Genomic DNA, 57,671 nt, shown 5'->3' with positions numbered 1-57,671 from the left:
ACTTTATTGTAAGGTATGTTTTCCCTGAACTTCCCTCATCAAAAGTAAGCATAAAAGAAGGGGCAATTATTACTAAAATAAATGGTAAAAATAGTCTTGATATTTCAGAGAACGAATGGCTAAAAATTACAAATACTGTTGATACACATGAAATTTGTGATTCAACAAAGGCGTGCTGGCAAATATCAGCTCAACAAATTAAAGGTTATTCAATCCATTAATACAATAGAGTAAGTTTATTCTTGTAAAATACAGGTAAAGATAGATATTTGACAATAAATGATGGATAAAGAAACATCTAGTAGTCATAGGGCCATTATTGTATTACAAATTGTTATTCAGATGGTTAAGCCGCATATCTAGTAGTTTTAGCTACGCCACGTAGCGGCCTTGTAATCATTTGGTATGGTAAGTTATCCGTTGGTGTAGGTTGTCAGCTAATAGATTGATTTCAAAGTTAAATCTATAAATTTTGTTTTGATGTAACTAACATCGAACTTAAGGAAAAATCATACATTTTGACTACTAAGTGATTTTCTATCAGTTGGTAATGAGAATATATTACGTGATTAGCGCTTTTTAAACTGTACTCGGAATTAACATTAACTAATTGAAGTCACCGACCGCTTTGAGCTTGAAGCTGCCCATCGAAAATAAAAACCTGACGGTCCGTAGATCGCTCCAATCAGTCTGCCAGATCAAATCTAAACTTTATTGTCAAAACTGTGATATCAGATATGAACTGCCAAAACTTATCTTTAATGGACTCGTATCAAGTTACTTTACGCTATATCTTCCCGTTGAATTAACATAAAGAATGAGTTCCGTTTCAGCCTCAATTACATGTTTCCCTGTAGTTTTCGAACTAAAAAAGCTACTTGGCGACAGGTCTGTTTTCGCTTTTTCATTTCGCCACTGATAAGCCGCCTGTCCTTTTACGACGACAGCTTTTAGCCCGTTCTCGTTTTCGATTGTGCCTTTAAAGCCTGCTGGTAACTTAATAAAGCTGCCATTAGCCAGTTCAGGGGTTCCCCAAAGATACGCTATTTTTACTTTATTACCCGCTAGCCAATGTATATCTTTTGCATCACGCCAAACAAGATTCTGCTTATCAACATTAATTGAACGTTCTCCATTATCAAATGCATTCTTTGCAGGAAGCACCAGATACGGGCCGCTGTCGATCTCTAAATAGATTAGGTTTTCTCTCGCATCTGCTGCAGTAATATGGCTTTCGCCTGCAGATTGTGTCCAAAATGACCCTGCTGGTAGCCACATTTTTTCAGCAGATGGGTCGTCGTTGTGCATTGCTCCTTCGATCACCACTCCACGGTAGCTAATGTTGTGAATATGTGGAGGAGAGGCAAACCCTTTGTTAAATTTAACTAACATACCTGTTGCTATATCTTTAGTGCGATCTCCCCATAAGTCGGCAGCTCTTGGGCTTGCATCACCTCTTAAAGGGTTAAGTAAACCCCATTCAATATTGTCGGTAGATATGATGGTGTGTTCATCTGCTTTTGATGGTAATGCAACACTCATCAAAGTGAATAATACAAGTATTAACTTATTCATTTTCGTTTCCTTTTACACTCATTGAATGCTTAATAATTTTGCCAATTTTTTCCTAAAATGGGGCTGATTTGTCCTTCTTCGCTGTAGGTACTGTCCAACGTTGATACGCATCAGCAGTGTGTGACTGATTATTATTCATCGGTATTTGGCCATGCTCCCCATACAACCACAATACAAAATTAGCACGTTTGCCACTTGTTATTGGTTGAGCAGCATGTGCCTCACTACCTCGATGAATCATAGCTGTCCCCGGTTTAAATGAGAGCCTATTTACTTTATCAGTCGTTTTATCGTAAAAATCGACTTCAGACCCTGTAAACTCTTCCTCAGGCAAATTAAGGTTAATGTTTAGTGTCGCGGCTGATGCATCTGTATGAAAGCGTAATGACGTATCCATCCCTGCTTGCCACTGAATTGAGAAGCCAAAAGTCTGTGAATCATAGCCCATCACCTCTGGGAATAACATGCGCGCAATTGGCCTCATATAGGTATTAAGTAGTTCGCGATAAAATACCTGAAAGCTTGGGGCTGCTAGAAACCCTTCCGAGCGTTGATCAAGCATTGCACCTCTTCGATTTAATACGATTCCGTATGGCGGGCGCAGCGGAATTTGTGCATCAACAACGGCTTCAAGGTAAGCGCGTAAATCTGCAAGGCGCTCTGGATTGAAGAATTGAAATTGAAAAACCCCTGGAGATACGTGTTCTAATAACGCCTTCACAGCGGACTCTTTCGCCGGATCTTTCCAAGCCTGCTCAACGGCATTGCGAAGATTAGAATCAAGTAATGACATGTCTGGCATGACTAAATGACTGGTTTCATTTTCATCCCATTCGCTCCATGCATTTTTGAGTAATTGCTTATTAGTATCCCAAAACTGTTGTACAGCCGGAGCACGATTAAGCATTGCTTCTCTTGAAGGTAAATCTAAAGAGCGAGCACGTTGCAATGGGCCAGGTATAAGTTGTGCAGTAAATCGATCTGTATTGTCCATTTTATTTCTCCTCGTTTATTACCAGGTAATCCCCCTAGCAGTATGGAGAAACAAACTTATTACATATCATAACCTAAATAAATATAGAGGTTATTAATACAGAATTAAGATTTTATATATAATAAGTGCAAAGCATTGGTTTATTTGTTTTCCCAATACGGTATTTGTCCATAGCAGCCAATGAAGTAGTCAATGAATGCTCTCACTTTAGGCGCTAACAATCTTGAACTGGGGTAGACAGCCCAAATAGCGGTATCTGAAACGATGGGGTAGTCTTTTAACACTTGAACAAGTTCACCTTTTTGTAGGGCTTTATAGGCGCACCAAATAGAACAAAGCGTTAAACCCGCGCCATCAATACACGCATCTCTTATAGACTCACCGTTATCTATTCTAATGGCACCTTTGCTTTTAATTTTTTGGATGCCGTCAGGTGTTTCAAAAGCCCAACTATCAATCCCGATAAGATTGATACATTGATGTTTTAGAAGTTCCTGCGGTGTTTTTGGTTCACCATGTTTATTAATGTATTCTGGTGATGCACAAATAATTCGTTTGTCACCTGCAAGTTTTCGGGCAACCAATGTAGAGTCATTTAACGACGCATTTCTAATTGCTATATCAAACCCCCCCTCAACCATATCAACGATGCTGTCACTTTGGCGTAAGTCAATTTTCAATTGCGGGTGTTCTTCAGTAAAGGCTTTTAAAAATGGCACAATATGCATACGACCAAACGATGCAGGTGCTGAAACTCTAATGGTTCCTTGTGGGGTAAAGCTTCCTGCACCTATAGCGGCCTTAGCACTATCCACTGCATTTAAAATTTCCTCCGCATGTGGCAAAAATTCTTGTCCCTCTTCTGTTAAAGATACCTTTCGTGTGGTTCGATGTATCAATTTCACGCCAAGTGAGCTCTCTAATTTATTGATATGCATGCTCGCAACAGGAGGAGATAACCCCAATTCACTGCCAGCTAAACTGATATTGTGCGTAGCCGCAATCCGCACAAAAAGTTTTAGATATTCATTATTCATTGGCCACAACCATTATTAACAAAAAGTAAAAACTGATTAATCATAAGACTATATTATCAACACTAAAATTTGTAAATATACTTACCTCATCAATTAGAGAGAGGGTATTAAGATGAAAGCGATGATTATTAATGAGTTCGGTGATAGTAATGTGTTTACTGCGGCTGAAATAGCTAAACCTGAAGTTAAACCAGGTCACATTTTAGTCAAAGTAGCAGCAACCAGTGTTAATACCGTTGATACCATGATTCGACAAATGGGTGAAAGCTTAGCGCCTTTATCTCCAGCATTACCGGGAGTGTTAGGAATGGACTTTGCGGGTACTGTTGAAGCCGTTGGGGATGACGTAACGGGTTTTGCAGTCGGTGATGATGTTTATGGCTGTGCTGGAGGCTTAGCTGACTTACAAGGAGCATTAGCGCAATACATGCTTGCAGACGCAAAATTAGTGGCTCATAAGCCTAAAAGTATTTCAATGCGCGAAGCGGCGGCACTGCCTTTAGTTGGTATAACGGCCTATGAAGGGTTAGCTCGTGCTGGTGTCAGCAAAGGTCAAAAGGTATTAGTGCATGGTGGTGCTGGCGGTGTTGGTCATATCGCTTTACAACTCGCTAAATATTTTGGTGGTGATGTTTATGCTACTGGCGGTGGCGAAAAACAATCAGCATTGATTGAAAACTTAGGCGCAACACCTATTAATTATAAATCTGAAACAGTCGCTGACTATGTTAAAGCACATACCCAAGGTGCGGGCTTTGATGTTGTTTATGATTCTATTGGTGGTGCAAACTTACTTAATTCATTTGATGCAGCAGCACTGAATGGTCAAGTAGCAACAACCGTTTCTATGGCTGAAATTGATTTAACAACAGCCCACTTTAAAGGCTTATCTTTGCACGTCGTATTTATGTTAATACCGATGCTACACAACCATAAACGCGAGCAGCATGGTGAAATATTAACGAGGCTTGCTGAGATTGTTGATGCAGGTGAGTTGACACCCATTGTCGATGAACTGCACTTTAGTTTAGAAGAAATTGGCAAAGCACATGATCGCTTAGCAAGCGGCAAAGGAATGGGTAAAGTAGTGGTTTCAATCTAGCTTCAAACAGCCAACTTTCACTAATGGGAGCCTTAATAGGCTCTCTGATTAAGAGTTATTTAGGCATCATTGAAATACAAGCAGTCACTTATTAAACCCATGAATTTCTTTAAAACCCAACAATTCAAGGCATTGTATCAACAAACTTGGCCAATGCTTTTAGGGCTATTTACCATTATGGGCAGTCAACTTGTTGATAGTGCTTTTATAGGTCAACTTGGCTCACAACCGCTGGCAGTCGTCGGCTTTTCAATTCCAATTTACCAACTAATTATTGGTGTTCAGGTTGGGTTGGGTATAGCGACAACCGCATCTATATCAAGTGCCATTGGTTCGAATAGAAAATTATACGCAAAGTACTTAGGAATGCTTGTGTTATGTATTGGTGTTACTACCATCACAGTACTATGCGTTTTACTTTGGTATTATCAAGAGGGAATTGCCTATTCTTTGGGAGCGGAACCGTCTCTTTTTCAGTTGTTAAGAGATTATTGGTTTCCTTGGCTTTTAAGTTGCTGGCTTGGGGCAATATTATACTTTGGTTACAGCATTTGTCGGTCACATGGTGAAACCCTTCTCCCTGGTAAAGTGATGGTAATTACCAGTTTACTGAACATCATCTTGGACCCTGTTTTTATATTTACGCTTAACATGGGGTTAGCAGGGGCTGCATGGGCAACATGTATCTCGTTTATCATTGGTTGTTTCATTATTTTCAGGGCTATTATACAAAAACCTTATATAGCCATGCTTTACAACGTCGGCAGAGCAAAAAAAGGGATTAACACCATTGTTAAATTTACAATTCCTGCAATGTTGAGCCAGTTCATCCCCCCTGTTTCAGCAATGTTAGTAACCGTTATTATTGCTTCATACGGTGATATCGCTGTAGGTGCTTGGGGTTTAGCTAATCGTATTGAGTATATCTCAATTATTATGATTCTAGCTTTAACAATGGCGTTGCCGCCTATGATTGGAAACCTTAAAGGTAGAAATAAAATCCCTGAAATATTTTTTTTGGTAAAAACCGCCATGAAAACAATAATAGTTTTTCAGCTCGCAATAACACTCTTCATATTAGTAATCTCTAAACCCGTTGCGAATTTGCTTTCAGTTAATTCGCAAATAGAGTCTCTTTTGTTGCATTACCTATGGATTGTGCCTGTAAGTTATGGTGCATTAGGTATTTGCATGGTTTGTGTTTCAGCATGCAATGCAATGGGGTTACCTAAATCAGCACTGGTTATTTCTCTTTTACGCTTATTTAGTTGCTACTTACCTCTTATATGGGTTGGCTCAGAAGTCTATGGGCTTTTAGGTATATTTATAGGCGCAACGATAGGAAATTTTTTATCCGGCATGCTGGGCTGGTCTATATTCCTGCAACAATATAAGAAGATAAGTAAGTCGCAGCCCGATGTAAAACTTCTAAGTATCATAAAAGGTTAAATTATTTTTATAGCTTTTAAGGCACACTCACAATAATTAACTGGCACACATAGGTGACCACTAGGTTCAGCTTTATGTTTTTCTATTACAAACGACCGACACAAAGTCCATACCATTTAAAGGAAAGATCAAATCCTGAGGGATCCTTGGTTTTGATGTGTGAAATCAAAAACTAAAAAAGCACTATAAACATATTACCGCTTATAGTGCTTAAAGGTGCCTATGTTGTGAAAAACTGACGCTTAAAAAACGCCCGATTTACTCACTAAGAACCGTATAAAGCTTTCATCAATTGGCGCAGATTTTTTTGGTTGGTTTCCGTCTTAACCAATGCTTTTAAACGGCTTTTCACCTGTGGTTGTGACTTTGCTTGTTGGCTCAACGCTGATATCGCAGCACTACGAATATCCCTAGAATGATTAGAACCTGCAAAAGCATAAATGCTATCTACTTGTTCAGCATCTAACTTGTTATTACCCATCGCTTTTAAAATAGCGCCTTGTGCTTTGCTATCAGTTTCTTGGCTTAGTTGAGTACTCAAGTAATTCAAACTGCTTTTACTTGGCATTTTTGCCAGTGCTTCTGCCGCGTTTACACGTAACCTTGGACTATCGACAGCTAAATAATCACCAATAAGTTGTTGATGTTCACTATCTCCACTATTGCCCAGAGCGGTAATTAAGGCTGATGCTTTACTCTCGGTTGCGCTAAAACTTAAGTTGTCAGCCAGCGTTTGGGTTAACTGAGTTGCAAACTCACTGCCCCGCTGGTTTTTTGCAATAGCCCCCATTACCATTAACGCACTGTGAGCCAATGTTGAGTTTTCTTCATCTAAACCATATGACATGGAATACTCAAAGATGGCCTCTACCTGTGAAACTGTTAATGGCTTTTCACTGTATTTTAGTGCCATTAAACTGCGAAAACGCTGATTAGGTGAAAATAAATCTTGCTCAACAAATGCTTCCGTTAGTAATTGCTTTGAATTCACTGAGTCATGTTTACCTAAGTACATAAACAATTTACTTTCTAACGGATCAGCCATTGCTTTTGTTGAAATAAGCGCTTTTAAACTCTGCAAATGCTGGTCATTGTCATAAAGAAATTGCAAAATATCCTTTCGATCTCCCTCAAGCCAATCCATACTTTTTAAAGCAGTTATAAACGCTTCAGCACTTTTTAATGGTTGAGGCGGCGCCTTAGGGTAAACCCAGTCAGCGCTCAAGTATGGCCATTGATTAGGATCGTCAGGTAAGTGCAGTAACCTTGCATCATCGGGTATCGATTGATACTTGCGGTTTAAGCTTAGCGTTTGCAGCACTTCAATATCCATATTGCCATCACGACTATTGACTTTAATATGACTATTTCCGAGGGTTTTGGTTAGCCAGCATTTATCGCTTTCAAAGGTAAACTCATCACTAATAACGTTAGCTGTTTCCAGCTGCATCACGTTTTTGGCGGCGTTAGTGCTTCGTCTAGTGTCAGTAGGTTCTATATAACTAAGTTTATTTCGCATTAGTTTATTGTCAGCTAAAACCGTGTAGAGTGATTTATATTGACCAATGTCGTCACGCTCTTTAACCCTGTACTTGCCCCCCTGTAAATTTTCAGGTTGTTTTGCACGGTGAAAGGCACGGTATAAAGCGATCAATTTTTGTTGATCAGCCATTTTTAGTTTAGCGTTGAATCGGTAATCTAAAACTTCACCGGAGCTATTGCTGATCTTCACGGCAAAGGGCACAGAATACTCATTGGTTGTACTCAATGTTTTATTCAACTTTGCTTTGGCTTGATACAACTCAAAACCCAACCAGTGAGATTTCTCTTCAACCAACAATGGTCGATAAATCAATCGCCCTTGTAAATCAAACTGGCTTTTAGCAGGGCTGTTCATCGAAATAATATTAGTATCTGCTTTTGATTGAAGTTCAGCCAAAACAGTACAATGAGGCACTGCATAAGCAGCTGATACATAACCTAATAGAGTGCCAAATAATAAACTCATTTTAATTAAACGCATTATACCTTAGCCTTCATACTAGTAGTTTAAGGTTGCTGATTCGTCTAAAATTGTCCAGCTTTTTTCGTACAAGGTGCCGGTATCGTAGATAGTTTGAGTTTTTGTTTTTGTTTTAATTTTACAGCACCACTTATATTTAGGGTATTTAACATAAATATAAAACTCACCAGCAATTGCCTCAATATCATTTGTTACATCAATCCCTAAGGTTATTTTAGACTCAGTAATTGCTTTAGCTAAATCGGCATAAAGTGTTGCATTGAATGTATCTGCAATAATCAAGAAATCAATACCAACACCGCCACTTGCAACGCCCAAATTGATTTCAGCACTGGCATAAGCATCCATGCTAGCAGAAACAATATCTCCCCCTAAATCAATTCGGCTATTCCCATAAGCTAAACCAATTCCTAAATCTAAACTACCACTGACGCCAGCCTCTACAGTAACCGGCACAATAACAATGGTGAAAGTCGCTTCAACTACTTTCTGTTCCTCGCTCCAGCTATATCCAATGGATTTATCTAACGCTGATAAAGTATCGCCTTCGTCAATTAACGTATCACCGAGTACACTAAAGCTTGCCGCATAACTTATTTCACCATCACTGACATTCGCGCTAGCTTCGGCATTGGCGCTCACTAAGCTCGCTGATTTATCAAATAAGTAAAGGTCGAGATCAGCTTCAACTAACGCCTCTGCTGAACCACCATTGCTAGAAGTAACATTCATATAACTATAAAAAGAAGGGCTAATTGCCACAGCATCACTGTCACCATAAGTACCACTCCAACTCCCAACTTTGGCCAATGATGTTGCCGCTGAGGCGTTAGCGAGTGAGCTTGGTGCTGAAGCTACCGTCGTTTTTTTGCTATTTTGTTCTGCTGATTCTACTTTCCTAGCCTCATCGTAATAGAGCGCATAAGGCACGTCGACTGTAATACTATTATTTTCGTTATTAGCTTCAATTTCAGCCGAGTCGTCCTCAAAAGTAAATGTCATACTGAAACTGTTTTCGCCACCATCGCGATCAAAATCATCATGGATCGCTTTAAGCAAGACACCATTCACAGCAACATCCCAAGGAAAGTAATGAGATTGCTCGTGATCAGGAAATACAATTTTCATTGTATCCCCATAAGATTGCTCAAGCTCATTCCATAAATGAGCGTCATAAGTAGTATCGCCGATGGTTATCGTGGCACTGATGTCAGCCTCTTTGACGGAATCGCCAAACTTTGTTGCGTTAACAAACCCAATTAAATCAGGTACTTTATGCTTTGGTCGACCAACACCGCTGGTATCTCTTTTTCCAGGACCTGGAAAAATAACAAAACCATCTCCAACTTTAAGTTTATCTAAAACAAAATCATGGTATCGACCGCCTTTAATTGAGATCGAACTGTAGGTTGTTTCATCGCCGGACTCAATTCCTCGCGATTTATTATCCGTTACATCCGCTTCATTTAAGATTACCGTACTCGTGTCAACGAAAGCGGCAATAACAAACTCACCAGCACTCAAATCTTCGTTTGGAAGAATCAGTTTCGCTGTATGACTCTGCTCCCCTTCTTGTAACTGTTCAATATAAAACTCACCCAAATCGTAACCATCTGGCTCTTCTTCAGTGTCGAGCTCAGCCACTTTATCTCTTTCAATTAAAATAAAAGAAACACCCACATGTTCATCCGTTAATAACGTGGTTTCGGTGGTGAAATCTACCGTAATTTCTTGACCCGGTTGATAAACGTCATTATCGACAGAGCTCATCGATTTCAAAGCAACATTGGCGACAGGTTCTTGTTCGGTGGGGTCATTATCAGCACACCCAACGATTGAAAATAGGGATAAAGCCAACACAGTGCTAATCCTTTTGAACTGATTCATATTACGATTCCTAATTATTGATTGTAATTTCGACACACTATTTATTAATTAACAAAACTCATTCTTTTATTTAACGTCAAACAGAGTTACTTACATACGGCTATGTATAACCTCTACTTCATGTATAGCTACATTCACGTTAATTAAATTACCATTCAAAATATTGCTACCTCAGCCATCGCTCGTAAATAACAGCGCGTACTTCCACTTATTATTCGTGTCACAGTGAATTCATCACCGTCACTTTTTAGTGTGGAAGTCTCGCTGTTAATTGAGCCAGAATCTTCAACGTTGTCCTTAAAGACAAACAGATAAACCATTAGCAACACCATTACACATAGCGAGTGTGTAATTTAAATGCCATTGTTTGATCCTAGACACTGTTTTGATTTGAATTTAGGGTACAAAAAATACATATCGCAAAGGCTATATCACAATAATGGATGAATTATGGAGGGATAAAAATAAACAAACTTACTAGAAAGGGTTAAGGGTAATGGGTGACCCTTTGGTTTGAGGCGAAAGCCAAGGGCCTTGATTAATCATCAACGATGCTTAATTAAACAGCCTAAATTCATATGGCGTTCTTTACCTAAGCCACGGTGCATATTCACACCAATCGACGTCATTACTAGGTGCGTAGTCATATTTAAAGTGAGTTAAAAAAGTAACAACACTTGGTTTTTTGACTAAAAAGATCAAGCACAGCTGCCTGCTTGAGCGGAACTTACTAATGGGTGACCCTCTGCATTTCGCCAACTCCAAAGTACATAATTATGTATTGTTTGTAGTCGTCCTTTAGGGCGGTAAGTGAATTTCACCACAGAGAACTCAGAGGCGCTTCGCGCTGCACCGAGGTTAAAAGTATTACTGTAGGCGCTAAGCTTGCTGGCGCGTGGGTTTGTAGGTTGGGCTTTAGCCCAAATGATGGTTCTTACTGCTAGCTTTTGTCGGGATAAATCCGCGACCTACATTAGAAACCTTATTCAAGGTTTTTTGCCAGATTGCTGGCAGCAACCAAGGGGCGGCTGCCGCCGACCGCCCCTTGGAACCCCATGGCGTCCCGAGCATCACGCTTAATCCTTCAAAACACAATTGATGTGAATGTAAGCGCCGTGTAATCGCCATCCATGGCCAAGTCACGGCTTTCATTTCATCCATGAAATGAATTACTCATCAATTGCTTATTTTCAGGGCGTGATGACGGGATAAGGGTGTTAAACGTGAGGTTGGTGTTTGGTCTTGGCAAGATGCAAGACCTGACCCTCCGCATTTTATTTTCACTAACCAATAAAACTAAACGCCAGATAAAAGAAAACCAGCTTGCGCTGGCTTCAGTGATAGTCGTTAAAATTAGTCCGCTATAAAACCACGATTTCGCCATCTAGCTCGAACATAATTTTCGAAAACCCTACCTTCAGACAAGTTTAAATCGTCAGCATGATCACTAATAATAATTTGAGGCATATGCCCAGTTTCAAACTCAGTATCTTCACAAAACTTAATAATTTCATTAAAGAAATTTTCTACACTTTTAATATCTTCATCAACATTTTCCAGCCTATTGATGGTTGAAATTTTCTCTACATTGAATTTTTCTGCATTGTCATTGGCTACATTTGGGAAATAAACTTGAGTTGGTTGATCAATAAACAGTATTGGTGGAATAGAACAGCTATCTCCTAATGAACAAAATAATTTTTGTAAGGATAGAAAAAGAGATAAATGACAATAAAGCCAGTTAGCACCACTTCCCATCGACCTTAAGAATACTTTCTCTTTCTTTGCCTTCAACCAAATATCAAATGACTCCAATGAAAAATTTAAGTCAATAGGGTTCTTGTAGAACTCTTCAAAATCAAGATTTTGACCAATAGAGTCCATTGTTTCCTTTAATTCTTTTTCAGCTTCGCTAATTTTTTTATCAACAGCATATGCTTTTAATTCTTTATTAAGCCCCTTTATTTTATCGACAAGCGACTTCAATTGATCGTCAGTATCTTTTGGAGTTTTATCATTAATGATTTCTTCGAGGTAAATTTCAATCGATAATTTTGCTTTCATTATCTGTTCACGAAGATTTTGCCTCTTTTCAACTTCTTTATTATTAGCGACAACACCGTCAATTTTTCGTTTTAAAGTAGCAACAGCTTCTTTTTTGCTACCTATTTCTAACTTCAACGATTGTAGCTTAGGCTCGTAATCATACTGTTGAGGTTTCTGAATACTAATCTCATCATTAAGCCAGTTTATTGCTTTAGTTAATTCATCGGCCTCGTGCTCTAACTTATCTATGACACTGTTACAAAAAGGGCATTCATTAATTGATTCGGTAATTTCATGTGGGTAATTAATAGCACTTATTGACTTAAAATAATTGCTGCTTATTTCGATTGTTGAGTTTATTGCTCTAAATTCACCTTCTAATTTTCTTAAAGCACTAAACTCTACTTTCATAGCCTTTTCAAGTTCAGCAATAAGTTTGGTGTTAGCATCCGATGAGGCATCAAAATCAACTTTTTTATCTTTAATACTATCAAGCCAGCTCAAAGGCTCTTTCAAAATATCTAAGCTATTAGCGTTTACAAGTGGCACTCCACTTAAAGCATGATATTCCTGTAACTTACTATTTAACTTAGCTTCTCTTTGCTGTAATAACTGCTGGCGTTTAGGTAATGATAACTCAATACGTCTTTTCTTTTTTTCTAGCTCGGCCAACTCTTGCTTCTTCAAAAAGTAACTTTGATCAACAAAACCTAAAAATATTTTAAAGTGATCAATAGCTTGCTCACGCTTCTCTTTTTCATCAAAGCGGTAGAATACAGCATGTTTATTCGCGATAAGGTTTTGGTGCTGTAACATGAAAGACATGAAACTTCTGATTGAAGGGGAAGGTTTTCTTTTTCCAAAAAAGTTACGGTCATCATTGTTTGTTTCAATATCATTGACGTTTAAGCCAAAAAACAACCCAAGTTTCTTTTTATAGTTATGTTCAGCAATAAAATAACCAAGTTTAAACCACTTATTATTTACCTCTAAAATACCTTCAGTTAATGGTAGGTCATCATTTGCTATTTCCTGATAGAAGCCTTTTCTCTCTTTGGGTTTTCTGGCAACAACTAAATAACCATTTTCCTTTTTAAATATCGTAAAATAAATAGCTGCATTTTCAGTTATTTTACCAACGGGAATAGTGTATTCAGATGAGGCCAAACAATAATCAAAAATTTCAATTAAGGCACTCTTACCTGTGGATGACTTTCCTGTTACAACATTTAATCCTTGAGAAAATTCAACGTAGTGGCATTGCTCTTTTTTATCAACAACACCTATAAAAGCTACATATGGCTTCATAAATTCTTAATCCCTAAAATTCGGTAACAGTCCTTAACTAAAAACGGATTCATTAATTTTGCTAAATTTTTAGCTGCAGTTAGCTGTTGTTTTTTACAATGCCCACTGGTTAAAATATTAGCTTCAAAGTTAACTGCTAATTCAGGAGTTATTTGGACAACATTTTGTTCTTTCAAAATTAACATGCAGGTATTGGTCAACTCTTTAAAGTCCTGGACTCGCTTTTCCAAGCCTTTCAAAATTAAAGGATCATTAAACTTAGTGTTTAAACTAGATTTGCTAAGCCTTTGCAATTTATCTGAGGTTTCTTGATGAAATAACATTGGCAGCAATAAATAACTGAGCAAGAAGTTTTTAGGCTGTTGCTCTAAGTGTGAATAAAACTCTTGATATAAAGGAGCCAATAAATACGGATTATGATGTAATACGCCTAGCTGGCGGATAGCGTTAGCCATTACTTTAATTTCCATTTTAAGTCTAGGGATTCATCATCCATGTTGACATGTAAGACACCATCTCTAAACCAACGATCAGGTCTACGGTTATATGTTTCGAATTCTGGGCTTTCTGACTCAAGAACGTCATCATAAAAAATTTGAGAATCAACAATTACATCATCGACCTTTTTACTTGTTTTTTTATGCTTCCTTTCAAAAGCTGAAATAACTTCACTTTGATAGCTATCAAAATATTTTTGCCGAGTGCCTTGTTCGAATTCCTCTGATACAACCGTTAGCACCTCGCAATAAGAACTATGCGCAAGATCTATTTCATCATGATATTCAATGTCCCGAATTTTTTGCAAATACAAGCTATCTGTTGCAGAAGTCACCGTAAAATCTTCAGTTATGGGTTTATGAGGGAATATTCTTGTATGCTGCTTAAACTGACTCTCAAGCAAATCAAATTCTGTTGCGAAGGATTTTTCTGTAACCTCCCAATTATCGTCAACAGCAACCTCAGGTGAAATAAGCCAGCCAACTAAGCCGTTCATTAATCTTGTTCGATTACTTTCTGGTACACCTTTACCTATTTGATGAACTAATGAGAAGTATTTATCTTCGATAACATCTGAGCAATCGTATATCTCAAATTTTTCAATAATATCAGCTAACTTTGTAGAGTTTAAAAATGGCTCTACTTTTTTTTGCTTCGCATTTAATGAATCTTTAGTAGTCAAAATATCAGTGATAATTTTTAACCTTTTCTCTAATGATTTACTTTGCCAGTCTGCTAATTTGCTATTAGAGCCTATTTTCTGAGTAGTGATTAGAATTAATTTAGAATAGGTTGAATGATCAAATGCTGGATCTAGCCAATTAGCTAGTGTGTTCCATAAATTTTTATGAGAATCTGTTAATGGATCAATAAAATGTTTAACCTCAATATTTGCTTCATCGGGAATAGCAATATCACCATCTTTTTCAAATAATAAAGACTGATTGGGTTTTAATTTAAAGCACCACTCAATAGCCAAATAAAATTGGTAAATGATCCCTTTTATACTTGCCGATGCATCATGGGCTACTGTCTTTTTCAAAAAAAGTCCTTCTTGAATTATTATTTTTCTGTTTGTAGTTTAAATTTCAACTAACTACTTTCAAATATTTCCATGTACCAACGGGTAGTTGCTTAGCCTAGGCTTTAGCGCTATCTCTAGTATCAAAACCAGTAATACCATATGCAGCTAATGCCTCGATTGCTTGAACCTCATCAGTTATTTCAGGTAAGCCTTGAACCATACCTTTGTAATGAGTAAAGCCTTGCTCTGATTCTTTCCAGTCTACCGTGCTTACATCATGCAACTTTAAATCATTGCCGTAAAAGCATGGGGTTGAAAATTCCTTTTTTACCTATCACGTACCACTTTTTAAGCTTTAACATCGTCACTTCTAAATTCCTTGTACTAACAATTTAATAATGACAGTAACGCATTAATAAATCTAGCTAAAATATATCAACAGTAAATAAGCTCGATATTGATATCACGCAATAAAATGAAAATGCAGAGGAAAATGCAGAGGGTCAGGTCTTGCATCTTGCCAAAACCTAACACCATTCTCACGTTTAACACCTTTCCCCCGTCATCACGCCATGAAAATAAGCAATTGATGAGTAATTCATTTCATGGATGAAATGAAAGCCGTGACTTCGCCATGGATGGCGATTACACGGCGCTTACGTTCACATCAATTAATTATTTGAAGGATTAAGCGTGATGCTCGGGTGCGCTGGGAGAGTCCAGAGAGGGGTCAGCGGCAGCCCCTCTTTGGCTGCCGTCGCCAGCGCGACAAAACCTTGAATAAGGTTTTTAATGTAGGTCGCGGATTTATCCCGACAAAAGTTAGTAGTAAGAACCATCAGCTAAGGTGATACAACTTTTTGGGCTAATGCCCAACCTACAAACCCACGCGCCAGCAAGCTTAGCGCCTACAATAATATTTAACCTCGGTGCAGCGCGAAGCGCCTCTTTGATCTCTGTGGTAAATTCTTTTTCTCACTTTTTTCGCCCTAAAGGACGACCTGCAAACAATCCATCTTTACGTGCTTGGGAAATGGTAATGATATTGGCGAATCGTTTGGTTTCGTTTCACTCTACCCAACCTACATTCAAATAATTTACGATTAATCACCAAACACAAAAAAGCCGCTACATTGCTGCAACGGCTTTTAAAGTTTTATCAATTCCCAATCTTTAATTGGAAATTTTTGTCACTTTCGAATTAAGTTTGAAACTAAAAACACTGATTTTAAAGGGTTTATCACAAACTAAAATTTAAAACAAAACGTTTAAAGTTAGACTTTTGACCGTTACGCAATCAATAAAGTTTGAAACTCATATTTGCAGATAAGTTCTAATTAATTTAAACCTAATAACGCTGAATTCAGGAGTGCTAATAATGGCTTTTAGTTAAGTGCCAACCAGCACCATATTTGCACTTATAAACCCTTAAATTTATCCCTTGCTCATTAAATATAATATCTGCTCTGGTATTCGCTTCTTTCTTTGTTCGATAAGTATCCTTATAACTACCATCCCCGGCAGTACACCTTTGGCATTTTTCGCTAGGAGTAACCCTAAATTTAGGTGATAAATGCCAAAAATCACATTTATTACACTTATAAGGAGATAACTCATTATTATAGATTTCTTTTGAATATTCAGCAGCGCTTTGTGCCTCCTCTTCATCAAAATATACACTCAATGGTTCACCAGACATCTTTCCAAAACAAGTATCGCTTTTCATTATGCCGCTCCTTCATTTTCAACGATTGATATTCCTTCAACGGGAAAGTACCTTGCAATGAAAACAGCATGATTGAAGTTAATTTGTTCTAACGCTTTGCCAGCCCCAACGTCATTAATGCATTCACTATATTTATAACCAGAACCACCTGATGAGTTTTGGTAAAACCGACCTTTCGGGTCAATCATAAGGTATGACTCAGTCATTGCTGAATTAGACTCAGCATAAACAGGTAAGTCACGACCAAGATGTTTATCAACGAAACTATTAAACTGCCCATTTGAGATAAGAAGATCATCATCACCATATGGCATTACATGCAATACTTTCCACTTATATGGGTTTATTTCTGAGATTAGGCTAGAGAAATCTTCTTGCCAATTATACTGATTCACTACGGTATTAATTTTGGTTTTAATACCTTTTTGTGTTTTTTCTAGTTTTGATAATGCAAGCTTCAGTTCGTCGGAGCTTAAAGAATTACCTTTTCTATCTACACGCCCAATTCTCTGCCTAATATCATAATCCTGACTATCAAAACTTATTCCCACCATGTCTAACGTATTTTTCGGTATATCGAATTTTTCATTTAGTAAATAGCTACCGTTCGTAATAATTGAAGTCTGGAAACCCTTTTGTTTTGCTAGCATTAATACGATTGAAAATGTACTTCCTAGCATCATTGGTTCTCCACCAGCAATATTGAGACGAACACTTTCATAACCCAATTTTTCTTTAAAGGATGAGCTACCTTTAATAAAGTGAGAGGCCAGTTCATCTAGCAACTTTTCGATACTCTCAAGTGACCGATGCAGCTCATTTGGTTTCCCCCACTTTGCAAAACAATATGTGCAGTTGTAATTGCACGCCTCTGTAATGTGCCAATTAATTACTAGTTCATTTATGTAAGGTTTATTGGTAGTATCATTTTTCATTTTTTAGCTCCTCTGTTAAAGGCTGCTAGTATCAAAATTATCGATAATTTAAAAAATGAAAAGAGATGTCCCCCCCCTAAAGAATTTAATAAATTCATTTAAATCACGTCCATTTAAAAGGAATTACAATGGCTGCTTTTCCAACGTTCGAATCAGTATTAATTAAAATATCAAATGCTGTAGGGGCTTCAAAAAAACTGACTTCAAAATCAAAAACTAAATTCAAGAATGCTGAAATGAAGATTGATAATATGTTCGACACATGGAAAAAAGTATTAGATAGTATTTTTGATGCATTAGAACTGGATAAAGCTGAACGAGATGATCTCGTAACTAATATTGAACATGATTACTATATTCATAAAGCAATTGAAACAAATGTGTTCACTTTTAAAGCATCCGCCCAGAAAATCATTTGGCAGTATTTAGCCAGAGTTCTTATCCCTGCTTTAGCAAGACATACTGTATTCTGGCAGATTGAATCTAAAATTGATGAAGGCATGCCTGGGGGTCGATTCTGGTATTTACCATTTTTAAACCCCGAGAAAAAACCTGAACAAATAGAGCTACCTCTTCAACAAGTTTTGAACTGGTTACTAGACCTAATTGAGGAACCCAAAAGTAATATTGCAAATAATTTAGAGTCTGAACTTCGCATTTATGAAGAGTCGGGCACTATTTTAAAAAACTTATATAACTGGCAATCGGGTAAAGTTACGCCTGAAATATCGAGTATTAAAACAACATTCCCAGATGATGTATTAATTAAGTTTAAAGGTTGTTTTCAGCCAAGCGAGAATAGTTGCGCATTTGAACAGTCTTTAATCTTCATAAATAATAAAGGCCATAATGCTCATACTTTACAACATGAAATCAACATTAGTTATCAAGACTTAGTGACGATATTAAGTGGTAATTGTAGCCAGGAACAGAAAGTAGAATTTGTTAATAAAATAGACGAGCGCTACCAGCAACCTAGTACGAAGACAATTCGACAACGGCTTATTGTTGCAAGAGCCATACAAGACGGATATGAGCAATTAGTAAAGTTTTTAACCCCTAATACTGAAAAATTTTGTACCGACTTAAAACAAAATAAAGTAATGCAACTTGTAAGGATTTATGAGGCTACATATAACCATACAATACAAGCTCATCTAGCGTGTTCAAAAATCAGTGAGTTAACTAGAGATAGAAAACTTCGTGAACAACATGAAAATAAGCTATTTACCGAAAGCCTCCCTCCTTTCCTAAGATTCGATCTATTACTTTGTGTAGCTACAGAAAAATTTAATACTGTTGATATGGTTGCGCCTCGCTTAACAGATATATTTTCAGAAGCTGAAAGAGAAACTTTTCTTGATGATATATTGCCTATTAACAAAGAAAGTATGGAACAAATTAGCAAAAATTTTATTAATTATATTCAGTACACTCAAACCTTAAATGAAAACATTGAAAGTTACGGCACAAAGCTAAAGCAGAATAAAGCCCCATTTAAGCTATTAAAATGCATTAATGATTTTAAATTAGTCTACGAGTTAGCTAAAGGTGACTACCCCAACCCCAAGGTCACTCAACTAGTTTTTGCAAGATTGAAAGAGTTAGAAAAATCAAATGATGACAAAATTAAAAGTGCAATACTCGAACTAAACTGGTTATTAAACCAAGATAAGTTTGATAGAAAAACAGAAACGCAAGTAGAAGAACTTTTAAAGCTAGCTTGGAGTAACCCAGAACATCAATATTGGTTGCCATTAATACTTAAATTGAACGCTTATCATTGCATAGGTCAAAACAAGCTAAAGGAAGCTGAAAAGCTACTAAAAAAGGCTATAGATGAGTGTAAGTTTCGAAGCTTTGGAGCTTTACGTGGGAAGTTAGCTCGTGATGCTTTTTCATTGGCCATTTCTAATCAAAAACTAATACCTACCAATCATGAAACTTACTTTAGAGATATTATGTTTTTTGGTGGTTGGGAGCCTGATGGAGACTTTAGCTCTACAAATATCTTCGATGTATCTCGCCAACTTCACGAATACTTTTGGACCAGCCTGTATAAAGAATACCCTGCTTATGAGCCTTTATATTCAGTATCTAAAAAAGATTTTGGGGCATTCATAAAGGACTTTATGCCTTACATAAAAAACAATGAACCGATTAGACATGTGCTTGATAAACACAATAACTTAAAAAATAAGCAATTAAAGTCACCGCAGTCCGATAGCATTATCTTATTATTACTCAAAATTTCATATGATATGTTAGCAAAAAGTTCAGTCTTGAGTGATTCACCATATTACTCAGAGTCAATTAAAGAAATAAAGTATATTTCGCATAATCAACTTTCAAGATTAAGGGAGGTCATTCTTGAATGGCCCAAAATTGTTGACCTTTCTGACTTCAAGCAGCAAACACCACTAATGCTAGCTGTACATAACAAAGATTATGATACGGCTGAAGCGCTATTAAAATCTGGTGCGAACCCTAACTTACAAGATATTAAAGGTAGAACAGCTCTGCACTCAGCCTGTGCAAGTCGCACACTAGAATGTGTAGAATTACTTATTAAATACAAAATTGATGAGTGTATAACTTCCTTTGAGGGCGCTACAGCACTTCATACTGCCGTAAGAATGGGGGAAATAAAAATAGCTGAGTTACTCATGAATAACTTCCCGCATTTACTAGATGAAAAAGAATTTAATTATAGAACGCCATTAATGCTTGCGGAAGAACTAGCTAACAATGTGGATTATTACAATTTTTTATCTAAGCAGTTGCAAGATGAACAAAGGCAGGTAGTTAGTCATGATAACTATAAAAAATTATTTACCCATTTACTTTCTGATTCACAAGTAAATGGGCATGAATTAAGTTAGAGCTCAATAAAGAAATGTGGAGTGTCAAGTCTTGAAAATGCAGAGGGTCAGGTCTTGCACCTTGCCAAGACCAAACACCAACCTCACGTTTAACACCCTTACCCCGTCATCACGCCCTGAAAATAAGCAATTGATGAGTAATTCATTTCATGGATGAAATGAAAGCAGTGACTTCGCCATGGATGGCGATTACACGGCGCTTACATTCATATCAATTGTGTTTTGAAGGATTTAGCGTGATGCTCGGGTGGCGCTGGGAGAGTCCAGAGAGGGGTCAGCGGCAGCCCCTCTTTGGCTGCCGTCGCCAGCGCGACAAAACCTTGAATAAGGTTTCTAAATTCTAGAAGTGCAAAGCGCACTAAGGCTATTGGTGATGAAAACCTAAAACACTAATCGAGTTTATGCCCTCGCGTCAGCAAGCTGTACGCCTACAATAAATAACACACACTCTTGGCTTTTGAGCGAATAAGTATATTTGTGATTTGTTGGGTTCGTTTCACTCTACCCAACCTACATTCAAATAATTTACGACTAGTCACCAAGCACAAAAAAGCCGCTACATTGCTGCAACGGCTTTTTAAATTTTATCAATTCCCAATCTTTAATTGGAAATTTTAAAACTTATTAATCGCGGTATGTCTCTACCGCTGGGCATGAACACACTAGGTTACGGTCGCCGTATACGTCATCGATACGCGTTACTGTAGGCCAGAACTTGTTTTTAGCCACGATAGGTACCGGGAATGCTGCGTAGAAACGGTCGTATGCACGATCCCACTCATTACCTAATACGTCAGCTTGTGTGTGCGGTGCAAACACGAGCGGGTTGTTTTCGATTGACCATTCGCCAGAGATTACTTTGTCGATTTCGCCTTTGATAGACACCATCGCTTCGATGAAGCGGTCGATCTCAACTTTAGACTCAGACTCAGTTGGCTCAACCATTAATGTGCCCGCTACTGGGAACGACATCGTTGGTGAGTGGAAACCGTAATCTTGTAGGCGCTTAGCCACGTCCATTTCAGTGATGCCTGAGGCTTCTTTAAGTGGGCGTAAGTCAACAATACACTCATGCGCAACACGGTTGTTGCGACCACGATATAAAATTGGGAAGTGCTCGCTTAACTCATGCGTTAAATAGTTTGCACTTACAATCGCCATTTCAGTGGCTTGTTTAAGGCCTTCGCTACCCATCATGGCAATGTAAGCCCATGAGATTGGTAGAATCGCTGCTGAGCCGTAAGGCGCCGCAGATACTGCACCGTTACCAATTTTTGTACCCGGTACGTTGATGATGCTATGGTTAGGCATAAACTCAGCAAGGTGTGATTTAACACCGATTGGGCCAACACCTGGACCACCGCCACCGTGTGGAATACAGAACGTTTTATGCAGGTTTAAGTGTGATACGTCAGAGCCAATAAAGCCTGGGCTTGTCACACCTACTTGTGCGTTCATATTTGCGCCATCCATGTAAACTTGGCCGCCGTGCTCATGCACGATGTCGCAAATTTCACGGATTGTTTCTTCGTATACACCGTGCGTAGACGGATATGTGATCATAATGCATGATAGGTTTTCTGATACTTCTTCAGCTTTCGCTTTAAGATCAGCCATATCAACGTTACCGTTTTTGTCGCAATCAACAACCACGATTTTCATGCTCGCCATTTGTGCCGATGCCGGGTTAGTACCGTGCGCTGAACTTGGGATTAAGCAAATGTTACGGTGTGCATCGCCACGAGATTCGTGGTATTTACGAATCGCGATTAAGCCTGCGTATTCACCTTGTGCACCCGAGTTAGGCTGTAGTGATACGGCGTCGTAACCAGTAATGTTAACTAACCAATCATGTAGTTCGTTAATCATAATTTGGTAACCTTCTGCTTGATCTAGCGGGCAGAATGGGTGAAGGTTAGCAAACTCAGGCCACGTGATTGGGATCATCTCGGCAGTCGCGTTTAGTTTCATAGTACATGAACCTAACGAAATCATTGAGTGATTAAGCGCTAAATCTTTGTTTTCAAGGCGCTTGATATAACGCAGCATTTCAGTTTCGCTGTGGTACGAATTGAAGTTAGGGTGCGTTAAAATTTCGTCATCACGCACTAAACTTGCCGGGATAGACTCGCTGCCGTTTGCTTCAATGTCAGCCGCAATTGCATCAACACTTAAACCATGGCCTTCGCCTAATACGATATCGAAAAGTTCAGCGACGTCTGCGCGAGTTGTGGTTTCTGATACTGCAATTGAGTATTCGCCAGCATGGTTAGTAGCAAAGTTAACGCCGTTTGCAACTGCGCGTGCTACTACGTCGTCTTTATTATCGCTAACAACCGTTAGGGTATCAAACCATGTGCTGTGCTTAAGGTTTACGCCTTTAGCTTGTAGGCCAGCAGCTAAAATATCAGCAAAGCGGTGAATACGCTGTGCGATTGTTTTTAAGCCTTGTGGGCCGTGATACACCGCGTAAAACGCTGCCATGTTGGCGAGTAATACTTGCGCTGTACAAATGTTTGAGTTGGCTTTGTCGCGGCGAATGTGTTGCTCGCGCGTTTGCATTGCCATACGTAATGCGTCGTTACCTAAACGGTCTTTAGATACACCAATGATACGACCTGGTAATGAACGCTTGTACGAATCACGTGTTGCGAAGAATGCAGCGTGAGGACCGCCGTAACCCATTGGTACGCCAAAACGCTGTGCAGAACCAAGTACTACGTCTGCGCCCAGTTTACCCGGTGCTTTTAATAGTAATAAGCTCATGATGTCGGCAGCAACACAGGCAATCGCTTTTTTGCTTTGTACACCAGCGATTAAGTCAGTGATATCAACAATTTCACCCGATGTTGATGGGTATTGGAATAACGCACCAAAAATCTCATGGTTTACTGCATCTGCCGCTGGACCAACTACCACTTCAAAACCAAATTGGTCAGCGCGTGTTGCTACTACGTCGATGGTTTGTGTGTGTACGTCATCAGCAATAAAGAAGATGTTGGCTTTTTTAGCTTTAGATACACGCTTTGCAAGGCCCATTGCCTCTGCAGCCGCGGTTGATTCGTCAAGTAATGATGCACTTGCTAAATCAAGACCTGTTAGGTCTAGGGTCATAGTTTGGAAGTTAAGTAATGACTCTAAACGCCCTTGAGCAATCTCTGGCTGGTATGGAGTGTACGCTGTGTACCAACCTGGGTTCTCAAGTACGTTACGTAAAATAACGTGTGGTACGTGAGTTGGGTGGTAACCTTGACCAATGTATGATTTGAACACTTTATTTTTGCTGGCTACTGATTTTAAGTAGCTTAGTGTTTCAACTTCAGTGCGGCTTTCGCCTACGGTTAGGCCTTCTTCTAAGCGAATGCTTGCAGGTACAGTTTGATCGATCAGCTCTTCAACACTCGATACTCCAAGAGCACTTAGCATATCGCTTACTTGTGCTGGGTTTGGCCCAATATGACGGCGAATAAAATCTTGCGTTTGCTCTAATTGTTCAAGAGATTTGGCGTTTGACATTTGTCCAGATTCCTATGATCCAAAAAATAAATGGTTGTCGCTAATGGGTAACTAGCAATAACTTAAAAACTTTTGATTTAAAAACTTACAACGTATGGAAAGTAAGGATTAAAATCATAAAAGCCCCGCTAGAACTGAGTATGACGGGGCTTTTAGTACGGCGATAACTATTGATTAGTCTTCGTCGATGGTGTTTGCATAGCCTTCAGCGTCAAGCAGGTTTTCAAGCTCAGACTCATCAGATGCTTTAACTACGAACAACCAACCGTCGCCGTAAGCGTCGTTGTTTACTGTTTCTGGTGCATCTTCAAGGTCTTCATTGATTGCAACAATTTCACCGCTGATTGGTGAATAGATATCTGATGCCGCTTTTACTGATTCTGCTACTGCACAATCTTCGCCAGCGTCTACTTCGTCGCCCACTTCTGGTAATTCAACAAATACCATGTCGCCAAGAAGTTCTTGTGCATGCTCAGAAATACCTACAGTGAAAGTACCGTCGCCTTCGTTGCGAACCCACTCGTGTGAAGAGGCATACTTTAACTCGCTAGGGATATTGCTCATTTTATTCATCCTTTGGTTTTGATACCAATCAACTTAAATATTTAACCATTCTAGCTGCCTAAATAAAGCGCTAACTGCGTTATTAATTTATCAGGTAGAACAACTACATATCAAAATTAATGCCTTGTTATCACTCTATTTATCTGTCGCTATAAGTGGTTAATAACTCAACATGATTGGTATTATTGGGTGAAAACACCAAATTTTAATTAATACTTTAAAGTACTGACTTACCGTTACGTACAAAGCTTGGTTTAACTACTTTTACGTTAACTAATTTTTTGCGCATTTCTACTTGGGCTGTCTCGCCGGTTGAACGTGGAACACGTGCAAGGGCAACACTAAAACCAAGTGTAGGTGAGAAAGTACCTGAGGTAATAACCCCTTCACCACCTTCAACAATTACTTTAGAACCGCTACGCAATACGCCTTTTTCTTCAAGCACTAAACCAACAAGTTTGTCAGTGCTTTTTTCAGCGCGTTGCTTCACTAATACATCACGACCGATAAAGTCACGATCTTCAGGTTCCCACGCGATTGTCCACGCCATGTTAGCGGCAAGCGGTGAAACGCTTTCGTCCATGTCTAGGCCGTAAAGGTTCATACCTGCTTCTAAACGTAGCGTGTCACGCGCGCCAAGGCCCGCTGGTGCAACACCTGCATCAAGCAGTTGTTGCCATAGATCAGCAGCTTGGTCGTTCGGTACTACAATTTCGTAACCGTCTTCGCCAGTATAGCCTGTTGTCGCAATAAATAAATCACCAACTTGCACACCAAAAAACGGCTTCATTCCTTCAACGGCTGCCTGTTGCTCGCTCGTTAATAGTGTCGCTGTTTTTGCTTTAGCATTAGGGCCTTGCACTGCAATCATTGCAAACTCTGGGCGCTCAGTTACTTCAACGGCAAAATCGGCTGATACTTTAGCCATATGCGCTAAATCTTTTTCACGAGTTGCTGAGTTAACCACTAAGCGGTATTGCGTTTCAGAGAAGAAGTAGATGATAAGGTCGTCAATTACGCCGCCTTGTTCGTTAAGCATACCAGTGTAAAGGGCTTTACCTGGAACCGTTAACTTAGCCACGTCGTTCGCAACGAGTTTGCGTAGGAATGCTTGTGCTTGCTCGCCTTTCACATCCACGATAGTCATGTGTGACACGTCAAACATGCCTGCATCGGTACGCACTGCGTTGTGCTCTTCGATTTGCGAACCATAATTGATTGGCATTTCCCAGCCGTGAAAATCAACCATTTTAGCGTTCGCTTCAAGGTGCTTTGCATGTAAAACTGTTTTAGAAGTCATAATATTCCTTCACTTTATAATTAACCCAATTGTGGGCGTGGCCTCAACTTAATGAGGGGGAATAACATGGGCGGCGATTATACATAATTTGTACAGCACTGACACCCAAATTGCGATTAGCTAAAACGGGAAGTTATATCCCGCTTTAAAATAAAGTATTAAGCAACATCCGCTAGGGCTAAAACAAACCCGCGTTGCTCTAATTGTGTCTGCCAGTTATCAAGCACCGGTACTTTAGCGATGAGTTGAAAGTACTGCAGAGCTTGCTTGTCGATTGCAGTAATAAATACGTCACCACTTTGTGCACCATAACAACTATTTTCATTTGATAAACGCAAGCCCGGTGTCAGTTTAAACACGTCCACTAAGGTATCAAATGCCTGTTCACCACTAAGCGTAAGTGTTGCTAAGTCATGACGGACAACAAATTCTATGTCGTAACGAAGTTGCTGCTCACTAATGAGCGATTGCAATTGCTCGCTCGCATCGTGATGTAGCACAAACCTAAACGCTGTTTCACTAAAGTAATATAAAGCAAAACTATAGGTGCTATTTAAATCGCCGTCTAACGTGCCTTTTAAACCCAAACCACTGGCGGTGAGTTTATTTAATTCCAACCCTAAAATAGCGCTTAAAAAGGGGATTGCTTCGGTGCCACTAAAATCAATCACCACTGCGTTTTTGTCGCCCTGAAGCTGATTGCTTTGTGGCGTGTCTAATTGGCTATGACGAGCAAACATAATTGGAGAAAAAGTCATCAGTGACACCTATTAATCGTTAATATTTGCAGTATATTGTGAGGTGCTTGCAACAACAAATTGTAATTATTTATCAATTGATAAATAATAATTATGTATTTAACCTTATAAATTGAATTTTTTTATATGAAGAATATTTCAACAGATGGCCTGCGCACATTAATTACCGTTGTCGAAGTCGGTGGGTTTGCAAAAGCAGGTGAATTATTAGGCCTTTCTCAACCTGCTGTTAGCTTACAAATAAAGCGCCTTGAGGACATGCTTGGGCATAAATTGTTTAAAAAACAAGGGCAACGCCAAGTACTTAACCAATACGGTGAACTCTTGTTACCAATGGCAAAACAAATGCTGCTGCAAAACGACAGTATTTTACAGCTGTTTACCAAAGAGAATGTAACGGGCAAGGTAAGGCTGGGGATTCCGAGTGAATTTGCCGCGCGCATACTGCCTTCTATCATTGGTGATTTTATCGCACTCTACCCTGATGTCTCTTTAGAGGTGAAATCTCGCTTAAGTAAGCATTTGTTATCAGAGTCTCGTGAAGATCAGTTTGATTTAGTGCTTGCCCTTAACGAAGATCTACATTCTGCGAAATACCCTGTTTTTATGCAAGACCAACTTGTGTGGGTGGGTGATTTATCATTAGTGCAAAATGAAGTAGTGACATTAGTGACTGCGCCAGAGGGATGTATTTATCGTCGCCGCGCGATTGAAGCCCTAAAACAAGCAGGTATAAATTACCGAATTGCCTACAGTAATGCTGACTTAACAGGCTTGACTGCGGCATTAAAAGAAGGCCTTGGTATTACGGTACTGGCAAAAAGCACCGTGCCTAACGAGCTTAACTATCAATTACAAACTAAGCGTTTGCCTGAACTTGGCCAAATTGGTATTAGCTTAATAAAGCGCGCTGATCAGCCTGATAACGCAGCAGACAAGCTCGCTGAGTTTATTGCACTGCGTTTAACTTAAGGTCGTTTACTCTCCTCCTGTTGTATTATTTATACCCAAACCACGTGTTCCCATCTTGATAACGAGTGATTCTTAATCACTCTGTACACAAAACAACCACACAGTAGCAACATAATCACAAATAGGATTGATTCGTATTATTTTACATGTTTAAATTGCGCCAGTTTAAGTTAAAAATCCAAATCAAATTCAAATAGGAACCATAATGAACCCTAAGTTTATTGTTTCAACACTTTCAACAGCTATCGCTTTATCATTAAGCGCCAATGCGTTTGCAAAGGATGCAACCAATGAAGAAAAGAACTTTGAGCAAATTACAGTAATTGGCTCACAAGCAGCTATCAACGATATTCCTGGCTCAGCCACGTTTATCAGTGATGAAGAGCTACAAAAATTTGAATACACTGATATTTCACGTGTATTAAGTTCTGTACCGGGTGTGTATGTTCAAGAAGAAGATGGCTATGGCCTTCGTCCTAACATTGGTATGCGTGGAACAGGTACTGGCCGTAACGATAAAATCTCAGTAATGGAAGATGGTGTTCTTGCAGCGCCCGCTCCTTACTCAGCACCTTCGGCATACTACTTCCCTACTATGGGGCGTATGGAATCTGTTGAAATCTTAAAAGGCGCGGCTTCTGTTAAATACGGTCCTCGTACAACCGGTGGCGTATTAAACTTAGTATCGCGTAGCCTACCAACTGAAGGCTCAACAGGTTTAGTTAATGCTGAACTAGGTAGCGATGGATTTTATAAAGGCCATGCTTACTTTGGTAAAAAGAAAAACAATGCAGCAGGCTTAGTTGAAGTATTTACTTACGGCGCTGATGGCTTTAAAGACCTACCTGTAGGCAGCGACAACACGGGCTTTGAAAAGAACGATTTATTAGTTAAGTTTGGTTTTGATTTTGGTGAAAACGAAGCCCATAACCTTGAAATGAAAGTTAAATACTCAGACGAAACATCTGATGAAACTTACATGGGTTTAACACAAGCTGATTACGACGCATCACCTTACCGTCGTTATGCGGCTTCGCAAAAAGATGTAATGAACACGCAACACAATGCATACCAATTAAACTATGCATACCGTTTTGGTGATGGCTATGAATTACTTGCAACCGCGTATTTAAACGATTTTCATCGTAACTGGTACAAAGCGAGCAAAGTAAGCGAAAGCTACTTACAACAGTACAGCGAGTTTGAAGCAAATCCAACAAGCGAAGGTATTGAAGGCATTGGTGTTAAAGCGAATAACCGCGATTACCAAGCAAAAGGCATTCAGTCTGAGCTTCACATTCCAGCGGGTAACCATTACCTAACAGTGGGTGTACGTTACCACGAAGATGAAATGGATCGTTTCCAGTGGGAAGACAAATACACGCTAAACCAAGATCTATCAATGACACTAACAAGCAAAGGCTTACCAGGCTCTAACAGCAACCGTATTGATAGCGCTGAAGCAACCACATTATTCATTCATGACGAATGGACTATGGATGCATTAATGGTTACTGCAGGTCTTCGCTATGAAGATATCACTATTAACCGCCAAGAATGGGAAAAAACAGATCCAAAGCGTGAAGGTGCACTTAAAAAAGATATCTCTAACGATACGCAAATCTTAATTCCGTCACTTGGTGCGACTTACACTGTAAACGATAGCCTAACGCTACTTGCAGGTATTCAGCAAGGTTATGCACCAGCGGCGCCAGGCAACGCAGATCAAGAAGAAGAAGAAAGCTTAAACATTGAGTTTGGTGGTCGTTATAACGTCGCTGGCTTTGATGGTGAAGTTATTGCATTCTTCTCTGACTACGACAACATGCACGGTAACTGTACAGCATCTGTGGGTTGTAACGACGATAACATTGGCGACCAATACAACTACGGTGAAGTAGAAGTATCAGGTTTTGAATTCTCTGCTGGTCGCGTGTTCGCTACTAACAGTGCATCATTCCCAGTGCGTTTGACTTACACGTACACTGATTCTCAATTTAAAAATGAATTTGAGTCAGACATTTGGGGTTCTGTAAGTAAAGGCGACGCTATGCCTTACGTGCCTGAAAACCAACTTGCCTTGTCTATGGGTGCACAGCTTTCTAGCTTTGTATTCGATACACAAGTTCGCTATGTATCAGATGCTCACGCTGACTTATCTACCGATGGTCGTAACGCAATCGACAGCCGTGTTGTATGGGATTTAGCTGCTAAATACTTAATTGATGACAATCAAAAAGTATACTTAACAGTGGACAACCTGTTTGATAAAACCTACGTTGCTAACCGCGCAAATGGCGGTATTCAACCTGGTAAACCTCGTACTTTACAGCTAGGTTATAGCTACGCTTTCTAAGCTAAAGGCTAAAGGCTAAAGGCTAAAAAATAAAAAACCGTGTTTGTTAATTCAAACACGGTTTTTTTATAGGTCGTGAGATATTATACCAATCCGCAAAAATACTAACTCACTTTTAGGTATTAAACCTGACGCTAACGGCGTTAAAAATTTCTTATTTAGAACAACTAAATGGCGATATTTTTGCCTTGTTATCGACAAAGTTTTCCTGCCTAAAAATAGTTCTCTTAATTAAGCGAATTGGTATTAAAAAAGGGCTTAGATTAAAGCGACCTGTAATCTCAAACTACACTGCTTTTTCGGCTAAAGCCGAACCTACTGGGCTGTGGTTTTACTTACCTATCGCTTGGCTGGCAAACAAGTGTTTTATTGGCCCTAAGTTATCGACCACACTTAACCCGACCCCTCGAACTAATTTTTTCAACGGGTGTGCACCTTCAAATAGCTCTTTTAGACCTTGCATCATGGCAATGTGCTTTTGTGCATCGAGCTTGCGTGTGCGTTCATAATCACGCAATGTGCGCTCATCGGCAAACACGTTAGACTCATTGCTTAACAACTCAGTTAAATATGCCGCATCTTTAAGCCCTAAATTCATCCCAAGCCCTGCAAGCGGGTGAATCGTGTGAGCCGCATCACCAATCAATACCACCTTACCTGCGACCCACTGCTGTGCGTAACGCATTTTGAGTGGAAAAGCGATACGCTGGCTTTGCACTTCACACAAGCCACATTGCCCATCGAGCGCAGCCATCACTGCTTTGTTAAAGTCGCTGTCAGATAACCCCAACAATGTATCGCAATGTGCGGGACTGGTTGACCATACAATAGAGTGCGTGTTGGCATCTGGTAAAGGCAAAAAGGCTAACGGCCCCGTAGGTAAAAACACTTGGCGCGCGGTATTGGCATGTGGCTCGACGGTTTTTACCGTGGCAACAAGGGCGTTGTGATCATAATCTTTAAACGTGATTGGCAAATTAAACTGTTTACGAATAGCTGAATTTGCACCGTCTGCTGCCACTAAAAGCTTAGCGATAATGGGTTCGCCTGACTCAAGCGTGATAAACACATCGTTATCACTTTGGTGGATTTGCTGATATCGCGTATCAAATAATAAAGTAGCGTTGCTGTGCTGTGCTAATTCATTAATCAACGCATAGCGAATAATATCATTTTCAACGATGTGGCCTAAGTGAGGTAACTCTAACTCATCGCTTTTAAAGGCAATTTTACCAAAACTGTCTTGATCGCGAACATCCATCTGCGTATATGCACGCGCTCGTTGATTAAGTATCTCAGGCCACACATTTAACGATTCAAGGAGTGCCTGACTTGCCAGGCTCAAGGCGCTGACGCGTAACCCGAACTCATCACCAGGCAGTGCCTGTTTAGCTGCAGCATCAATAACAACAACGCTAACATTCGCTTTGGCTAACCCCAATGCAAGCGTCAGTCCTACGCAACCGCCTCCCACAACACATACTTGTGCTTGCTTCATAGTTTTTTACCTTGTGTTACTTGTCCCATTAATTGCTTGGCCAATGGTGCTTTTAATGAAGAACATAAATCCATGGTGAATAAACCGCAACTACGGCCAAACGCGAGAATGCGAGACGTATTCGAAAATAACCTAACTAATCCATCGGTGAGCGTCATCACGGTATTAATGTCGTAACTGCGTTTTTTAGCATATTCACTCACAAAGGCGAAACTGCCCAATGCATGCTCGCTATTGGCAAGTGAGCATAATAGCTGTACATCACGTAACCCTAAATTAAAGCCCTGCCCTGCAATCGGGTGAATGGCATGGCCCGCATTACCAATTAATACCGTGCGATGTGCATGCAATGAATCAGCACGCCCATACACCAATGGGTAGTGTGCGCGCATACCTACTTTAGTAAACTGTCCTGCTCGGTAACCAAACGCACTTTGCAGCGCGGCAATAAATGCATCATCACCCATTGCCATATTTTTTTCGACTTGCTCAAGTGCCATACACCAAACAAGTGAATAGCGGTTGTTACTCATTGGCAAAAGCGCGATGGGCCCATGCTCAGTAAAACGTTCAAATGCATGATTATGATGACCACCCGCGATTTCAATATTTGCGATAATCGCCCCTTGTTCGTAAGGAGTCGTGGCAAAATTGATATTAGCGAGCTGACGGGTCGGTGATTGAGCACCATCGGCAATAACGACCAGCTTTGCTTGCAATTGTGAACCAGAGTCCAGTGTTAGTTGAGCGTTGTCTTGTGTATAGGTTAGGCGAGTCACTGTGTCGGGGCACAATAAGGTAACAGGCGTGTTAGCCAATTGACTGTGCAATAAACGCCCAAATGGGTTTACTTCCACAACATAACCCAATGCATTTTGGCCAAACTCATCACTCTCTATGTGAGTTTTTCCAAAATGCCCTCTGTCCGATACAGTCACTTTTTTAATAGCCGTGGCAAACGGTAAGTGGGTGTCAAATGTATTGACAGTGCGTAAAAAGTCCACTGATTGCTGAGCCAGTGCGATGCTGCGATCGTCAAAGCTGGGGTGATAACTGCCTTCAATGAGGTTCGCTTCAACGACTGCGATATCTAAATGCGGTGAACATTTAGCGAGGCTTAGCGCGCAGCTTGCTCCTGCCAAGCCCCCTCCAATAATTACCACATCAAACTGCTTAACCACGTATTGCTCCTAACGTTTAGTCATGGTGAGCTTGCATTAGCGCTTCGATCTCATGAATACTTTTTGGCACACTCGCGGTCAAGTTTTCATAACCATGTTGTGTCACTAATAAGTTATCTTCAATGCGAATGCCGATACCTTTATATTGCTCAGGCGCTTTTGTATCATGGCTGATATATAGCCCCGGCTCAATTGTTAGCACCATGCCTGGCTCAAATACACGCTCTTTTTCGTCTTGCTTGTAGTCGCCGACATCATGCACATCAAGGCCAAGCCAATGACCAAGACCATGCATATAAAATGCTTTGCAAGCTTGGCTATTAAGCAACTCACTCAGTTCGCCTTGTAAAATCCCCAGATCAATCAAGCCTTGTGTCAGAATTGTCATTGCCTGCTTATTTGCGTATGACAAACTACCACCGGGTTTAACCTCTGCAAACGCGGCTTCTTGCGCAGCGAGTACAATATTATAGAGTTCTGATTGTGCTGCACTGAACGTCCCATTGATTGGAAAAGTGCGTGTAATATCGGCAGCATACCCGTGTAATTCACAACCGGAATCAATTAAGACTAATTCGCCGTCGTTTAACACATCACAGTTATCGGTGTAATGCAGAATATTGGCATTATCACCTCCCCCGACTATTGTGCCATAAGCTGGGTGGCGCGCACCATTCATTGCGTAATGGTGATGTAACTCTGCTTCTAATTGATATTCTGTCGCCCCTGGCGTGGAAAATTTCATAGCACGGATATGACCTTGTGCACTTATTTTACACGCCTCGCGCATTACATTGATTTCTGCTGGCGATTTAAATAATCGCATTTCATGAATTAAACCACGAATGTCTTTAATTGCCGTTGGTGCGGTGTGTGAACGGTTGCTTCTTAAAGTGCCTAGCAGCGACCATATCTTATCGTCAAACTTTGGATAAGCGCCCTGTGCGTAATATAAAATCTGCTGGCCGTTCACCAAATCTAATAATTGTTCACTCAGCTCACTTAGTGCACATGTTTGGTCGAATAGGTAATCACTTTTGGCTTTTTCAAAGCCTATGCGCCTGCCATGCCAAATTTCAGCTTGTTTGTCTTTGTTTAAACAAAAGAGTGTACTCGCTGACACGTTGCCTGTGCTTAATACAAGTACAGCATCAGGTTCATTAAACCCCGTTAAGTAATAAAAGTCACTATCTTGCCTAAAGGGGTAATCAGTATCGCGACTACGTGTGACTTCACTTGCAGCGGGAATAATTGCCACACTGTTAGGCTCCATCATCGCGAGCAAACGATCACGACGTGATTTAAACTCTGCTTTTTCAATACTCACTGCTGGCATGTTCAACCTATTGGCTTAGTGGAGTGTGTTTTTAGTGTTATTTGCTTGCTCTTTACCCAGTTCTGCAAAACATAACAAGGCCGACACACGCACGTATTCAATTACTTCATGAAGCGCTTGAGCGTCTTCTTCTGTTTCATCAAACATAGTATCTAGGCGAGTAATTTCGCTGAAGTCACTAATGACTTCTTTAACATCGGCTGATAGCTTGCCATAGTCTTTTTGCTTTAAGCCAAAACCCAACATAAAACCTGCAACCCACGACACTAAGCCGTTTGCTTGATCAATCAAGGTTTCATCTTCACTGGGTAAGAATAAGTCAAACTGGAACGCTTCATCGCTAAAACTATCGACAACCTGCTTATAAATAGTGGCAAAAAAGGTTTTTAGATCATTACTAAATGCTTGACCATCATTAAATACATCACTTAATAAGGCTAGGTACTCTTTAGCTTCAATACTTAAACCACATGCCAACAAACCACTTATCACACCGTGGGCTTCCGCAGGGGCGACAAAGATTTGGTTTTTTTCCAATAGGAGTTGGGCTTGTTGGTAATCGGGTAATTCGCTCATGATTTGATCTTCACTATAATAGTTAAGGCAATGCTACCACTCGATAAATGCCAACTCCAATAAAATGTATGATTAGGATCAAAGCTGCGAGCTGAAAATGATGTCCATGTTCAAAAAGCACACCAAAACGTTAACGTTCAGTTACCAGCGTTGAAAATCCGACCAAACAGTATATTTATTTTGATTTTAGGTTTAAGGATTGAGTTATGTCTTATATACTTAGTTTTGTTCCCTGGGCTGCAGGAGCTTAGTTAAGTCCCTGAGCCGATAAATTTTATGTTAGGGTTTCTGTTCGTCTACTATTGTGCAAGCTCGGCATGTACCGAGAAGCCTACGGTAAACCGCAGATTCCCGCCCTGAGACCTTATGGTTTCAGGACTGACACTGAGCACCGCATGCTTGGGGAACACCTTCCTTTTAAATGAACAACCCCCTTTGTTTTTCTGTATTTTTTAGCTTTACTCTCTCACCATGCTGAATGATATGTTATAACAAAATAAAAGCGTTATATTTCAAAGACTTGAATATTTCTCATCTTTCTTTAATATCAACTATATAACAATAAAAATACGCTTAAAGCGTAATACCTCGGTGTAATCATTGCTTCAAATTAAACAGTCATAGTTTGCTATAAATTGCTTACAAATCTTTTCATTGCCTAATTTAAGGGCATTCGTATAATCGCCGCCCAAGGAAGCACCCCATAAACCAAAAGGACTTAAAATGACTTCTTATTTTAAAAAACTGCTCACTACTATTACGCTCACAGCATCAATCGCACTGACAGGGTGTGTATCAACTGAATTAAAAACAAACGACAAATACGACCTACCGATTACGTTTTCAGTAAATAATCCTGCTTTGATTTTTCCTGTTTCATTACACGGTGTTCCGGGTAATAACACAGAAGTTGGCTTGGCTATCACCGCCGGTGTTGCAGGTAAATACGGTGCGTCCGTCATCTCTGCTCAACAACTTTATAGTACTGTAGGTAATCTTTCGTGGACTTTAGGTGAAAGTATTCGTCGCGGTGCCAATAAAGGTGATTATCAAATTAATACGTATGGCCAACAAATAGCCACGGATTTACAATATTCAATGGGCAAGTTAACCAAAGCACTAAAAGCCTCACGTGTTATTAAAGATGAGAACTTCACATTTGAAAATGTAATCGTACTGCACGTTGATAGCACGGGAGGGATTTCTGTTCCTGGTGTTAAACGTGTTACTGCCTTTGGTGGCATCATCAATGTGAAAAACTTAGAAGTTGTTTCATATATTGAAAAAGAGCTCGTACTTGCCAATGACCATGATTCTATCTTGGCGCAAATGCCACTAGAAATGAATGCAATCGTTGCTGAATTAACCGGTAATAAGTAACCTTCGATCGCCTTGTAAGTACAGCTATTTACAAGGCTTTTCTTCAATAAGCTTCCCATATAAAGCAGCGTTGTAAAAAACACCTGCTTTATAGATTGCCTTTTCTAAAGTAGCTTCGTGTTTAAAGCCTGATTTTAATAACACTTTACTCGATGCGCTATTGCCTTCAAAAACGACGGCATGCAACCTAACTATGTCCGTTTTTATTTGTATCTCACTCAACAGCAACGCGAGTGCATGCGTAACAATGCCTTTTCCCCAATACTCTTTGGCTAACCAGTAACCCACCTCTGCCGTTTTACAATATTCAAACTCACCCGCAATCGCACTGATACAGCCAATAAATAAACCATCTTTTTCGATTGCATAGATAGCGCCTGCTTTACTCCCTGTTTCAACCCACCAGCAGGCATCTTGGTCCGTATACGGCGACGGTATTTTGGTTGACAGAAAACGTCCAACGTCCGCGTTATTGAGGTACTGGACGAGTAGCGGTTGATCTTCAGTTTTAAATTCTCTCAAACGTATCATGAGGCTCTTATGATTAAATAATTTTAAGTTCTGGCTGACTTTATGAGTGACGCGTCATCTACAGCTGGTTCTTATTGCAATAAGTGGCTTTTTCAAAGTCATCAATGTTCATTGCTATGTTATCTACATGCGTAAACATGCAGTGCAATTTACTCACAACCGCTTTTGACAAAGCGGCTTTTTGTTCTGTGGTTCGCCCTTGCATTATATGTGTAAATACATGGATAAATGGCGCTTGCTTATTGCCAACTAGGCAGCTAGTAAAGGGATTAACTCTTACTTTTATATCACTTTCAATAAATAAACCTGACGCTACAGCAACCTGGTGAACGGCGCTGTTTATCTCATTTTGTGTGTACTCTTCTAATACTGAACTGGCGCAATCAATAACAAAATGCGGCATTGTTAACTCCCTCTAATTATTCGTGATATTTACGGATCATGACAATTTTACCTTTTTCAATTTCAAGTAAATCCATAATCGTCGATGTGTATTCGATCTGTTGTTGGTTTTGCGGGTGAATGCCTTTTGCATGATGACGATAACGCACTGCGATGGCTGTGTTATTAAAAATAAATGTATCAAGAAGTGTGGCTTCGTATTCGGTATGACTCCCTAAATAATATGTCATACCTTTACGCATCATTTTTTTACCATCGGGTTCTCTTGTGTCATCCGGTTGATAAGGTATGTGCTGATTGCCAACATCATCACTGAGTAACGCAAGAAAAGCTTCGAGTTCTTTTTTAGTCGCCGTTGGAGCTTGAGTTGCCACCATTTTAGAGAAGTACTGTTGGGCAAGTGACTCAAGTGATTCATCGGCTGCTTGTATACTTAACGAGAAACACAATAAAAGACACAAAGGCATTACTAAAAATATTTTCATTATTATCCTGATAGTTATGTAACTATCATTGATATAACCAGTAAATCGGTAAAATGTATAGTGTTACATGTTAATTAATGCACAGATTAAACAAGTAATTCAGTAATGTAGAAACTACCGCCAATAACACAAAGATTGAACAATGCCCTAACAAACCACGGTGAGGCGCTAAATTTTAGCTTGAGACCATGGCTTAGCAGCACACACAGCCCCATTAAAGTAAACCATGGTGTAAAAAAGAAAATAAGCTTCACTTTAATCAGCATCACAGCCACATCATGCAATGCGCCACTGACCGCAAATGTGATTATAACTGCACACCAATTGGGCAGTATTGCAGCAAATGGTTTCATTATGTAGCGTGATAAATAATAGCCCCAAATAGGATTCCAATAACGCCAAAAAGCATAAAAAGAGGGGGCACCTAGCGAGCGCTTTAACATGGCACTTAGAGAGCCTGCTCCACCCAGCGGGACTCCTGTGCGCTTTTTCACATATTGACGAAGAGAGATATGTTTTGTCATTAATAGCACCACGCTGCAAGTAAGTTATTGAGTAAATTAACCGATTCCGCGCCACTGTTCATGTGTTTTCTTTAATATCACGACTTCTATTGAATTAGGCCTGTGTGTAAACATTGTATTTAGCAGCAGTAATATGCGCCAATAAAAGTAGACCACACCCGACTCTATTTACTTACATTTTACTTTTTACCTTGTTAGTTGCCACACTGTTTGCGGGATCATCTGGCCAAAAATGTTTGGGGTATCGTCCTTTCATTTCTTTTTGTACTTCGCGATAGCTGGTTGCCCAAAAGTGCGCTAAATCTTGCGTTAATTGGAGCGAACGCTTACCCGGTGACAGCAACTCTATCAGCAATGGTAACTTACCTTGTGCAAGTACTGGCGATGTCGTCATACCATAAACTTCTTGCATACGAACACGCAGTTTTGCAGGCCCATTAATCTGATAGTTAATTTTAATATTTGACCCGCTTGGTACCGTTAAGCGAAGCGGTAATAGCGTTTTCAGGGCTGTTTGCTGCTGCCAATTAAAACAGTGCTGTAGCGCTTCAAAATAATTAAACTTTTTAAGCTGGTCGAGCGTTTTAATGTCTTGCAAATAGACCCCAAGCCAAGAATGCGCTTGCTCAATAAGCCATTGCTCAGTGAGCTCGGGGAATTTATCAGGCATCAATTGATACGCTAAGCTCATGCGAATAAGTAATTGCTGAGCATCAGGTTGTTCGTTAAAAAGTGAAAAACCATGCTTTTCAAATAAACTAATCCATGCTTTCGCCCGTTCATTTTTATCAAGGGGTTGTTTGCTAGGATTACTATACATAGTGATCGCGCCAAGTTTTAACTCATCTTGATGTATAAACCGAGTAGTCTTTTCATCGTATTCACAACGAGTATGAGGAATAAATAAGTGCGCTAATTCATCTTCAAGCTCGCTGGGATGAAACGCAATCGCAGCAAAAATTCGATTCCCTTTGTGCCCCCCCATAGTCGCAATAGCGAGGTAGTCGTCGCTATGCCAATAATCATCACTAAGCTGCGCGCCAGCGCCATTTGCCAGCAAGTAACCACTCCCTCGTTTCTTTGCTAACCTATCAGGAAAAGCAAACGCCACCAGCAAAGCTAAATACTGACTAGGTAATTCATTCACGGGCTTTAAACTTAAACGAGATAACCAAAATTTTAGCTGCTGTTTAAATATAGGATGCGGGTTGGCTTGTTGGCTGTGCAGCGCTAAATTCAAATCTGCTGAAAATCCGATACGACTTTCGAGCAAGGCAACTAAGTAAACTGCCAATTCATATATTCCCGGCATACGAGTTTGTAATTGCTTGGCTTTTATTAACATATGCGACAAACGAATATCAGCACCAAAACTAAGCATTTGACCACCTAAATGCGTTAATTTTTCGGCGTCATCAATTGCTTCAAGCATTTTTAATAAGGTCGTGGCTTTTTCTATTTGCTGCATTGAAGGGGGATCTAATAAGCTTAATTCTGAGATAGACGCTCCCCATTGCTTTGCCTCAAGTAATAACTGGCTGATATCGCTAGTTAAAATTTCAGGAGCGTCATGGCTATTACGTCGCTCAAATGTTTGCTTTGTACCTAAGCGATAAACTACACCAGGCTCAATTCTACCGGCACGCCCAGCTCGTTGCACCGCAGACGAACGAGAAATACTTTGCGTGATAAGCTCTGTCACGCCTGTTTTTAAGTTAAAACTGGCTGCACGACGCTTCCCGCTGTCTATGACGATCCGAATTCCTTCAATCGTTAAGCTCGTTTCTGCCACATTGGTCGTTAATACAACTTTGCGTTTGCCCGCTTTAGCTGGGGCAATCGCGGCTTGTTGGTCGTCTTTATTTTGCTCGCCAAATAAAGTATATACTTCACAATCAGTTAAGGCATCAGCCACCCCCTGCTTTACGCGTAAAATCTCTCGTTGCCCGGGTAAAAATACCAGTGCACTTCCCGTTTGTTCAGTGAGTGCCTGTTTTATTAACGCTGGGATTTCATCTAACCACCGGCTCTCATCGCGAAGAGGAATATAGACTTCGTCTATTGGGTAACTTCGTCCATGTGATGACACCACAGGGCAATCAAAAAACTCACTGTAGCGCTCACCATCAAGGGTTGCTGACATCAGTAGTATTTTTAAATCATCTCTAAGCGCAGCTTGTGTCTCCAGCGCAAAGGCAAGCGCCGTATCTGCTGCAATTGAACGTTCATGGAATTCATCAAAAATCAGTAAATCAATACCAGCGAGTTCAGGATCGTTTTGCAACATCCTCGTAAGCATGCCTTCAGTGACGATTTCTAAACATGTTGACTGGCTAACCTTTGTTTCACCTCGAATACGTAAACCAATACTTTCACCTACGCGCTCGTTTTGCTGTACGCTGAGATATTGGGCAATATTACGGGCAGCGAGTCGTCTTGGCTCTAACATTACAATGCGTTTAAAGTGCCCTTCTCGCATTAGTGTTAACGGTAACCATGTTGATTTACCGGCCCCTGGCGGGGCTTGCAACAAGGCAATAGGGTGAGACGTTAGTGTAGTAACAAGTTGTTGATATATTTCCTGAACCGGCAGCACGTTTGTTTACCCAAAATAACTTTGCGGTTATTGTAACAAACTGAGCATAAAAACGTGCGGCAAAAATAAACTCAGATACTTGCTTCATTAAAGCTATAACGCTCTCTTCCAACCTCTGTGTAATTTGATGTACTTACACTTTAAATTGGTTCATCAGGTCTTTAAGAGCCTCTGCATCGTTCGATAAGCTGTTGCTTGAGGAGTTGGCATTTTCCACAAGCTCGCCATTCATTTGAATAATTCTGTCCATTTCTTTGACTGCGGTATTAATTTGGGCAATACCTGCCGATTGCTCACTACTCGCATTCGCAATATCGTGCATTAAGGAGGCCAGGTTTTTAATGCTAACAACAATGTCTGTTAACGTTTTCCCTGACTTTGAGGCAAGCTCCATTCCGTGCTGCACTTTCTCAGAGCTGTCGTTTAATAGTGAGGCAATGTTTTTTGAGGCATTACCACTGCGTTGCGCTAGGTTTCTCACCTCAGCAGCAACCACTGCAAATCCACGGCCCTTTTCACCCGCCCTAGCAGCTTCAACCGCCGCGTTAAGTGCTAATAAGTTCGTTTGAAATGCGATTTCATTAATAACTTCAATGATGCTTGATATCTCAGCCGAGCTTTTGCTGATTTCTTTCATGGCAGTGACGGTATTTCCAACTAGCTCGCCCCCCTCTTGCGCCTTTTGATCTGTCATAATCGCGAGCTCATTTGCTTTATGCGCATTGGTTGAGTTTATTTTGACTGTTTCAGTCATTTCATTCATGGAAGCGGTTGTTTCTTCGATGGATGCCGCTTGCGATTCAGTTCGCACATTCAAATCGTTCATACCCGCTCGAATATTATGGGACGAATCTGTGATCGTATGAGTGGTAGAGCTAATTTTAGAGACCATTTCCGACAAGTTTTTTACACTGGTATTAACTGACTGCTTAAGTTCATTGAATTGGCCTTGGTAAGAGCCTTTTATCTGTAAGCTAAGGTTCCCTTCTGAAAGTGAATGCATCACTGTAATACACTCACTAAGGGGAGCTGAAATAGCATCTAGCGTGCTATTAACGCCTTTTACGATGGCTAAAAATTCGCCTCGATGGCTAGATTCGTCTGCCCGTAATTCAATATCGCCTTGGCTTGCGGCATTGGCCAATCGAGCACTGTCTTGGACCATATTTTTAATTGCCTGAATACTTGTTGACAGGCTTTGCTTAATTTGTAAAAAGTCACCTCTGTAATTGTCACTCAACGCATGAGGGAGTTTCCCTACTGATATACTATCCAAGTACTGGGAGGTTAATTGCACTGGTTCTATAATTGAATCGAGTGTTGAGTTTATTCCTTGGATAATTTTTTGAAAGTCACCATGATGATTACTCTCATCGGCTCGTTGAGAGAGTAAACCTTGTGACGCAGCATCCACTAACACGTTGGTGTCGCTGATTAACGCTTTAATTGCTTTAGTCGATGTCTCTAGGCTTTGCTTTATCTCTAAAAAATCGCCTTGGTAATTGCCTTCAATCGTTGTTGGAATAGTGCCTTTGGCTATTTGATTTAAATAGTCACGCGTTTGATGAATAGGGCTCACGATCGCATCAAGCATTTTATTAATGCCCAGTGACAAGGTAAGCATAAAGCCAGAATAACCTTGAGTACTTAATCGCGATGCAAGTTTTCCAGCAACCGCGGCCTGTATAATGGTATCAATTTGCACCTCAGCCTGACGTTGCTGCGTCAAATCAGTGAGTTCATACACTACACCACTTACATGACCGACATCATTAGTTACAGGGTTAGCAATCATATTAAATATGACATGGTCAAACGATAATTCACACTTAACTTGTTGAGAATTAGCTTGTTGTATACGATTAAGTTGCGCTTGATGCGCAAACAGTTGAGCAATGGTGTAGGTTGTTAACGGTTGTGCATGGCCTATATCATCTTTGTACGCTGAAAAAAGCGCTTCACACTGGTTATTAGCATATATAATTAAACCACTTTCATTAGCAAGCATCACTGGTGATGTCACATTATCTAACGCTTGTTTTATCCGACCATTTTCTTGCGCTTGAGCACGTTGATACTCAACCTTTTGCGTTAGATCATCTTGCATTTTGTTTAAGTTTGCTTGCATCGCATCTAAGTTTATTAAAAGTTTACCTATCTCATCTTGGCTATGAGCCGTGATTTTATTCGCTAGGTTCCCTTTCGCTATTTGATCCGCAATCATAGACGCTGCTAATACAGGTTTGATGATCAGCTTTTGTACATAAAAAGTGAGTAAGAGTATGACCACCAAGGCTAAAACCACCAGCACGACGATACTTTGCGTGATAAATGTTTCTTTTTTGGCAATTAGAACATTGGTTTTGGTGTTAACCAACTCATCAATACTCTTATTGAGATCTGCTAATAAAGATACTGATGCTCTATCAATGCCTTTTACCGCCCTATCTCCAGCTTGTGTATTATAGTTAGCGGCTTTAAAAGCGATTAACCCCTCACGATAAAGCTGCCCAAGTTTTTCATGTTCAAGCTTAAACTCTTTGACTTGTTTAAGCATGCTCGGAGGTAAATGGGATGACTGAATAAGTCCATTGGTAATTTTTGCCACGGCTTGTTCTTTTTCTTTAAAGCTCGCTAAGTACTTCTCATACTGTTGAGAATTTTCCCCACGGATAAGGATATTTTTCCATTCTTGTACTTGAGATTTAAATTGATTTAAAACGAGGCTGACTTGTTGGCGAGAGTGAAGCTCTTGATTGATTAAGTTATCTAAATCTTTTGCAACTCCTTGAACAACATATAGGGCAAACAGCGCACCAACTAAAATAAAAATAAACGCACTTACGATAGTTAACATTAGCTTTGCTTTAATACTCTTCATTAACGCCAGTCCTTTGGTTATTTCATTTTTATGACACTCTATAAAATGTAGTAATAAAATCAGCTTTAACAACTATTTATTTATAAAAATAGAATCTGAGCGCGTTCGAAGGCGTTTAATTAATCATTATTTAGCGTCAGTTGAACTTTGCGGATTAAAATTCGTTCAAACTAGGCGCGAGGTTTGTAACCTAGTAGGCTAGGTCAAAGCCGAGGTGATTTGATATGGCCTGATAAAGTCAAAGAAGCCTACGAAATGAACCGCACGTTTAAGACAAGTGGGTATGCTAATATTATGATCATACATCTGCAGATACCGTTTGGTTTTTACCATTTGATTTAGCACGATATAAACGTTTATCTGCAATATTTAAACACTGATCAATATTTTGTTGTGCATCACGTTGATATAGCCCGATACTCAAGGTCACATTAAATTGATGTTGGTCGCAGGCAAACGTATGCGCAGCTAAGTGCTTATGAATTGCCTGTGCGACTTTGTTGGCACGTTCACTTTCACCTTGAGGAATCACGATTAAAAACTCTTCCCCGCCCCAGCGTGAAACAATGTCTTTTTCATTGCAGACACCTTTTAGGATGCTGGCGATAAAAATGAGCACTTCATCCCCTTTCTGGTGGCTATAAGTGTCGTTTACTTGCTTAAAATTATCAATGTCTATTAATAAGAAACATGCCCCTTCATCATATAAGGGATCTTTTATCCATTGTGTTGCATAACCTCGGTTATATAAGCCAGTCATTGAATCTGTTTGAGCCAGCCGAGTATTAATTTTAAGTTGTTCAATTAACGCGTGACTGTATTTATTGCGGTAATATTCATACAGTGCACTTAAGCAACAGAGTACTGAAAAAGACATCATAATACGCGAAGAGAAGTAATAACTAGGGTAATGGTAGTACCCTAGCTTACCGGTGTAATAGAACAACACTGAAACCACGATTGCCAGTACTGCTAAATCTATGGCGCCCTTTTTGAGGCCACGTATAAAAAAGGTCACTGGGGCTACAATAAATAGCCAGAAAGGGCCTGTCCCGTTGCTCCCACCTGTAAAAATCAAATAACACATAATGAGATATAGGGTATAGAGCATCAGCACAGCAAGTGCCTGATCATTCTTTTTGATCAGAAAAGGGGAACTAAAAACAACCAGCGCAATTATTAAAAAGCCACTGAGCGTGTTGTAACCGTCTAAAAAGCTCGTAATAGCCATCGAAAAAGCCGTTAAAGCACCAATAAAAGCAAAAACTCGCAAAAATCGTGCTTGGTTTTTCTCGCTTGCGTTTACTTTTTCTATCACTTTTAACCTATATTAAGTTAGCAATACACTTTAACTTTAACACAAATCAAGATAAATGAAGGACGTTGTGGACCATTTGGTGATTAAACAGCAAATAAGAATAATAAAGTCTGATCAGCATCAATAAACGCCTACTCTAGCTAACTCTTTTTACCTAAACAACCTGAACCCTGGTTAAGATATGCACTAACACACTGATATTAAATAATAAATTTCTTTATAAGTCTCCAACCGGAGACTTTCAGGGGTAACAAGGCGAACTTATGCGTCAATAGCTGGCCTATTGCAAGTAAATTCAACGCAGTTAGCGCTTAAAGTAGCCGCTGGAGATAAATTTATAATCCAGAGCTCAGGTTGATTACCAACCAAAAACGCCGTAATAAAATAGATTACGGCGTTTTTAACGTTAGTGAATTGTTAGTTTAGTCCGGTTCATATCCTAAATTAGGGGATAACCATCGCTCAGCTTCCGCTAACGTCATGTTAGTCCGCTTAGCGTAATCTTCTACCTGATCCTTTTGTACTGCGGCTACGGCGTAGTACTTAGCTTCTGGGTGAGAAAAGTACCAGCCTGATACCGCAGCACCTGGCCACATAGCGTATGAGCTGGTGAGCTGCATGCCAATTCGCTTTTCGGTGTCGAGTAGCTGCCAGATTTTCTTTTTCTCAGTATGCTCTGGACAGGCTGGGTAACCTGGTGCTGGGCGAATACCTTGGTAGTTCTCACGAATAAGCTCATCGTTCGATAAGTTTTCATCTGGTGAAAAACCCCAATACTCTTTTCGAACTTGTTCGTGTAAGTATTCGGCAAATGCTTCAGCGAGTCTATCCGCTACAGCTTTGACCATAATTTTATTATAGTCATCTTGTTTGGCATCAAATGCATCCGCTAGATCGTCTTCTTCAAGTCCACCGGTTACCGCAAACGCACCAAAATAATCAGGCGTGCCTTTTGGCGCGATGTAATCGGCTAAACAATAGTTTGCAAAGTCGGTTTTTTCAGTTTGCTGACGTAAATGGCACGACGTACTTAACAGCTCTTTACGCGTTTCGTCAGTATATATTTCAATGTCATCGCCTACACGATTAGCTGGGAATAAACCAATTACCCCGAGCGGTTGCAAGCTGCCTGATTGCTCAAGCTCGTCGAGCATCTCGTTGGCGTCTTTAAATAAGCTTTGCGCTTGTTCGCCAACAACTTCATCAGTCATTATGCGTGGGTACTTACCCGCGATTGACCAGGTCATAAAGTATGGCGTCCAGTCGATATATTTGCGTAATGTCGCAATTGAAACGTCTTTAAACTCAGTCACGCCTAGCTTTTTTGGCACCGGTGGTGTGTAAGTATCCCAATCAAGCTGAGCTGCGTTATCACGAGCGCGCGCAATAGTCACCGGTTTTGAGCGCGGCTTTTTACGCGCTTGTTGCTCGCGTACTTTGACATACTCAGCTTTCGTTTTTTCTAAAAAGGCGGGTTTTAACTCTTTTGATAATAAGTTTGAAACCACACCGACCGCGCGACTGGCGTTATTTACATACACCACGCCTTTGTCGTATTGCGGCTCAATTTTAACCGCCGTATGCGCTTTAGACGTCGTCGCGCCACCAATCAATAACGGCAGTTCAAAACCACGGCGCGTCATCTCTTTGGCAACGTGTACCATTTCATCCAGCGATGGCGTAATAAGGCCTGACAAACCAATAATATCGGCTTTTTCATCAATGGCGGTTTGCAGTATTTTCTCTGCCGGTACCATTACACCTAAATCAATCACTTCGTAGTTATTACATTGCAGCACAACGCCGACAATGTTTTTACCAATGTCGTGTACGTCACCTTTTACCGTTGCCATTACGACTTTACCGTTCGTAGCGCCTTCTTCTTTTTCAGCTTCGATAAATGGGTCTAGGTAGGCTACCGCGCGCTTCATTACACGGGCTGATTTAACCACTTGCGGCAAGAACATTTTACCTGCGCCGAATAAGTCCCCGACTACGTTCATGCCATCCATTAATGGCCCTTCGATGACATGAATTGGCTTAGCAGCGCCAGCGCGGCATTCCTCAGTGTCTTCGTCGATATATTCTGTAATACCTTTTACAAGCGCATGCTCCAGGCGCTTTTCAACAGACCACGTACGCCATTCTAAATCCTCAACACGCTCAGCTTGTGCCATACCTGAGAACTTAGGTGCAAGCTCTACTAAACGCTCACCGGCACCGGAGTCGGTATTCAAAATAACATCTTCAACGGCTTTACGTAGCTCATCGGGAATATCATCATAAACAGCAAGTTGCCCTGCGTTGACTATGCCCATATCCATGCCGGCTTTGATTGCATGGTATAAAAACACGGAGTGAATCGCTTCACGCACAGGGTTGTTACCACGGAACGAGAACGACACGTTCGACACCCCGCCCGACACTTTACAATGAGGCAAGTTTTGCTTGATACGGCGCGTGCCTTCAATAAATTCAACGGCGTAGTTATCGTGCTCTTCAATGCCCGTCGCTACGGCAAAAATATTTGGATCGAAAATAATGTCTTCGGGTGGGAAGCCTATTTCATCAACTAAAATACGGTAACTACGCTCACATATTTCAAACTTACGATCGGCAGTATCAGCTTGGCCATCAGTATCAAACGCCATCACAACGGCAGCCGCGCCAAAGCGTTTAATAATTTTAGCTTGGCGAATAAATGGCTCTTCGCCTTCTTTTAGTGAGATTGAGTTAACAATCGCCTTGCCTTGAATACACTTTAAGCCCGCTTCGATCACATCCCACTTAGAGGAATCAACCATGATGGGTACTTTAGAAATATCAGGCTCTGAGGCAATCAAGTTTAAAAACTTCACCATCGCGGCTTTTGAGTCCAACATGGCTTCGTCCATGTTGATATCAATAACCTGTGCGCCATTTTCCACTTGTTCACGGGCAACATTAAGGGCGGTTTCATAATCTTCTTCCATGATCAATCGCTTGAACATGGCTGACCCCGTTACATTGGTACGCTCACCGACGTTAGTAAATACTGCAATTTGTTGTGTCATGTCGGTTTCCTAATTTAAGTTACACGCTTCAAGGCCAGACAAGCGCATACGCACTTCAAGCTCAGGTAGTTGACGAGGCTTAACGTCTTCAAGGCCTTTAGCAAACGCTTTAATATGCGCTGGCGTTGTTCCACAGCAACCACCCACAATATTAATGAACCCCGATTGTCCCCAGTCAATAATCTCTTTTGCCATTTCAGGTGCTTCTAAATCGTATTCACCAAACTCATTCGGTAAACCCGCATTAGGGTGAACAGAGACAAAGGTTTCGCATACCCGTGAAAGCTCTTCCACATATTGGCGTAATAAATCTGGGCCAAGTGCACAGTTAAGGCCGATAGAAATAGGCTTAATATGGCGAATAGAATTATAAAACGCCTCGGTGGTTTGCCCTGAAAGTGTACGACCCGATGCATCTGTAATAGTGCCTGAAATCATCACCGGTAATGTACGCCCTGCTTGCTCAAACGCTTCTTCTACTGCGAACGACGCGGCTTTGGCGTTTAATGTGTCAAAAATTGTCTCAATCAAGATTAAATCAGCGCCGCCCTCCATTAAAGCAAGAGTAGACTCAACATAGGCCGTGACCAATTTATCAAACGTCACATTACGATAACCCGGATCATTTACATCAGGCGAGATTGAGCAAGTTTTAGATGTTGGCCCAAGCACCCCTGCCACATAACGTGGTTTTTCAGGGTTTTTCGCAGTGAATTCATCACAAATACTGCGCGCTAACTTGGCTGATTCTAGGTTTACTTCACGACTGATACTGGCCATGTCGTAATCTTCCATCGAGATGGTAGTCGAGTTAAAGGTATTGGTTTCGATAATATCGGCACCAGCATTTAAAAAGCCACGATGAATATCTGCGATAATTTTAGGCTGAGTTAGGCTTAACAAGTCATTATTGCCTTTAATTAAAACATGCCAATCTTTAAAGCGCTCACCGCGGTAATCTTCTTCTTCTAATTTATGCTCTTGGATCATGGTACCCATTGCACCGTCTAAAATTAATATACGCTGCTTGAGTGCATCAGTGAGCTGTTGTGATTTATTTGCAATGTTATTCGGCATAATTGTTAGTCCTTACGTCTTGGCTAACTAAGTTAATATCATAAGGTGTAGTTTGGTACACATAATAGTTTAACCAGTTCGAAAATAATAAAAAGGCGTGACTTTGCCATGTTTTCGATGGTTTGTTGTCAGGGTTGTTATTTGGAAAGTAATTCTCAGGTACAGCTGCATCCGGTCCCTTCGCTAGGTCGCGTTGGTATTCACCTTTTAATGTGTCGGCATCGTATTCTGGATGGCCTGTAATATACACTTGGCTACCTGATTTGTTTTTCATTAAGTAAGCACCTACTCGCTCAGAGCCGGCTAGTACAACAAGATCATCACACGCATTTATTTTTTCTATATCAATATGACCAAAACGCGAATGTGGCACCACAAAGGTATCATCAAAACCTCGAGTCAGTGCGGCATGGTCAAAATAGCAGTGATGGGTAAACACGCCACTGAGCTTTTTAGGCTTTAACTCGCGCTTTAACCCATAATGATGAAATAAACCTGCATGTGCAGCCCAACACGAAAATAGTGTTGATGTTACATGTTGCTCAGCCCAGTCGAGAATTACTTTAAGTTCATCCCAGTAAGCAACGTCATCGTATTCCAAATGCGCCAAAGGTGCGCCTGTGACTAACATGGCATCATAGTTATTATCTTTTACTTCGGAGAAATAACGGTAAAAAGTGTCCAAGTGTTGCTCTGAGTTACTGCTACTGCGATGCGTATCTAAACGTAAAAGCTCAACATTAACTTGCAATGGAGAGTTAGCCAACAGACGAATAAATTGAACTTCGGTTTCTACTTTATTCGGCATTAAGTTTAAGATGGCCAGCCGCATCGGGCGAATTTCTTGCGTTTTCGCACGGGTTTTTGGCATTACAAACACGTTTTCTTGTCGTAGTTTTGCAATGGCAGGCAATTCATCTTTCACTGTAATAGGCATTTTTCACTCCACGCATCATTAACCAATAGCTAATTATGAACGGTTAACAGTAAATTTCAACCTCTAGATGTATAGATGTCTAAATGATTTTAATTCATACTGTTTTTTTGCTTTCTACAACTCGGCCGCCATAATGCGCCTGGTTATTATTATTTTTAGGGATGTTTATGTTGAACGGGTTAGGGTTAGGTGAGCTTTTTGCAATATTAGCAGCCATTGTATGGGCTGTTTCTACCTTACTATATAAAGGTTTTAGTCATCACTTAAGTCCTATGCAGCTCAATATAAGCAAAGGTTTATTGGCAAGCACACTGATGCTAGGCGTCATTTTATTAACCCAAGATTCAGCACTTCCTACTCAGTTAACAAGTTGGCTTTGGCTGATATGCGGCGGCATTATTGGTATTGCAGTGGGCGACAGTGCTTATTTTGCAGCCTTACGTAATATCGGTCCCGCTCGTACCTTGGTCATTGAATCCCTTGCCCCTGCACTCGTTGGGGTTTTTAATATTGTTTTGCTTAATCATTATTTATCAACGTTTGCGTGGATTGGTATCATTTTAACAACTCTGGGGGTCATGATTGCAATTAAACCAAGTAAAACCTTACCTCCTGTTGATCGTAAGCATTATCGCAATGGAGTGTTGTGCGCACTGATAGCCGCTATTTGCCAAGCACTGGGGATGGTGATGTCAAAAGGTGCGCTTAATCATGAACAGATGAGCAGTTTGTGGGCAGCACTAATCAGGCTCGCCGCAGGCACAATTACTGTTGCTCTAATCGTCGCTGTTTTTAAAAGTACTGATTTTAAACAAGCGATTACGCTTAAAGATATAAAGGGGAAACACTGGTTTTTTGCAGCCGTATTTTTAGGTACTTTTTTGGGCCTTTGGCTGCAACTTGGCGCTGTTAAATATACTGATCCGGCAATTGCCCAAACCATCTTTGCAACAGCCCCTTTGCTGGTAATGACGATAGGTTTAATAAAGCGTGAGCCCGTAACCAGTAAAATGCTTGGTGGCGGCTTTTTAGCATTAGTTGGCGTTGGGCTTTTACTTGCTAATTAGCGTAGGGTTATTTTGCTGATTCGTTGACTGTTTCACCATAGAGCCACTACAATATAGCATCATAATTTTATTCATAATTCGAAGGCTTTTTACATGGTTTTACCAGATAAGTTTATTTTCTCGATGAGTCGAGTATCGAAAGTTGTGCCACCTAAACGCACAATCTTGAAAGATATCTCGTTACATTTTTTCCCTGGCGCAAAAATTGGTGTACTTGGCTTAAACGGCTCAGGTAAATCAAGCTTACTTCGCATTATGGCAGGTGTTGATCAAGAGTTTGAAGGTGAAGCACATCCTCAACCTGGTATTAAAATTGGTTACTTGCCGCAAGAGCCCATCCTTGATGAAAGCAAAACCGTGCGCGAAACGGTTGAAGAAGCGGTCAGTGAAGTTAAAAACGCCTTAAGCCGTCTTGATGAGGTATATAACGAATACGCGATGGAAGGGGCTGACTTCGACGCGCTAGCCAAAGAGCAAGGCCAACTTGAAGCGATTATTCAAGCCCATGACGGCCACAATATTGATAACGTATTAGAGCGTGCTGCTGATGCGCTGCGTCTACCGCCTTGGGATGCTAAGGTTGAGGTATTATCAGGGGGTGAGCGTCGTCGTATCGCGATTTGTCGTTTACTACTAGAAAAGCCAGACATGCTTATTCTTGATGAGCCAACTAACCACTTGGATGCTGAATCTGTTGCATGGCTTGAGCGCTTCTTACATGATTACGAAGGCACCGTTGTGGCGGTAACCCATGACCGTTACTTCCTAGATAACGTGGCAGGTTGGATTCTAGAACTTGACCGTGGTGAAGGTATCCCATGGGAAGGTAATTACTCATCATGGCTTGAACAAAAAGACGCGCGTTTGCAACAAGAGCAAAAATCTGAAAAAGCCCGTCAAAAATCAATTGCACAGGAACTTGAGTGGGTACGCTCAAATCCGAAAGGTCGTCAAGCTAAGTCTAAAGCACGTATGGCGCAGTTTAGTGAGTTACAACACTCTGATTACCAAAAACGCAATGAAACTAATGAGCTATTCATTCCACCTGGCCCGCGTTTAGGCGACCAAGTAATTGAAGTTAAAAACTTGAAGAAGAGCTTTGGTGATCGCGTACTCATTGATGACTTAAACTTCACCATGCCAAAAGGTGCAATTGTGGGGATTATCGGTGCCAACGGTGCGGGTAAATCAACGCTGTTTAAAATGTTAAGCGGTGAAGAAAAACCAGATAGCGGCGATATCACCATAGGTGAGACTGTTGAACTTGCAACCGTTGATCAATTCCGTGGCAATATGGACGACAGCAATACGGTTTTCCAAGAGATTTCTGATGGCCAAGATGTGCTTAAAATTGGCAACTTTGAATTCCCAAGCCGTGCTTACGTAGGCCGCTTTAACTTTAAGGGCAATGACCAACAAAAGTTTGTTAAAGACCTATCAGGTGGTGAGCGTAACCGTTTACACCTCGCTAAGTTATTAAAAGCCGGCGGTAACGTTATCCTACTGGATGAGCCAACCAATGACTTGGATGTTGAGACACTGCGTGCACTTGAAAATGCGATTTTAGAGTTCCCAGGCAATGTTATGTGTATCTCGCATGACCGTTGGTTCTTAGACCGTATTGCAACGCATATTCTTGATTACCGTGATGAAGGCCAAATTAACTTCTTTGATGGTAACTACACAGAATATGAAGAGTGGCTTAAGAAGACACTTGGCGCTGCAGCAGCACAACCTAAACGTATTAAGTACAAAAAGATAGGTTAAGCTTTCACATAGTCACTACGTTAGAAGCCCTGCATTTAGCAGGGCTTTTTATTTTTATCTAAATATTACGCCATACTAAGTGTCCATTGACTATAATATAAACAACACTATTAATGAAGGTCACTGTACAATGGATAATCGCCGTCAATACACACGCGTATTATTTTCAACCCCTGCAACTCTTTTAATTAATAAGCAAATACACTCATGTGAACTACTTGATGTATCACTTAATGGTGTACTTGTAACACATCCAAACAAACTTAATGCTGATAAACACCAATCAGCGCAACTCAGTTTTACCCTGCCTGATAGTAGTATTAACATTACAATGGCTGTTGAAATTAGCCACATAGAGCAGTTACATATAGGTTTACACTGTACACACATAGATATTGATAGTATCAGCCATTTAAAGCGCCTAGTAGAGCTAAACTTAGGTGATGATTCTCTGTTACACCGTGAAGTTGCGATGCTGATTCACTCATCATAATAGACGAAACAGAGGAAGTTGATTACCATAGTGCAAACTGAGCATCATGGTGCATTATGACTTTAAATCCACACCTCCCTTTGGTCTACCATCCTAATTACTCATTTAACTTTGATCCTAAACACCGCTTTGTAATGAGTAAATTTGCAAATTTATATCAACACGTTAAAGAGCTAGGATTAGTTAACGGTAATTTGATTCAACCTAGGCTAGGCTGCCCTGACGATCTTGAGTTAGTGCACTGTGAAAATTACCTCCATGATTTATGGCATAATACGCTCAACGAAAAAGCACTAAGAAGAATTGGCCTGCCGTGGTCTGAGCCACTTATTGCTCGAACGTTTACCGCGCCACTTGGTACACTTGAAACGGCTCGTCTGGCGCTTAAACATGGAATTGCATGCCACCTAGCGGGCGGGACTCATCATGCACACACCGACTTTGGTTCAGGCTTTTGCATGGTGAATGATCTCGCCTTCACTGCACAGACCTTAATTCACAATCGCGAAGCCACCAACATACTTATTTTTGATTTAGATGTTCATCAAGGTGACGGCACAGCTGCAATGCTTGCACATCAACCTTATGCCTATACATGCTCAATTCACTGTGAAAAAAACTTTCCCTTCAGAAAATCCCCCAGTGACTTAGATATTGGCCTAGCAAATAATATGCAAGACGATGAATACCTTGGTGTAGTTGACGATACGCTTCAGTTTTTGCTTAAGCAACTCAATCCAGACATAGTCTTATATGATGCGGGCGTAGATGTATGGCAGGAAGATGGCCTTGGTAAACTTGATATAAGCTGGCAAGGTATAGAAAAACGCGATAACTTGGTGCTCAAACGATGTTTGGAGCACAATACACCGGTCGCAACAGTTATCGGCGGCGGATATGACAGAGATCATTTACGTCTAGCAAAACGACATGCCATTGTAGTAGAGCAAGCCGCTCGTTTTTAATTCATTTTAAACATAGCATTGCTTTGCCATTAAGCTACAATTTAAGCTTATAAATTAATTGAGGTAATTATGCGATTTTTAGTCTGCACTTTTTTGATTGGCTTAAGTACATACGCTTATAGTGAAGAAGTAAAGGAACTCCCCCCTATTAACCCAGCTTATAATGCAGAACATGCCATGGCGCTAGTAAATCAAGGCTCACGTATATTTGCTGTTAACTTACCCACTTATAAGCAACCTCATGATGTGCAAGTTGTATATAAAATTGATAACCCCGATGTCGCCTTTTTAAATGTAGTAAGAGGGGCTGAGCTGGTTACTATAAAACCTAAACCATTTAATATACAACGCTTAATGCGCGGTGAAGAAATTACAATAACCGCTGATGTTTATAACGGTGATTACCGCCGTGATGGTACCTTAGTATATGAAAATCGCACCATAGAAATGAGTAAACAACTGTACGCTCGTGAACTCAGCGAACTTGCGGTATCCTCACAATGGCAAGAATATGATTTGATCACATTAAAAGAAAATGAGCGTATTTACATCCATAAAATAAGTCAGGCGCCAAGCTATAATCACCTTATTTTTGTCGATCTAACAAACGCATGTTTGCAGAAGTTTCGTACTTCCAAACGAGTACCAATAGAAAATGAATTAACCTATAAATTTGTCAACTGCGGTACCTTAAAACCACTGTATTTTGATAGTGAAGACTTGCAGTAGACGTTAATTTTATTGACTATTTTTGTACATATGCGATCTAACTATTGCTAAACCCTGTTCCATTACTTCTACCGATTGACCTGCAAATCCTAGGCGAACATGCTTAAGCATTGCAGGTCGCAAACTTCGAACTGCATCATGATAATAAAACTCTTCCTCAGTTTGTAAATAGACACCTTGCTCTTGCATTTGTGACTTTAATAAATCCACAGAAGTATTAAAATTAACCCACATAGCCATACCACCGTCAGGCTTTATGTAATCTAATGGATAACCCTGTCGTTGTAACGAATTCAAGCAAGCATCCATCGCTTCATAACGTTGCTTATAGAGCTTTGTCATACGCTTTAAATGGCGCTCAAAGCCACCCTCTTTCATCCACTGTGCCACAGCTAATTGCATGAGCACATCATTTTTATGATTCATAAGCTGCTTCCATGCGGTTAATTGTGCAATTACTTGAGGCGCTGCACAAATATAACCAATCCTTGCTGCCGAAAACATGATTTTTGAAAACGTTGATAGGTAAATCACAATACCTGCGGGGTCATCGGCAGCCATGGGTTGCAAAGGCTGGCAGCGGTAGTGAAATTCATGGTCGTAATCATCTTCAATAATCATCACGTTATGGGCATAGCACAACTGATATATTTGTAAGCGCCGTGTAGGCGATAAAGTTACTGTGGTCGGATACTGATGTAACGGTGTTAAATACAATAGTTTAATGGGATAGTATTCAAGTTGAGCTTTTAGATCATCAACACATAAGCCTTCATCATCTTGCTTTATATCTATAAGCTTTGCACCGCATGCAGCAAAGGCTTTTCTAGCAGGAGGATAACCTAACGTTTCACTGGCAACAAAGTCGCCTTTACCAATAAATGCTTTTGCTATTAAAAACAGGGCCTCTTGCGAACCATTACAAATTAATAAATCAGCGGGTTTCAAGTTACGTGCTTTTTGTAGATAACCTTCTATCTGTAGTTTAAGCTCAGCAACACCACTGATATCGCCATAGTGAAGTTTCGTCACATCTAAATAGTTAAATACCTGACTCATAGCACGTTTAAACTCTTTGTATGGGAAGTGAGTTAAATCAGGTAACCCGCCTGCAAAGTTGAAACGATACTGGTTTAACTCCATCGTCTGTGGTGTTTCCAGTTGCTGCGAGAACTGATAAGGCTTAGGAGCTAGTTTTGGTGTGCCGATCGCGTCAACACTGCTTTGAATAGGTAACGACTCGGTTACGCAGTAGCCTGAACGCTGAAACGATACCAACCACCCCTCAGCAACTAATAATTGCAATGCATTCATAATGGTATGGCGATTTAATTGATATGCCTGTGCCATCACTCTCGCCGAGCTTAACTTAGTACCTGCAACCAAATCGCCTTTAATGATTGCATTACGAATAACCTGCGCAAGTTGTAAGTATTTAGCTTTATCTGTGTCATTAAACTGAATATCTAAAGGGTGCATGCGCTACTCAACTGGTATAGAAGAAAAGTAAAATCTGGTTGTTTATAGATAACCAAAGAAAGGTAACTTATGCAATAGCTTGATAATAATTATAAGGACACACATGTTTACTGTACAAAGCCATCAAACTGATAAGTTGCTGTTAGCGCCATTAGAAGATAAGCACCTTGCAGGTTTATACCAAGCAGGGCAATGCGCTGAAATATGGCAATGGGTGTTTATGAACTACACAAAAACACGTCAAACACTTAATGATTGGTTTATCAATACTGCTCAATTTGATGCCGAGCAACAAGTAGTGTTCACCATTATTGATAAAGCCAGTGGGCAAGTACTTGGCACTACCCGTTTATTCAAATTAGATAAACACAATAACAGTGCTGAAATTGGCCATACATTTATAGGTGCCCGTTGGCAACGCAGCTTTGTAAATACCCATGCAAAATACCTGCTATTACGTTATGCATTCGATGAGTTAGGCCTAGTGCGCATTAGCTTTAATACCCATGAGCAGAACCAACAGTCTCGTAATGCAATTATGCGCTTAGGTGCTCGCTTTGAAGGCATTAGTTATAAAAATAAATTACTTGCTGATGGTTCATACCGTAACACTGCAAAATTTAGCATTATTGATCAGCAGTGGCCGACAATAAAATCTCAGCTAGAAGGAAAGCTATAATGTACCCAGCAAAACATTTCAGCCAAGATGATCGCCAGCAACAGCTAGCTTTAATTAAGGAATATCCTCTGGCGACTATTTTACTGCCAAGCTCTGAGAATAAATTAAACGATGTATGTCAGATCCCTTTATTGTTTGATAGCTCCCAACAAATTTTTATCGGTCACGTAGCAATCTATAACCCGCTTTCAGCAATTAATGAGCAAGAGGTCAGCTTAGTGTTTAACAGTGAAAACTGTTATCAGCCCCCTTCATATTCTAATAACAAGGCGTTACCTAGCTGGCTTTATGCCCGCGTTGAAGTGACAGCCGAAGTAAGCATAGTTAGCTCACTAAATAAGAAAAAACAAATAATGACATTATTAACGGATCACTTTGAACAACATTTTAATGCACTTGAGCAAGATAACTGGCAGATAACACAGCTTTCAGAAAAGAATTTACATGGTATGTTTCAGCAACTAACGTTTATCGAATTCAAGCCTATTACTTGGCGCGGTAACTTTAAAATGAGTCAGAATAAACCTGATGATATAAGACAGTTAATTAAAACTAATTTGATAAAGACAGGGCAACCAGGCATTGCTAAATTGTTTGGGGCTTCTTCACAAAGGAAACCAAACGGGTAGATATAAAAACAGCCCAAGTTTAGAAAAACTTGAGCCGCCTTTGCCAACATCTTCACACACAATTATAAAGATTCGGTTTTAAGTGCAATCTCTACACTTTAAATTCATTGATGAATACTTAATTCACCTAACTGCG

General features: G+C 40.3%; 44 protein-coding genes and 1 other RNA gene (1 of these 45 running past the window's edge). 15 read left to right on the top strand and 30 right to left on the bottom strand.

Annotated features, from left to right (window positions below; all coding sequences use genetic code 11):
- On the top strand, positions 1-221 hold the 3' end of the coding sequence (locus ATS75_RS06420) for a hypothetical protein (protein WP_058559627.1). The gene continues 286 nt to the left of window position 1, outside the view; 221 of the gene's 507 nt are visible here — the last part of the coding sequence; its start codon lies beyond the left edge, outside the window; it ends in the stop codon at positions 219-221.
- 556 nt (positions 222-777) lie between these two features.
- On the opposite strand, the gene ATS75_RS06415 is transcribed toward ATS75_RS06420, so the two are convergent.
- The 3 genes from ATS75_RS06415 to ATS75_RS06405 all read right to left on the bottom strand — a co-directional run bounded on the left by ATS75_RS06415 (position 778) and on the right by ATS75_RS06405 (position 3,606).
- Positions 778-1,575, bottom strand: a complete 798-nt coding sequence (locus ATS75_RS06415; protein WP_058559626.1) for a DUF4437 domain-containing protein — start codon at positions 1,573-1,575, stop codon at positions 778-780.
- A gap of 52 nt (positions 1,576-1,627) precedes the next feature.
- The gene (locus ATS75_RS06410; RefSeq protein ID WP_058559625.1) at positions 1,628-2,569 is read right to left on the bottom strand and encodes a hypothetical protein; all 942 of its coding nucleotides are present in this window, start codon (positions 2,567-2,569) and stop codon (positions 1,628-1,630) included.
- A gap of 140 nt (positions 2,570-2,709) precedes the next feature.
- Entirely contained in the window at positions 2,710-3,606 is an 897-nt protein-coding gene (locus ATS75_RS06405) for a LysR family transcriptional regulator (protein WP_058559624.1), read from the bottom strand.
- A 112-nt stretch (positions 3,607-3,718) separates the two neighbouring features.
- Between ATS75_RS06405 and ATS75_RS06400 the strand changes: the two genes are divergently transcribed.
- Entirely contained in the window at positions 3,719-4,708 is a 990-nt protein-coding gene (locus ATS75_RS06400) for a zinc-dependent alcohol dehydrogenase family protein (RefSeq protein ID WP_058559623.1), read from the top strand.
- A 69-nt stretch (positions 4,709-4,777) separates the two neighbouring features.
- The gene (locus ATS75_RS06395) at positions 4,778-6,157 is read left to right on the top strand and encodes an MATE family efflux transporter (protein WP_235591144.1); all 1,380 of its coding nucleotides are present in this window, start codon (positions 4,778-4,780) and stop codon (positions 6,155-6,157) included.
- Positions 6,158-6,422: 265 nt separating this feature from the next.
- Here ATS75_RS06395 and ATS75_RS06390 read toward each other — a convergent pair whose 3' ends face one another.
- The 8 genes from ATS75_RS06390 to ATS75_RS06350 all read right to left on the bottom strand — a co-directional run bounded on the left by ATS75_RS06390 (position 6,423) and on the right by ATS75_RS06350 (position 17,604).
- Complete coding sequence (locus ATS75_RS06390; protein WP_058559621.1) at positions 6,423-8,180, bottom strand: HEAT repeat domain-containing protein; 1,758 nt, start codon at positions 8,178-8,180, stop codon at positions 6,423-6,425.
- 18 nt (positions 8,181-8,198) lie between these two features.
- Positions 8,199-10,067 (bottom strand): hypothetical protein, encoded by a 1,869-nt coding sequence (locus ATS75_RS06385; RefSeq protein WP_058559620.1) that lies wholly within the window; start codon positions 10,065-10,067, stop codon positions 8,199-8,201.
- Positions 10,068-11,420: 1,353 nt separating this feature from the next.
- Positions 11,421-13,421 (bottom strand): DUF3732 domain-containing protein, encoded by a 2,001-nt coding sequence (locus ATS75_RS06375; RefSeq protein WP_058559618.1) that lies wholly within the window; start codon positions 13,419-13,421, stop codon positions 11,421-11,423.
- The gene (locus ATS75_RS06370) at positions 13,418-13,876 is read right to left on the bottom strand and encodes a three component ABC system middle component (RefSeq protein ID WP_161936887.1); all 459 of its coding nucleotides are present in this window, start codon (positions 13,874-13,876) and stop codon (positions 13,418-13,420) included. Before ATS75_RS06370 ends, ATS75_RS06375 begins: the two co-directional genes overlap by 4 nt.
- Positions 13,876-14,961: a hypothetical protein gene (locus tag ATS75_RS06365; protein ID WP_058559616.1), complete on the bottom strand. Its 1,086-nt coding sequence runs from the start codon at positions 14,959-14,961 to the stop codon at positions 13,876-13,878. Before ATS75_RS06365 ends, ATS75_RS06370 begins: the two co-directional genes overlap by 1 nt.
- A gap of 97 nt (positions 14,962-15,058) precedes the next feature.
- Positions 15,059-15,226: a hypothetical protein gene (locus ATS75_RS20440; protein ID WP_161936886.1), complete on the bottom strand. Its 168-nt coding sequence runs from the start codon at positions 15,224-15,226 to the stop codon at positions 15,059-15,061.
- Between the two features lie 1,089 nt (positions 15,227-16,315).
- The gene (locus ATS75_RS06355) at positions 16,316-16,669 is read right to left on the bottom strand and encodes a hypothetical protein (RefSeq protein ID WP_058559614.1); all 354 of its coding nucleotides are present in this window, start codon (positions 16,667-16,669) and stop codon (positions 16,316-16,318) included.
- Positions 16,669-17,604: a viperin family antiviral radical SAM protein gene (locus ATS75_RS06350; protein WP_058559613.1), complete on the bottom strand. Its 936-nt coding sequence runs from the start codon at positions 17,602-17,604 to the stop codon at positions 16,669-16,671. The genes ATS75_RS06355 and ATS75_RS06350 overlap by 1 nt, the downstream gene beginning before the upstream one ends.
- A gap of 128 nt (positions 17,605-17,732) precedes the next feature.
- Here ATS75_RS06350 and ATS75_RS06345 point away from each other — a divergent pair, with 128 nt between their 5' ends.
- A complete protein-coding gene (locus ATS75_RS06345; RefSeq protein WP_058559612.1) occupies positions 17,733-20,486 on the top strand; it encodes an ankyrin repeat domain-containing protein in 2,754 nt (917 codons plus the stop codon).
- Between the two features lie 624 nt (positions 20,487-21,110).
- Here ATS75_RS06345 and gcvP read toward each other — a convergent pair.
- The 4 genes from gcvP to ATS75_RS06325 form a co-directional block, all read right to left on the bottom strand.
- Entirely contained in the window at positions 21,111-24,002 is a 2,892-nt protein-coding gene (gene gcvP / locus ATS75_RS06340) for an aminomethyl-transferring glycine dehydrogenase (protein ID WP_058559611.1), read from the bottom strand.
- Positions 24,003-24,176: 174 nt separating this feature from the next.
- The gene (gene gcvH, locus ATS75_RS06335; protein ID WP_058559610.1) at positions 24,177-24,566 is read right to left on the bottom strand and encodes a glycine cleavage system protein GcvH; all 390 of its coding nucleotides are present in this window, start codon (positions 24,564-24,566) and stop codon (positions 24,177-24,179) included.
- Between the two features lie 217 nt (positions 24,567-24,783).
- Complete coding sequence (gene gcvT / locus ATS75_RS06330) at positions 24,784-25,866, bottom strand: glycine cleavage system aminomethyltransferase GcvT (protein WP_058559609.1); 1,083 nt, start codon at positions 25,864-25,866, stop codon at positions 24,784-24,786.
- Between the two features lie 158 nt (positions 25,867-26,024).
- Complete coding sequence (locus ATS75_RS06325; RefSeq protein WP_058559608.1) at positions 26,025-26,624, bottom strand: hypothetical protein; 600 nt, start codon at positions 26,622-26,624, stop codon at positions 26,025-26,027.
- A 126-nt stretch (positions 26,625-26,750) separates the two neighbouring features.
- Between ATS75_RS06325 and ATS75_RS06320 the strand changes: the two genes are divergently transcribed.
- Positions 26,751-27,596, top strand: a complete 846-nt coding sequence (locus tag ATS75_RS06320) for a LysR family transcriptional regulator (RefSeq protein ID WP_058559607.1) — start codon at positions 26,751-26,753, stop codon at positions 27,594-27,596.
- A gap of 205 nt (positions 27,597-27,801) precedes the next feature.
- The gene (locus ATS75_RS06315) at positions 27,802-29,952 is read left to right on the top strand and encodes a TonB-dependent receptor family protein (RefSeq protein WP_058559606.1); all 2,151 of its coding nucleotides are present in this window, start codon (positions 27,802-27,804) and stop codon (positions 29,950-29,952) included.
- 331 nt (positions 29,953-30,283) lie between these two features.
- Here ATS75_RS06315 and ATS75_RS06310 read toward each other — a convergent pair whose 3' ends face one another.
- Genes ATS75_RS06310 through ATS75_RS06295 form a run of 4 tightly spaced genes read right to left on the bottom strand, consistent with a single transcriptional unit; the run spans position 30,284 to position 34,543 of the window.
- Positions 30,284-31,450, bottom strand: a complete 1,167-nt coding sequence (locus ATS75_RS06310) for an FAD-dependent monooxygenase (RefSeq protein WP_058559605.1) — start codon at positions 31,448-31,450, stop codon at positions 30,284-30,286.
- Positions 31,447-32,631 (bottom strand): 2-octaprenyl-6-methoxyphenyl hydroxylase, encoded by a 1,185-nt coding sequence (ubiH, locus tag ATS75_RS06305; RefSeq protein ID WP_058559604.1) that lies wholly within the window; start codon positions 32,629-32,631, stop codon positions 31,447-31,449. Before ubiH ends, ATS75_RS06310 begins: the two co-directional genes overlap by 4 nt.
- A gap of 16 nt (positions 32,632-32,647) precedes the next feature.
- The gene (pepP, locus tag ATS75_RS06300; protein ID WP_058559603.1) at positions 32,648-33,967 is read right to left on the bottom strand and encodes a Xaa-Pro aminopeptidase; all 1,320 of its coding nucleotides are present in this window, start codon (positions 33,965-33,967) and stop codon (positions 32,648-32,650) included.
- Between the two features lie 15 nt (positions 33,968-33,982).
- A complete protein-coding gene (locus ATS75_RS06295; protein ID WP_058559602.1) occupies positions 33,983-34,543 on the bottom strand; it encodes a UPF0149 family protein in 561 nt (186 codons plus the stop codon).
- Between the two features lie 226 nt (positions 34,544-34,769).
- On the opposite strand from ATS75_RS06295, the gene ssrS reads away from it, so the two are divergent.
- Together ssrS and ATS75_RS06290 are read left to right on the top strand one after the other, a co-directional pair.
- A non-coding RNA gene (ssrS, locus tag ATS75_RS20095) (6S RNA) lies at positions 34,770-34,953 on the top strand.
- Between the two features lie 313 nt (positions 34,954-35,266).
- Positions 35,267-35,923 carry a hypothetical protein gene (locus ATS75_RS06290; protein WP_058559601.1) on the top strand — a complete coding sequence of 219 codons (657 nt, stop codon included), beginning with the start codon at positions 35,267-35,269 and terminating at the stop codon, positions 35,921-35,923.
- 24 nt (positions 35,924-35,947) lie between these two features.
- On the opposite strand, the gene ATS75_RS06285 is transcribed toward ATS75_RS06290, so the two are convergent.
- From ATS75_RS06285 to ATS75_RS06240, 10 genes are all read right to left on the bottom strand, one after another.
- Positions 35,948-36,454, bottom strand: a complete 507-nt coding sequence (locus ATS75_RS06285) for a GNAT family N-acetyltransferase (RefSeq protein WP_058559600.1) — start codon at positions 36,452-36,454, stop codon at positions 35,948-35,950.
- Between the two features lie 58 nt (positions 36,455-36,512).
- On the bottom strand, positions 36,513-36,857 hold the full coding sequence (locus tag ATS75_RS06280; RefSeq protein ID WP_058559599.1) for a 5-carboxymethyl-2-hydroxymuconate Delta-isomerase: 345 nt from the start codon (positions 36,855-36,857) through the stop codon (positions 36,513-36,515).
- A gap of 16 nt (positions 36,858-36,873) precedes the next feature.
- Positions 36,874-37,341 (bottom strand): nuclear transport factor 2 family protein, encoded by a 468-nt coding sequence (locus ATS75_RS06275; protein WP_058559598.1) that lies wholly within the window; start codon positions 37,339-37,341, stop codon positions 36,874-36,876.
- Positions 37,342-37,427: 86 nt separating this feature from the next.
- Positions 37,428-37,865, bottom strand: coding sequence for an MBOAT family O-acyltransferase (locus ATS75_RS06270; RefSeq protein ID WP_058559597.1), 438 nt, complete (start codon positions 37,863-37,865; stop codon positions 37,428-37,430).
- Positions 37,866-38,037: 172 nt separating this feature from the next.
- Entirely contained in the window at positions 38,038-40,461 is a 2,424-nt protein-coding gene (gene hrpB / locus ATS75_RS06265; RefSeq protein ID WP_058559596.1) for an ATP-dependent helicase HrpB, read from the bottom strand.
- Positions 40,462-40,594: 133 nt separating this feature from the next.
- Positions 40,595-43,342, bottom strand: a complete 2,748-nt coding sequence (locus tag ATS75_RS06260; protein WP_058559595.1) for a methyl-accepting chemotaxis protein — start codon at positions 43,340-43,342, stop codon at positions 40,595-40,597.
- Between the two features lie 298 nt (positions 43,343-43,640).
- Positions 43,641-44,660: a GGDEF domain-containing protein gene (locus ATS75_RS06255; RefSeq protein ID WP_058559594.1), complete on the bottom strand. Its 1,020-nt coding sequence runs from the start codon at positions 44,658-44,660 to the stop codon at positions 43,641-43,643.
- Positions 44,661-45,082: 422 nt separating this feature from the next.
- A complete protein-coding gene (gene metH / locus ATS75_RS06250; protein ID WP_058559593.1) occupies positions 45,083-47,713 on the bottom strand; it encodes a methionine synthase in 2,631 nt (876 codons plus the stop codon).
- A gap of 9 nt (positions 47,714-47,722) precedes the next feature.
- Complete coding sequence (locus tag ATS75_RS06245; RefSeq protein ID WP_082665424.1) at positions 47,723-48,790, bottom strand: homocysteine S-methyltransferase family protein; 1,068 nt, start codon at positions 48,788-48,790, stop codon at positions 47,723-47,725.
- Entirely contained in the window at positions 48,780-49,727 is a 948-nt protein-coding gene (locus ATS75_RS06240) for a homoserine O-succinyltransferase (protein ID WP_058559592.1), read from the bottom strand. The genes ATS75_RS06245 and ATS75_RS06240 overlap by 11 nt, the downstream gene beginning before the upstream one ends.
- Positions 49,728-49,894: 167 nt before the next feature.
- On the opposite strand from ATS75_RS06240, the gene ATS75_RS06235 reads away from it, so the two are divergent.
- The 5 genes from ATS75_RS06235 to ATS75_RS06215 all read left to right on the top strand — a co-directional run bounded on the left by ATS75_RS06235 (position 49,895) and on the right by ATS75_RS06215 (position 54,748).
- Complete coding sequence (locus tag ATS75_RS06235) at positions 49,895-50,794, top strand: DMT family transporter (protein ID WP_058559591.1); 900 nt, start codon at positions 49,895-49,897, stop codon at positions 50,792-50,794.
- A 93-nt stretch (positions 50,795-50,887) separates the two neighbouring features.
- Entirely contained in the window at positions 50,888-52,561 is a 1,674-nt protein-coding gene (gene ettA, locus ATS75_RS06230; protein WP_058559590.1) for an energy-dependent translational throttle protein EttA, read from the top strand.
- A gap of 130 nt (positions 52,562-52,691) precedes the next feature.
- A complete protein-coding gene (locus tag ATS75_RS06225; protein ID WP_058559589.1) occupies positions 52,692-53,054 on the top strand; it encodes a PilZ domain-containing protein in 363 nt (120 codons plus the stop codon).
- Positions 53,055-53,110: 56 nt separating this feature from the next.
- Positions 53,111-54,019 (top strand): histone deacetylase, encoded by a 909-nt coding sequence (locus tag ATS75_RS06220; RefSeq protein WP_058559588.1) that lies wholly within the window; start codon positions 53,111-53,113, stop codon positions 54,017-54,019.
- Positions 54,020-54,088: 69 nt separating this feature from the next.
- Positions 54,089-54,748 carry a hypothetical protein gene (locus tag ATS75_RS06215; protein WP_058559587.1) on the top strand — a complete coding sequence of 220 codons (660 nt, stop codon included), beginning with the start codon at positions 54,089-54,091 and terminating at the stop codon, positions 54,746-54,748.
- A 9-nt stretch (positions 54,749-54,757) separates the two neighbouring features.
- Here the strand turns inward: ATS75_RS06215 and ATS75_RS06210 are convergent, their stop codons facing one another.
- The gene (locus ATS75_RS06210) at positions 54,758-56,227 is read right to left on the bottom strand and encodes a PLP-dependent aminotransferase family protein (RefSeq protein WP_058559586.1); all 1,470 of its coding nucleotides are present in this window, start codon (positions 56,225-56,227) and stop codon (positions 54,758-54,760) included.
- 103 nt (positions 56,228-56,330) lie between these two features.
- On the opposite strand from ATS75_RS06210, the gene ATS75_RS06205 reads away from it, so the two are divergent.
- Positions 56,331-56,906 carry a GNAT family N-acetyltransferase gene (locus tag ATS75_RS06205; RefSeq protein ID WP_058559585.1) on the top strand — a complete coding sequence of 192 codons (576 nt, stop codon included), beginning with the start codon at positions 56,331-56,333 and terminating at the stop codon, positions 56,904-56,906.
- A complete protein-coding gene (locus tag ATS75_RS06200; protein ID WP_058559584.1) occupies positions 56,906-57,535 on the top strand; it encodes an FMN-binding negative transcriptional regulator in 630 nt (209 codons plus the stop codon). Before ATS75_RS06205 ends, ATS75_RS06200 begins: the two co-directional genes overlap by 1 nt.
- The last annotated feature ends 136 nt before the right edge of the window (positions 57,536-57,671 follow it).

The sequence above is a fragment of the Pseudoalteromonas sp. H105 genome (assembly GCF_001469215.1).
Classification (GTDB): Bacteria; Pseudomonadota; Gammaproteobacteria; order Enterobacterales; family Alteromonadaceae; genus Pseudoalteromonas.
The sequence above is the reverse complement of the archived record's forward strand: the minus strand, read 5'-3'. Positions and strand labels throughout refer to the sequence as shown.

What these genes read in the sequence shown, in the direction of transcription:
- ATS75_RS06350 (WP_058559613.1), bottom strand. Translation starts at nt 17,604, where the DNA reads ATGAAAAATGATACTACCAATAAACCTTACATAAATGAACTAGTAATT.
- ATS75_RS06375 (WP_058559618.1), bottom strand. Translation starts at nt 13,421, where the DNA reads ATGAAGCCATATGTAGCTTTTATAGGTGTTGTTGATAAAAAAGAGCAA.
- ATS75_RS06280 (WP_058559599.1), bottom strand. Translation starts at nt 36,857, where the DNA reads ATGCCGCATTTTGTTATTGATTGCGCCAGTTCAGTATTAGAAGAGTAC.
- ATS75_RS06355 (WP_058559614.1), bottom strand. Translation starts at nt 16,669, where the DNA reads ATGAAAAGCGATACTTGTTTTGGAAAGATGTCTGGTGAACCATTGAGT.
- ATS75_RS06370 (WP_161936887.1), bottom strand. Translation starts at nt 13,876, where the DNA reads ATGGCTAACGCTATCCGCCAGCTAGGCGTATTACATCATAATCCGTAT.
- ATS75_RS06390 (WP_058559621.1), bottom strand. Translation starts at nt 8,180, where the DNA reads ATGCGTTTAATTAAAATGAGTTTATTATTTGGCACTCTATTAGGTTAT.
- ATS75_RS06385 (WP_058559620.1), bottom strand. Translation starts at nt 10,067, where the DNA reads ATGAATCAGTTCAAAAGGATTAGCACTGTGTTGGCTTTATCCCTATTT.
- ATS75_RS06275 (WP_058559598.1), bottom strand. Translation starts at nt 37,341, where the DNA reads ATGAAAATATTTTTAGTAATGCCTTTGTGTCTTTTATTGTGTTTCTCG.
- ATS75_RS06295 (WP_058559602.1), bottom strand. Translation starts at nt 34,543, where the DNA reads ATGAGCGAATTACCCGATTACCAACAAGCCCAACTCCTATTGGAAAAA.
- ATS75_RS06345 (WP_058559612.1), top strand. Translation starts at nt 17,733, where the DNA reads ATGGCTGCTTTTCCAACGTTCGAATCAGTATTAATTAAAATATCAAAT.
- ATS75_RS06290 (WP_058559601.1), top strand. Translation starts at nt 35,267, where the DNA reads ATGACTTCTTATTTTAAAAAACTGCTCACTACTATTACGCTCACAGCA.
- pepP (WP_058559603.1), bottom strand. Translation starts at nt 33,967, where the DNA reads ATGCCAGCAGTGAGTATTGAAAAAGCAGAGTTTAAATCACGTCGTGAT.
- ATS75_RS06310 (WP_058559605.1), bottom strand. Translation starts at nt 31,450, where the DNA reads ATGAAGCAAGCACAAGTATGTGTTGTGGGAGGCGGTTGCGTAGGACTG.
- metH (WP_058559593.1), bottom strand. Translation starts at nt 47,713, where the DNA reads ATGACACAACAAATTGCAGTATTTACTAACGTCGGTGAGCGTACCAAT.
- ATS75_RS06400 (WP_058559623.1), top strand. Translation starts at nt 3,719, where the DNA reads ATGAAAGCGATGATTATTAATGAGTTCGGTGATAGTAATGTGTTTACT.
- ATS75_RS06315 (WP_058559606.1), top strand. Translation starts at nt 27,802, where the DNA reads ATGAACCCTAAGTTTATTGTTTCAACACTTTCAACAGCTATCGCTTTA.
- ATS75_RS06410 (WP_058559625.1), bottom strand. Translation starts at nt 2,569, where the DNA reads ATGGACAATACAGATCGATTTACTGCACAACTTATACCTGGCCCATTG.
- ATS75_RS06285 (WP_058559600.1), bottom strand. Translation starts at nt 36,454, where the DNA reads ATGATACGTTTGAGAGAATTTAAAACTGAAGATCAACCGCTACTCGTC.
- ATS75_RS06245 (WP_082665424.1), bottom strand. Translation starts at nt 48,790, where the DNA reads ATGCCGAATAACATTGCAAATAAATCACAACAGCTCACTGATGCACTC.
- ettA (WP_058559590.1), top strand. Translation starts at nt 50,888, where the DNA reads ATGGTTTTACCAGATAAGTTTATTTTCTCGATGAGTCGAGTATCGAAA.
- ATS75_RS06205 (WP_058559585.1), top strand. Translation starts at nt 56,331, where the DNA reads ATGTTTACTGTACAAAGCCATCAAACTGATAAGTTGCTGTTAGCGCCA.
- ATS75_RS06405 (WP_058559624.1), bottom strand. Translation starts at nt 3,606, where the DNA reads ATGAATAATGAATATCTAAAACTTTTTGTGCGGATTGCGGCTACGCAC.
- ATS75_RS06270 (WP_058559597.1), bottom strand. Translation starts at nt 37,865, where the DNA reads ATGACAAAACATATCTCTCTTCGTCAATATGTGAAAAAGCGCACAGGA.
- ATS75_RS06415 (WP_058559626.1), bottom strand. Translation starts at nt 1,575, where the DNA reads ATGAATAAGTTAATACTTGTATTATTCACTTTGATGAGTGTTGCATTA.
- ATS75_RS06260 (WP_058559595.1), bottom strand. Translation starts at nt 43,342, where the DNA reads ATGAAGAGTATTAAAGCAAAGCTAATGTTAACTATCGTAAGTGCGTTT.
- ATS75_RS06240 (WP_058559592.1), bottom strand. Translation starts at nt 49,727, where the DNA reads ATGCCTATTACAGTGAAAGATGAATTGCCTGCCATTGCAAAACTACGA.
- ATS75_RS06320 (WP_058559607.1), top strand. Translation starts at nt 26,751, where the DNA reads ATGAAGAATATTTCAACAGATGGCCTGCGCACATTAATTACCGTTGTC.
- ATS75_RS06210 (WP_058559586.1), bottom strand. Translation starts at nt 56,227, where the DNA reads ATGCACCCTTTAGATATTCAGTTTAATGACACAGATAAAGCTAAATAC.
- gcvH (WP_058559610.1), bottom strand. Translation starts at nt 24,566, where the DNA reads ATGAGCAATATCCCTAGCGAGTTAAAGTATGCCTCTTCACACGAGTGG.
- ATS75_RS06225 (WP_058559589.1), top strand. Translation starts at nt 52,692, where the DNA reads ATGGATAATCGCCGTCAATACACACGCGTATTATTTTCAACCCCTGCA.
- gcvP (WP_058559611.1), bottom strand. Translation starts at nt 24,002, where the DNA reads ATGTCAAACGCCAAATCTCTTGAACAATTAGAGCAAACGCAAGATTTT.
- ATS75_RS06220 (WP_058559588.1), top strand. Translation starts at nt 53,111, where the DNA reads ATGACTTTAAATCCACACCTCCCTTTGGTCTACCATCCTAATTACTCA.
- ATS75_RS06215 (WP_058559587.1), top strand. Translation starts at nt 54,089, where the DNA reads ATGCGATTTTTAGTCTGCACTTTTTTGATTGGCTTAAGTACATACGCT.
- ATS75_RS06235 (WP_058559591.1), top strand. Translation starts at nt 49,895, where the DNA reads ATGTTGAACGGGTTAGGGTTAGGTGAGCTTTTTGCAATATTAGCAGCC.
- ATS75_RS06200 (WP_058559584.1), top strand. Translation starts at nt 56,906, where the DNA reads ATGTACCCAGCAAAACATTTCAGCCAAGATGATCGCCAGCAACAGCTA.
- ATS75_RS06325 (WP_058559608.1), bottom strand. Translation starts at nt 26,624, where the DNA reads ATGACTTTTTCTCCAATTATGTTTGCTCGTCATAGCCAATTAGACACG.
- gcvT (WP_058559609.1), bottom strand. Translation starts at nt 25,866, where the DNA reads ATGACTTCTAAAACAGTTTTACATGCAAAGCACCTTGAAGCGAACGCT.